Genomic DNA, 57,671 nt, shown 5'->3' with positions numbered 1-57,671 from the left:
GCGGCTACCTGGCGATCAACGCGCAGACCCCGGCCGGTTGTTCGCTGATGGAGTGGGAGAACAACAACAACGGCCGCCAGCGCTGGTGTGTCCGGCTGGTGCAGGGCGGCGGGTTCGCCGGCCCGTTGCTGGACGGCTTCGACAACCTCTACGTCGGACAGCCGGGTGCGATCGTGGCCTTTCCGGTTACCCAGTGGACACGCTGGCGCCAACCGGTGATCGGGATGCCGACCACTCCCCGATTCGTCGGGCACGGCCACCTGCTCGTCGCAACCCACCTCGGACAGATACTGGTGTTCGATACCCACCGCGGCAAAGTCGTCGGCAGCCCGGTGGATCTGGTCGAGGGCGTCGACCCGGCCGATCCGATGCGCGGATTGGCCGACTGCGCGCCGGCGCGGATGGGCTGCCCGGTCGCCGCCGCCCCGGCATTCTCGGGGGTCAACGGGACCGTTGTGCTCGGTGTCTGGCAGCCGGGGGCACCGGGAGCGGGGCTGGTCGGCCTCAAACTGCGTGACCAGCAGCTGGTCCGTGAGTGGGCCAGTGATGCCGTCAAAGACGGGGTGCTCGCCAGTCCGGTGCTTTCTGCCGACGGAGCGACGGTCTACGTCAACGGCCGCGACCAACACCTGTGGGCCCTGCACGCCGCCGACGGCAAGGTCAAATGGTCGGCGCCGCTGGGATTTCTGGCGCAGACACCGCCCACGGTCACCCCGGAGGGCCTGATCGTGTCCGGCGGCGGTCCCGACACCCAGCTGGTGGCCTTCCGCGACGCCGGCGACCATGCCGACCAGGCCTGGCGACGCGACGACGTCACGCCGTTGTCGACGTCCAGCCTGGGCGGGAGCGAGGTCGGCTACACCGTGGTTGCCGGTCCACCCCACGACGGCGGACCGGGTTTGTCGTTGCTGGTTTTCAATCCGGCCAACGGTCACACGATCAATAGCTATCCGCTGCCGGCGGCCACCGGATATCCGGTCGGCGTCTCGATCGGGTATGACCGCCGGGTGGTAACCGCCACCAGCGACGGCCAGGTCTACAGCTTCGCGCCGGCTTAACGGCCATACTTGGTCGATGTCTACCGACGATGCGGCCACGGCGAACGCGGCTCTGTCCAACCGCCGCAACCCCGCCCACCGGGCGCTGGATATCACGGTCGCGATCCTGCTGCTGGCGCTGCACGCCCTATTGTTCGTGGCGACGATGCTGGTGCTGGGCATGCTGGTGATGGGCACCGACCCGTGCGGTGCTCAGCCCTGTGGCGATCCGGCCTGGGTGGACCGCGCCATCAGGTTGGGATTGTGGGCCGGCATCGCGATCTTCGTCGCCGACCTGGTGGTCACCGTGTCGCGTCTCGCGCGGCGCACCGTGGCCTTCTTCGTACCGATCGTCGGGTGCGTGGCGCAGCTGGCGTTGGGCGGCGCGGCGGCAGCGATGGAATCGCTGGCCGGCCCGGTGTAAGCCTCAGATCGCCAACGCCGGGATAGCGTTGCGCGGCACCTGGACTTGAGTTGCTCCGGCATACGACGGCAGCAGCTCGCCCTGGGCGAAGTAGAAAATCACGTCGTCGTCGGTGATGGCGAAGTTCTGGTAGTGGCTCGGATCGAGCCCGCTGGAGGGCGTCACCACTGAAAGCCCGGTCTGGTGTTCCAGGTCCCGTTGCACGATCGGAAAGATCGCGTCCAGCGGCGTGGTGCCGGGCACAAACAGCGTGTCGAAGGTGATGGGTTGTTTCGTCCCGAGGTTGTAGTTGAAGGCCTTGTACCAGGTGAACGGATGTGCGCCACCGAGATCCTGGAAGAACTTGAGCACCACGCTGCGGGTGTTGTGTGGTGGCTGGCCGGCGCTGTGTTGTTCGGCGGTGGCGTCCATCTGGTAGGGCCGGTCGCGGCGTGGCGACCCCTGCGCCACGTTGACGAATCCGTCGCGGTTCTGCGTGATGTAGTCGGTCAGCGCCTGTTGGTCCGGGTAGTCGACGGGGTAGGTGATGTCCAGTGTGTAGCTGGAGCCTGTCGCATGGATGTGGCACATCTGCGCTGCCTCGACCGAACCGCCGAGGCTGGCACAGGTCGGCGGTGCTGCGGCCGCCGGGCAAACCAACAGGACCGCAGCAGCCAGCACTGCGACCGCTATCAGATGACGCATTGTCGAATGTTCCTCGCAGACCTTCGGGCAGTGGCGCCGCCAAGGGTGATCGCCGCCAGCGTACCCGGCCACTACCGAGACGGGCAGCATACGAAGGCGGTCCCACGGCCGGCGGCCGCCGAACCGATCCGGGTGATGACCACCGACAGCGGTCGGCCACCACGCAACCGCAGCCGTCGCCGCAGCGCGTCGGGATCCACCTGCACGCCGCGGACCAGGATCTCCAGCGCCCCGCAATCCAGCGCAGCCAGTGCCTGGCGCAACCGGCGCTCGTCGAACGCCAGCTGCTCGAGCACCTCGAAACCGCGCACGCCGGCGGGCAGCCGGTCACCGGACAGGTAGGCGATGTCGGGGTCGAGCTGCCACAGCCCGTGCCGGGCGCCGTAGTGGCGGACCAGGCCGGCCCGGACGACGGCCCCGTCGGGATCGACGATCCACCGCCCGGCGGGTCGCACCCCGCAATCGTCGGGCTCACTGTCGGTGACCTGTTCGCCGCTGTCGAGGATGCTGGCCCGACGCCGCACGCCCGGCGCAGCCAATCCGCCCGACCACAGGCACGCCTCCCGGACCGAGCCGCGGTAGGCGGTCACTTCGATTTCGCCCTCGAATCCGAGCCGGCTCAGCTGATCGAAACCGATTCCGGGAGCGCACTTTACGACGAGCTCCCGGCCGCGGTAGGTCGCCAGCAGCGGGCCCAGCGCCGGTTGGTAGTCGGCCGGGCGCAAGCGCCGGCGCCCGCCACGGCGACGCGCCGGGTCGACGACGACGACCGCGTCCCGGGTCACCGGGTGCAGGGCGTCGGCGCGACACAGGTCGGCATCGGGTCCCAGGTTGTGGCGCGCCATCGCCAACCGGACGGGGTCGATGTCGCTGCCCACCGCCCGCGCCGACGTCCGGCGCAGCGCGGCCAGCTCGGTTCCGACGGAACACGTCGCGTCGTGCACCACCCGACCGGCCAGCCGCCGGGCGCGATGCAGCGCCACCGCCGCGACCGTGCCCTGCTGCAGCGCCTCATCGGTGAACAGCCAATTGGAGACGTCGCCCAGATCGGCCAGCTTGTCTGCAGCGCGCCGCCGTAACAGCGTGGTCTCGACCAGAATCGGCGCCCGCTCGCCGAACCGGGCGCGCACCGCGGTGGTGTCGGCGACCCGGGTGGCGGCGCTCAGCTCGAACTCGGCGACCGCGGCCAGCGCGGCAGCACCCGGCTCCGAGCGCAGGTAACCGACGTCGTCAGAAGTGAACGCAAGGCCGACACTCAGGACGGCTTGACCCCGGTGACCATCACGTTGTAGAACCAGCCCTTCGGCGCCACGTGCCGCCACAGGGTGGCGTCCACCCAGCTCAGCGCCTTCCAGCCGGTGAAGGCGAACTTCGCCCAGCCCCAGCCCAGGCGACCGGGCGGCAGCGAGGCCTCGAACGTCCGGACCGGCCAGCCGAACATCGCGGCGGTGAACTCCTCGCTGACGGTCTGGACCTGCGCCGCGCCGGCATTGGCGGCCATCCGCTCGAGGTCGGCCGGGGTGAACGTGTGCAGGTCGACGATGGCCTCCAGCGCCGCGGCGCGTGAGGATTCGTCGAGCTCGGCCTGGGGCCGTCGCCAGCTGCCCAGCCCGGGCAACCTGGTGACGTTGGTCGCGACGCGCCACGTCAGGGTGGACAGGGCACGGGCGTATCCGTTGCCGACGGTGGTCGGCTCGCCCGCGAAGACGAAGCGGCCGCCCGGCTTCAATACCCGGATCACTTCGCGCAGCGACAGCTCCACATCGGGAATGTGGTGCAGCACCGCATGCCCGACCACCAGGTCGAAGGTGTTGTCGTCGTACGGGATGCCCTCGGCGTCTGCCACCCGGCCGTCGATCTCCAGCCCCAGGGACTGCCCGTTGCGGACCGCGACCTTGACCATGCCTGGTGAGAGGTCGGTGACCGACCCACGCCGGGCAACCCCCGCCTGGATCAGGTTGAGCAGAAAGAACCCGGTGCCGCAGCCCAGTTCCAGCGCCCGGTCGTAAGGCAGTTCGCTCAACACCTCGTCGGGCACGATGGCGTCGAACCGGCCGCGGGCGTAGTCGACACAGCGCTGGTCGTAGGAAATCGACCATTTCTCGTCGTAGTTCTCGGCTTCCCAGTCGTGGTAGAGGACCTGGGCGAGCTTGCTGTCATGCCGGGCGGCTTCCACCTGTTCGGCGGTGGCGTGCGGGTTGGGCACGACGTCGGTCGAACTGCTCGTCATACCGGGAAGCCTAACGGCCGGCGTCGTCGCCGTTGCCGCCACCGCCTCGACTTTCGGCGAACACCTCGACGTAACGACGCCGTTCGGCGGCGGGTCGCAGCGCCGGTTCCAGTTCGAGGACGTCGTTGATGACGGCCTTGGCGGCGGCCATCGCCAGCGGCGGGCCGTCGATGAAGCGGCGCGCCCAGCCGACGGCGGCGTCATAGACGTGGTCGGGCGCCACCATGTCGTCGATCAGCCCCAGCGCCAAGGCCTCCTCGGCGTCGAAGAAGCGCCCGCTGAACACCAGCTCCTTGGCCCTGCTGGGACCGGTCACCTGGGTCAGGCGCGCCATGCCGCCGCCGCCGGGGATCAGTCCGGCCAAAATCTCCGTCGCCCCGAACTTCACGTTGTCGCCACTGACCCGCCAGTCGGCGGCCAGCGCCAGGGTCAGACCGGCGCCCAGCGCGTACCCGGTGATCGCGGCCACCGTCGGCTTCGGGATCGCGGCCACGGCGTCGATGGCCTGGCGCCGCACCCGCGCGGCGGTATCGGCCTCCGCGGCGGTCAGTGTGCGCAGCTCGGGCATGTCGTCGCCGGCGGAAAAGATCTCATGGCCGCCGAACACGATGACTGCGGCGACGTCCTCGCGGCGGCCCAAATCATCTGCCGCGGAAGCGATTTCCCGGTAGAGCTGACGGGTCATCGCGTTGGTCGGCGGTCGCGACACCACCAACGTGGCCAGGCCCTCGTTGGCGACGACGCCGACGAACTCCCTCACAGCGGCCACGCGGTGAATCCGCCGGAGCGCCGGGCCTGGTTGTAGCGGTCGGAGTCGAAGAACTCGATCTCCCAGTTGTCCCCCTGCAGCGCGAGGTTGGGTTGCACCGGCACAATCGTGCGCTGCACGGCCAGCACGTCGGCCACCGTGCGGCCTGCCAGCGCGTCGAGTTGGGTCCAGGTGGGCGGCAGCAGGATGTTTCGCCCGGCAGCGAAGTCGTCGATGGCGTCCTGGGGCAGCGTCCAGTCGGCCCGGTCGGACTCGGTGTTCTCACCGTCGGCACGCTGTCCTTCGGGCAGCGCTCCGACGAAGAAATAGGTGTCGTAACGACGGGTGAGCTCGGCCTCCGGGGTGACCCAGTTCGCCCAGGGCCGCAGCAGGTCGGAGCGCAGCACCAGATCGTTGCGGCCCAGAAAGTCCGCGAAGGACAGCGTGCGGTCGGCCAGGGCGGCGCGGTACTCGCTGTATACGGAGGCGTCGCGGACAATGCTGTTCGGGTCATCGGCCGGTCCGGCGAACAGCACACCCGATTCCTCGAACGTCTCCCGAGCCGCCGCGCACACCAACGCCTCGGCAAGATCGGGCTCGGTGCCCAGGCGCTGCGCCCACCACAGCGGCGGCGGGCCGGCCCACGCCCGCTGCCCGCCCAAGTCGGCATTGCGGTCCCGGTCGTCGACGCCGCCGCCGGGAAAGACCATCACCCCGGCCGCGAAATCCATGGCGGAGTGCCGCCGCATCAGGAAAACGGACAAGCCGGCCCCCGAGCCCGGCTCCGCGTCGCGGACTAGCATCACGGTCGCTGCGGGCCGGGGTACCAGGGGCCCCTGCTCCGACGGTGAGTTCATGGCTGCCTCCGATGGGCTGGGCGGGTGCGGACCCGCCGGGCGAAGTATCGCCCGTCGACGACGTCCACGGCGATCTGCTGGCCGAACGCCGTGGACAGGTTTTCCGCGGTCAGCACGTCGGGCAGCAGGCCGGACGCGACCACCTGGCCTTCGGCCAGCAACAGGCAGTGGCTGAAACCGGGCGGGACTTCCTCCACATGGTGGGTGACCAGCACCAGCGCGGGCGCGTCCGGGTCCGCGGCGAGGTCGGCCAGCCGCGCCACCAACTCCTCGCGGCCGCCCAGGTCCAGGCCCGCGGCGGGTTCGTCGAGCAGCAGCAGTTCCGGATCTGTCATCAGCGCACGGGCGATCAGCACCCGCTTGCGCTCACCTTCGGACAGCGTGCCGTAGGTGCGGTCGGCAAGGTGTTCGGCGCCCAGGCTCTCGAGCATGTCGACGGCACGCCGGTAGTCGAGGTCCTCGTAGCGCTCCCGCCACCGGCCGAATACGGCATATCCGGCCGAGACGACGAGGTCGCGCACCACTTCGTCGGTGGGCACCCGCTGCGCCAGGGCCGACGAGCTCAGCCCGATCCGGGCACGCAGCTCCGACACATCAACTCGGCCGAGCCGTTCACCGAGCACGAATGCGACTCCGGTCGACGGGTGCTCGGCTGCCGCGGCGATGCGCAGCAGCGATGTCTTGCCGGCCCCGTTGGGGCCGATGATCACCCAGCGTTCGTCGAGTTCGACAGCCCAATCCAGCGGCCCCACCAAGGTGCGCCCGTTGCGGCGCAGCGAGACATTCCTGAAGTCGATCAGCAGGTCTGGATCGGCTGTCTCCTGGTCAGCTGGTGAGCCGGATTCGGGCACCCGCCAATCGTGCCGCACCGCCCTCGTGGGGTAGCTGTCGGGTCGCCCCGCCCCCGCGAGCAGACGCGGAATCGCATCGACATCGCTGATTTCGTGCGATTCTATGTCTGCTCGGCCAGTCTGCTCGGCCGCTAGAGATCGTTGCCCGCATAGGACAGGTTGAAGCTCTTGTTGGCAAGCGGAAAGTCCGGGACGATCGTGTCGGCCATGGCGACCGGCAACGCGGGCCAGTTGAACCACGAAGGGTCGACGATCTTGCATCGGGTGATGCGGCCCGCGTCGTCGACTTCCACCCGGTGTACGACCGTGCCGCGCCAGCCTTCGACGATGCCCACCCCGGAGTTGCCGGGTGTCGCCGTCAGCGACGCGTCGCATCGCAACGGGCCGCGGTGATCCTCGATCAGCGTGCAGGCCAGCGCGACCGATGCGGCGAATTCGTCACGCCGAATTGTGTAGCGGGCCAGTACGTCACCGCCGCTGCCGGGTACCGCGGTGACCGGCAGCGTGGTGGTCGGGTGATCGAGGCGCGAATCGGTGGCGATGCCGCTGGCCCGAGCGACATACCCGAGACACCCGACGGCATCCGCGTCGTCACGCGTCAGCACAGCGGTATCGGCGAACCGGTCATAGACCACCGTGTTGCGCAGTGTCAGGTCGCTGATTTCGGCGACCTCGTGTGCCAGCGCACGCAATTCGTCGGGTTCGGGAAGCTCTTGCAGCACCACGCCGCCGGGCCGGATCGCGCCACGCAGCAGGCGATGTCCGGTGACCCGCCGGTTGATCCGCAGCAGCCGTTCCCGAACGCGCTGGGCGTGGGCGTTGGCCAGGGCAAAACCGACGTCGTTGGCCAGCGCACCCAGATCGGTGGCGTGATTGTAGAGCCGTTCCAGTTCGACCAGCAGGGCCCGCAGCCGGTGCACCGGCTCGGGCGCGTCGAATCCCAACGCGTCCTCGACGGCCAGGCTGTACGCCAGGGAATGGGCAGCCGCGCTGTCACCGCTGATCCGCTCGGCAAGTTCGACCGACCCGATGGCGCCGAGCGCGTTTCGTGCCTCGAAGAGTTTCTCGATACCGCGGTGCACGAACCACAATCGAGCCTTGAGCCGCAACACCGATTCGCCGATGACCGAGAACCGGAAATGCCCCGGCTCGATCAAGCCGGCGTGCACCGGCCCGACCGGTATTTCGTAGACGCCCGGCCCGTCGACGGTCAGGAACGGAAACCGGCCGGCGTTCGGAAACGGCGGCGGCTCACCGGCGTTACGGCGCATCGGATACCACTGCTGGGGCCAATGCCCATGCCGCACCAGCCGCCGCGGTTGCGGATGTCCTTGCGGCACAACCCCGTACAGGTCCATCATCTCCCGCTCGAAGCGACCCGCGGGGATCGACAGGTGCCCCAGGGACGGAGCCCACGGGGTTGCCGCGTCGGTGGTCAAGGTTAGCTCCACGCGGCGGTCCGGCTGTCCCGCCAGCAGCAGGTAGACGATCCTCAGGGTGTCGCCGTCGTCATGCGCGGCCACCAGGGCCAGACGATAGCCGGCCGCCAGCAACTCGCTCACCGCCCGGGCGAGTTCGTCACCGGATACCTTTCGCCGCACCATGGTTCGCTGCATCAACCCGTCCCGAACTGGCCGGCGGCCGCATTGAACAACCCGGCAAGCGGGCCCGCCGTAATACCCAGCGCAACCGACGCCATGACGCCGGTCGCCAGCGCGGCCGCCACCGTGGCGGGCACGGCGATCCGCGCAGCCCCGGCGCTCGGCACTCCGAGCAGGATCCGCTGCGCGTTGCCCGCCACAGCGGTGAAAGCCACCACCATCAACAGCAGCGCGACACCGAGCACCCAGGACAGCCCGGCATTGGCGAGCGATCGAGCGATCGACACCTCGCTGGCGAACGTCGCGAAGGGCGGTAACCCCAGCAAGGCGATGACGCCGACGGCGAACGACCACCCGACCAACCGGGACCGCGACAGCACCGCGGTGATGTCGCCGATTGCCGTCGAGTCGTGCGCGGCCTGCAACTGCCCCCCGGCCAGAAACAGCACCGTCTTGCCGATGCCGTGCGCAAGCACATGCAGCAGCAAAGCCGCGATCGCCAGTTTGGTGCCCGCGGCCGCCGCGATCGCGATCAGCCCCATGTTCTCCATCGACGAGTATGCCAGCATACGCTTGAGATCCGTTGTGACAGTGAGCAACAACGCTGAGATAAGGACTGTCGCGAGGCCGGCCGTCAGGAGACCGGAGCGCAGGAAGCCAGGCCCCGTCGCGGCGTCGATGATCGGCCGTAGCCGGATCAGCACCGAAAAAGCTACCGAGAGCAGCACTCCACTCATCAGCGCCGACACCGGTGCCGGCGCTTGGCTGTGCGCGTCGGCCAGCCATCCGTGAAACGGAACCAGCCCGACTTTGGCGCCATATCCGATCAGCAGCAGCCCGCCGGCCAGCCGGGTAACGGCCGGGTCGAGGTGGCCGGCGTGGGCCGTCAAGACTTCGAGATCCAGCGCCGTCGCGCCGACGGCGCCGGCGTGCCGGGCCGCGAAATACAACAGGACGGTACCGAGAAACGCCACGGCGATACCGACCGAGCAGATCACCACGTACTTCCAGGTGGCCTCCAACGCGGTGCGGGTACGACGGTGCCCGACCAGGAAGGCCGTGATCACGGTGGTGGCTTCCACCGCGACCCAGATCACGCCAATGTTGTTGGCGCACACGGCGACCGCCATCGCCGACAGGAACGCCGGCGTCAGCGCACCGTACCGCCGCGCGTCACGGAGGTCGGTGTGACCGTGCTGGAGTTCTGAGTCGAGGTATCCGATGCTTGCCCAGGTGGCCAAGGTGCCGACCACGCCGATGACGATGAGCATGGTCACCGAGAGCGCATCGACGCGCAGCATCCCCGCCAGCACGACCCTCGGTCGGGCTGCCGTCTGAACACCAAGCGCCACACCCGAGGCGAGCACGGCCACCGCCGACAACACGGTCAGCGTTGCCGTCCACCGGCGCCAACCGCCTGCCATCGCGATGACGGCCGCGAACAGCGGCGCAAGTATCGGCACCAGCATCAGAACAGTCATCAGTCTCGCAATCTCTGCAGCCGGTCCAAATCGGTGCCACCGAACATCCGGCGCAGTCGTCCGGTCAACACGCCGAGCACAATCAACGCGAACAGCACATCCAGAGAGGCGCCCAATTCGACGATCAGCGGCACCCCGGCGGTCAGCAAGAATGTGGTAGCCGCAATCCCGTTGTCCAGCATGAGGAATCCGGCGGCCTGCGAGATGGCGTGCCGTCGGGTCACCATCACGAACAAGGCGATCAGCACCACCGCCAGGCCCGCCGGGGCGGCGCTGACCGCCGCATCGGAGTCCAGTGCCACCACCGGTCGCGCGACTGCCAGCGCGACCACCGTCAGGCCCGCCGCGATCAGTAGCGACGCCGTGGTGTTGATCAGCGGCGTCGCCTCGCGCGGCGCATCTTCGGCACCGAGCGCGTTGGCCAGCAGCGCCGGCAGCACCGCCCCGCGCAACACGAGCAGCGCGACCCCGACCCCGACCAGTTCCCAGTCATGGGAGTGGCCGCCGACGATGATCGGAATCGCTGCCAGGGCGACGCCCTGGGCCGCCAGCAGCCGCACGATGGAGCGCAGGTCACGCCGCCATACGATCAGCACCGCGGTCAGTATCAGCCCGCCCGGCGCGAGGTCCAGCACGCCCGCATAGTTGAGCTCGGTCATGCCGTCACGCCTGGGCCGTAAAGAAGTTGGCCGATGTCACGGCCAACAGGGCCAACAGGAACGAGCCGGCGAGCAGCTCGGGCACCCGGAATAGTCGTAGCTTGACGATGAAGACCTCCGCGCCGGCCAGGACGACCGCGGCCACGGCGACCTTGATGCCGACCGCCGCGACGCCTATCGCCACGCCGATCAAGCTCGGCCTGTCACCTGCGATTCCCCAGGGGAAAAAGAGGTTGGCCAGCAGGGCCAGCAGCACGGTGAGTCGCATGCCGCTGGCCCACTCCACCAGCGCAAGCTTTGGTCCGGCGTATTCGAGCACCATCGCCTCGTGCACCATGGTCAGTTCCAGGTGGGTGGCGGGATTGTCCACCGGGAGGCGTCCGGTTTCGGCGATGACGACGATCACCAGGGCGACGAATGCCAGAATTCCGGCCAGCGACACCACTTCCGCGGGATTCTGGAGGCTAAACGCGACGATGGCGCCGAGGTTGGCCGACCCCGCGGGGATGGACAGCGCGAAGACGGCAAGCAGAATGGTCGGTTCCACCAGGGCCGCGATGGTGATCTCCCGGCTGGCGCCCATACCGCCGAACGAGGTACCGGTGTCGATTCCCGCCAACGTCAAGGCGACGGTGCCGAGGAACAACAGGCCCACGACCACGAACAGGTCAGCGACCGGGTCAAGGGGTGAGCCGGTCGCGGCCAGCGGCGCAATCGCCGCTATCAGCAAGGTGGTGGCCGCGACCACCGCCGGTGCCGCCGCGAACACCAGCGTGGTGCCGTCCGGGGTGACCTGTTGCTTGCGCAGCTGTTTACGCAGATCCCGCCAGGGCTGCAAAACACCTGCACCGCAACGCCCCTCGGCTCGGGCCCGGACTTGCCGCATCAGTCCCACGACCAGTGGTGCCCCGGTCATGACCGCACCGATCTGCGCTGCGCCGGCAACCGCGGAAAGAGCATTCATCGCGCGACCACCAAGACGACCAGGACCCCGAGCGCTCCGTAGCCGAGGTAGCGGTGCACGCTTCCGTTGTGCGCGCACCGAATCGCTTGTGCGCATCGTGCGACGGTCCGCAAGACCGGCGCGTAGACGTGATCCTCGATGGCATCGGACAATTCGGCACGGTAGGCGATCTTTTCCACGTGGTAGCGGGTGTGCTCCAAATGAGTCACCTCGATGCCGGTGTCGGGCCGCAACACGTCGTCGAAGACCCGCTGCAGTGGTTGGGCGAACGACGTCGCCGTGTATTGCATGCGCGAGCTGAGTTCGTCGGCGCCGCAGGCCCATAATGGCGACCTCACGGAGTCCGGGCGGCGACGCGAGCCCCAGCGGGCAACCGCCAGTACGATCAGGACGGCGAGGGCCAGGGCCACCGCCAGCAGGCCCGGCGCGATCGAGCCGTCAATGCCGGGCAATCGCAGCATCGGACCCAGGCCGGTGAGATCGGCGTGCTGGGACGCGGGCAGGGTGTCGAGCACCGACTGCAGGGTGTCGGCGAGGAAGAACGGCGCCACGGCAACCACGACACAGCCAACGGCGGCGACTGCCATGCCGGCGAGCATGCTGGGCGATGCCTCGCGCGCGTGAGCCGCCGCCTCCGAACGCGGTCGCGCCAAAAATCCGGTGCCGAACGCCTTCACCATCGCGGCCACACCCAAGCCGGTGGTCAGCGCCACCGCGCCGACGCCCAGCGGAGTCACCAACCCCACGACGGTGTTGTGCTCGGGACGTGCGTGGATCAGCGACTGCACCAGCAGCCATTCACTGACGAACCCGGCGCCCAACGGCAGCCCCGAGGCACCCAATGCGGCAATGCCGAAAAAGACTGTGGTGTAAGGCATTTTCCGGGCCAGACCGCCCAGCTTATCGAGGTCGCGCAGTCCAGTTGTCAGCAACACCGACCCGGCCGCCAAGAACCCGAGACTTTTGAATGCGGCGTGGGCGGCCAGGTGCAACAGCGCCGCGGTCATCGCGATCACGGCCGCCGCGGCGACCCCGGCCGCCGACAACAGCGTGGCTGCCCCAAGAGCAAGGGTGACCAGCCCCATGTTTTCGATCGTCGAAAACCCAAGCAGCCGTTTGAGATCGGCGGCCACCGAGGCCTGCAGCACCCCGTACAACGCGGTGACAGCGCCGACCGCCAGCAGGGCCACGCCCCACCACCTCGGGCCGGGTCCCAGGAGCTGCACATCGACGCGGATCAGGCCGTAGATGCCCAGGTTGACCATGGCGGCGCTCATCAATGCCGATGCGGGGCTGGGCGCTTCCGGGTGCGCTCTCGGCAGCCAGGCGTGCAGCGGCAGCAGGCCGGCTTTGGAACCGAAACCCACCAGCGTCAGCACGAACACGGCGTTGCGTACTCCGTCCGGGATCTCGGCCATGTCGGCGAACCGATCCGTTCCGGCGGCTGCCGCCAGCGCCATCAGGGCCAGCAGGATCGCGGCGAAGCCCAACTGGGTCATCACCGCGTAGTACATTGCGGCGCAGCGAACTTCGCTACGGCGATGATTCGTAAGCAGCAGGACGAGCGAACTGAGCGCCATCAATTCCCACGCCAGGAGGAAGGTGGTCACCGAGCCGGCGGCCGGAACGAGCAGCATCGCACCGACGAAAACGGGAAGCGCCGTGAGCGCGACGGCGCCGGCCCGTTCCAGGCGTGCGTATCCGATGCTGTAAACGCCGACGACGACGGCTACCGCACCGGTCAGCGCCATAAAGAACGCGCCCAACCGGCTCACATCCAGGTCGACGCCGATCATCGGCACCAGCCACTCGACCCGCGCTCGTGGCAGCGCACCGAACACGCCGTTGAGCCCCAACGCAATTCCCAATATACCGAGGGCCGTCGTTACGGCGCCCGCGGCTAAGGCGCCTATTGTGTTGCGGCGCAACGTCACCGAGTGTTCGGGCGGCGCGTCCGCGAAAGTCGCGGTCACCTGCGCGTCACCGACCGCAGGGCCATGACCACCTGGTCAGGCGAGGGTGGACATCCCGGTATCTCGACGTCGACCGGGATGACCTCACCGACGGAACCGACCACGCCATACGCGTCGCCGAACACACCGCGGTTGAGCGCGCAGTCACCGCAGGCGATGACCAGGCGGGGCGCCGGTGTCGCAGCCAAGGTGTTCCGCAGCGGCTGGGCCATATTCCGGGTCACTACCCCGGTGACGAGCAGCGCATCGGCATGGCGCGGCGAAGCCACCAACCGGGCGCCGAACCGCTCGGCGTCATAGACCGGTCCGAATGCCCCGGAGATTTCCACCTCACAGCCGTTACACGAGCCCGCGTCGACATGGCGCACCTGCAGGGAGCCGCGCACCCCGGCTGGCGGGCCGACGGTCGGCTCAGGCACCGGTCCCGCGTTTTCGGCCACGCGGCCGAGTCGCATGATTCTGCCGATCCAACCCATGCCCGGACCTACTGCCGGTCCGCCGCCGGGCCGCCCGCGCGCAGGTCTTGGAGCATTGCTACTTGGCCGCTGAGCATCCCGGTCAGCACCCGGCGGGCCACGGCCATCAGTTCAGCGATCAGCGGTGAGGTGATCGAGTAGATAACCGTGTTGCCGTCCTTGCGTGCCGTCACCACCCCCGTCCGGCGCAGCACGCCCAGCTGCTGAGACAGGTTGGACGACTCCAGGCCCACTTCGAGCAACAGCTCTGCCACGGCGTGGTCTCGTTCGGACAGCAGTTCCAGAATCCTGACCCGGGCCGGATGCCCCAGCGTCTTGAAGAACTCGGCCTTCAGCTTGTATAGCGGCTCCGACACCTGACCTCACATCGACTAAAACTTTTGCAATTCAGACATACGTCAATTTAACAATTGAACACTTTATCAACTGTTGGGCGGCACCGCTCGCCGAGGCGATCATCTGTCGGGTCGCCCTGCCCGGCGAGCAGACATAGAATCGCATCGAAATCGCTGATTTCGTGCGATTCTATGTCTGCTCGGCCAGTCTGCTCGGCAGCACCTAATCCGGCGGGATCTCGACGCGGCGCAGCACGCCGTCGAGCGCGTCGGCGGCTTCGATCTCACCGCGGGTCACGCCCAGCAGAAACAGCACCGTGTCCAGGTACGGGTGGCTCAGCGAGGCGTCGGCCACCTCCCGCAGCGCCGGCTTGGCGTTGAACGCAATGCCAAGCCCGGCGACGGCCAGCATGTCGATATCGTTGGCGCCGTCGCCGACGGCGACGGTCTGCTCCATCGGCACCCCGAACTGCTCGGCGAAGTCGCGAAGTGCCGTGGCCTTGCCCGGTCGATCGACGATGGGGCCGACCACCCGGCCGGTGAGTATCCCGTCGACGATCTCCAGCTCGTTGGCCGCCATGAAGTCCAGGTTCAGCTCCCTGGCCAGTGGCTCGATGATCCGTCGGAAGCCGCCGGAGACCACGCCACAGCGAAAACCCAGCCGCTGCAACGTGCGCAGCGTGGTCCGCGCACCGGGCATCAGCTGCAGCTGCGCGCCGACGTCGTCGATCACCGACGCCGGCAATCCCGCCAACGTGGCCACCCGCTGGTGCAGCGACTGCGCGAAATCCAGCTCGCCGCGCATGGCGGCCTCGGTGATCGCCGCCACCGCTCCCTCGGCACCGGCGCGCGCCGCCAGCATCTCGATGACCTCGCCCTGGACCAGCGTGGAATCGACGTCGAAAACGATGAGCCGCTTGGTGCGCCAGGCCAGCCCGTAGTCCTCGACCGCCACGTCGACACTCTCTTCGGCAGCCACCCTCGTCAGGGCACTCTGCAGCGGGCCATAGGCTCCGGGCGGCACCGATACCCGCAACTCCAGCCCGGTGACCGGATAGTCGGAGATGCCGCGGATGAAGTCGATGTTGACGCCCAACGCCGCCACCTCCCGGGCCACCGCGCCGAACGCCCCGGCGGTAACCGGGCGGCCGAGCACGAAGATCACGTGGGTCGACGGTTCCCGGATGATCGGCACGTCGTCGCTGCGCTCGACCGTCACGTCCAGGCCTATCCGGTGAATGGCGGCTTCGACGTCGCCGCGCAACGCCGCATTGTCGGCGACTTCCGGTGCGCAGGAAACCAGGACTCCCAGGGTGAGCCGGCCGCGGATCACCACCTGTTCGACGTTGAGCAGCTCAACACCGTGTTTGGCCAGTACCTCGAAGAGCGCAGACGTCACACCGGGCTGATCATGGCCGGTGACCGTGATCAGCACCGACACTTTGGGCGACGTGGTCACCCGTTGCGGCCTCCGGTACCACGCATCAGGAGCGGACGCTGACGTCGTCTGCTCTGGTGACGTCGCCGTCCTCCGGGCCGTGGGCGCGTCCGACATGGGCTTCGGCGCGAAGCCGTTCCACCATGTGCGGATAGTGCAACTCAAACGCCGGACGCTCCGAGCGGATACGGGGCAGCTCGGTGAAGTTGTGCCGCGGTGGCGGGCAGCTGGTCGCCCACTCCAGCGAGTTGCCATATCCCCAGGGGTCGTCGACGGTGACGACCTCGCCATACCGCCAGCTCTTGAAGACGTTCCAGACGAACGGGAACATCGACGCGCCCAGGATGAAAGCCCCGATCGTCGAAACGATGTTCAGGCTGGTGAAGCCGTCGGTGGACAGGTAGTCGGCGTAGCGGCGCGGCATCCCCATGTCACCGAGCCAGTGCTGCACCAGGAATGTGGTGTGGAACCCGATGAACGTCAACCAGAAGTGCAGCTTGCCCAGCCGCTCGTCGAGCAGCCGCCCGGTCATCTTCGGGAACCAGAAGTAGATACCCGCAAAGGTGGAGAAGACAATGGTGCCGAATAGCACGTAGTGGAAGTGGGCGACCACGAAATAGGTGTCGCTGACGTGGAAGTCCAGCGGCGGGCTGGGCAGCAGAACTCCCGTCAGACCGCCGGCCAGGAAGGTGACCGCGAAGCCGACGGAGAACAGCATCGGCGTCTCGAAGGTCAGCTGCCCCTTCCACATGGTGCCGATCCAGTTGAAAAATTTGATCCCGGTCGGTACCGCGATCAGATACGTCATGAAGGAGAAGAACGGCAGCAGTACGGCGCCAGTGACGAACATGTGATGCGCCCACACCGCCACCGACAACCCGGCGATCGAGAGTGTCGCGTAGATCAGCGTGGTGTAACCGAAGATCGGCTTACGGGAAAACACCGGGAAGATTTCGCTCACGATTCCGAAGAACGGCAGCGCGATGATGTACACCTCGGGGTGGCCGAAGAACCAGAACAGGTGCTGCCACAACATGACTCCGCCGTTGGCCGCGTCGTAGACGTGCGCCCCCAGGTGACGGTCGGCGGCCAGCCCGAACAGCGCCGCGGTGAGCAGCGGGAACACGATCAGCACCAAGATGGACGTCACCAGGATGTTCCAGGTGAAGATCGGCATCCGGAACATCGTCATCCCCGGTGCGCGCATGCAGACCACCGTGGTGATCATGTTGACGGCACCCAGGATGGTGCCTAGACCGGCGACCCCCAGGCCCAAGATCCACAGGTCGCCGCCGGCACCGGGTGAGTGGACGGCGTCACTCAACGGCGTGTAGGCAGTCCAGCCGAAGTCGGCCGCCCCGCCGGGTGTGATGAATCCAGCCATCGCGATCGTGGCGCCGAACACGAACAACCAGAACGACAGGGCGTTCAGCCGCGGGAATGCCACGTCGGGCGCGCCGATCTGCAGCGGCAGCACCAGGTTGGCGAAGCCGAACACGATCGGGGTGGCATAGAACAGCAGCATGATCGTGCCGTGCATGGTGAACAGCTGGTTGAATTGCTCGTTGGACAGGAACTGCAGACCGGGCACCGCCAACTCGGTACGCATCAGCAGCGCCAGCAGACCGCCGATGAAGAAGAAGACGAAGCAGGCGACGCAGTACATGATGCCGATCAGCTTGTGATCGGTGGTGGTGACCAGCCTGTAGACCAGGTTCCCTTTAGGGCCGGTACGGGCCGGATATGGACGGATGGCCTCGAGTTGTCCCAAGGGCGGCGCTTCGGCAGTCAACTGCTCCTCCAAGAATCCCGGCGCGGATAGGGTCTTAATACCTCACTTTGACAGGAATCTTAGCCCGCCACCACGCCGCCGGCAGGCCTGGTCCTACAAACTGTCGTAATCGGTGTCCGGGTGCCTCGAAGGCGCTTGGGCAGACCCTTCCCGACTGGCCGGGTGTTAACGTCGGACGCGTGCAATTCGGCGCGGTGCGACGGGGTCTGGCCGCTGCATCATTGGCGGCGCTGGTTGCGACGTGCACCGGTTGCGGCGCCGACCAGCCCCCCACAACGGCGACGCGATCAATGGTCACACCCACGACCCAAATCGCGGGCGCCGGGGTGCTGGGAAACTCTCGGAAACCCGACGAATCGTGTGCGCGGGAGGCGGCCGCGGCCGATCCCGGGCCGCCGACTCGACAAGCCCACAACGCTGCCGGCGTGACCCCGGACGTGGCGCAGGTTCCCGCCGATCCGCAACGCATCGTGGTGCTCTCCGGCGACCAGCTCGACGCGCTGTGTGCGCTGGGACTGCAGACACGGGTGGTCGGTGCCGCGTTGCCGGACGGCTCCTCGAGTCAGCCGTCCTATCTGGGCAAGACGGTGCACGACCTGCCCGGGGTGGGCACCCACAATTCCCCGGATCTGCGAGCTATCGCCGCGGCCCGGCCGGACTTGATTTTGGGCTCGGTGGCGGTGACACCGAACTTGTACCCGCAGCTGGCGGCTATCGCCCCGACCGTGTTCACGGCAGCGCCGGGCGCCGCGTGGGAGGACAACCTGCGCGGCGTCGGGGCTGCCACGGCCCGCAGCGCCGCGGTGGAATCGCTGCTCAGCGCGTTCACCCAGCGGGCGCGGGAGGTCGGGGCCAAGCATGACGCGACCCACTTCCAGGCGTCGATTGTCCAGCTGACCGCCAACACGATGCGGGTATACGGCGCCCGCAACTTTCCGGCCAACGTGCTGAGCGCGGTAGGAGTGGACCGGCCGGCGGCGCAACGGTTCACCGACAAGGCTTACATCGAGATCGGCGCCACCGATGCCGACCTGGCCAGGGGGACGGACTTCTCCGCTGCCGACGCCGACATCGTCTACGTCTCGTGTGCGTCGCCGAAGGCCACCGAACGCGCGTGGACCATCCTCGACAGTGACTCCTGGCGCAAGCTGTCCGCCAATCGCGACAACCGGGTCTTCGTCGTCAACGACGAGATATGGCAGACGGGCGAGGGCCTGGTGGCCGCCCGTGGCATCGTCGACGACCTGCGCTGGATCAACGCACCGATCAACTGAAGCTGCTCGCCCCTGGACGTGATCGCCGTCACCTAGTCCGAAAACCTTAACTTAGCTAAGCTTTTTACGGCCCCAGCTGGACCTTGATAAGGATGTCGTATGAGCACTGTTTCCGCCTATGCCGCCTTCTCGGCGACCGAACCGCTGACCAAGACCACGATCGACCGGCGGGAGCCAGGCCCGCACGACGTGGTGATCGACATCAAGTTCGCCGGTATCTGCCACTCCGACATCCACACCGTCAAGGCCGAGTGGGGCCAGCCGAATTACCCGGTGGTTCCTGGGCATGAGATCGCCGGCGTGGTGACCGAGGTGGGCTCCGAGGTGTCCAAATTCCAGGTGGGCGAGCGCGTCGGCGTGGGCTGCTTGGTCGACTCCTGCGGCCAGTGCAGCAGCTGCCTGGCCGGGCTCGAGCAGTACTGCAAGCCCGGAGCGACCTTCACCTATAACTCGATCGGCAAGGACGGCCAGTCCACACAGGGCGGGTACAGCGAGGCGATCGTCGTCGACGAAAACTTCGTGGTGCGAATCCCCGACGCGCTGCCATTGGACGCCGCGGCGCCACTGCTGTGCGCGGGTATCACGCTGTATTCGCCGCTACGGCACTGGAAGGCCGGCCGCGACACCCGGCTGGCCATTATCGGCCTGGGCGGACTCGGCCACATGGGCGTCAAACTGGGCGCCGCCATGGGCGCCGAGGTGACGGTGCTGTCGCAATCCCTGAAGAAGATGGAAGACGGGTTGCGGCTGGGCGCCGGACACTACTACGCCACTTCCGACCCCGACACCTTTCGCACGTTGCGTGGCAGCTTCGATCTGATCCTGAACACCGTCTCGGCGAACCTGAACCTCGGCGACTACCTGAACCTGCTCGACGTCGACGGCACCATGGTCGAGCTGGGCATCCCCGAACACCCCATGCCGGTGCCGGCATTTGCGCTGGCGCTGATGCGGCGCAGCCTCTCCGGATCGAACATCGGTGGCATCACCGAGACCCAGGAGATGCTGAATTTCTGCGCCGAACACGGCGTCACGCCCGAGATCGAACTCATCGAACCGGATTACGTCAACGAAGCCTACGAGCGCGTGCTGGCCAGCGACGTGCGCTACCGCTTCGTCATCGATATCTCACGCCTGTGACGCAACCTCCTCCGCTGCCTGGGCGTTGTCATCGCCGGGAACGACCTCGCTGACGTCGATGCCGGCCAGCGGCCAGCCCGCAGCGGCGAGCCTGCCGGCTACTCGTTGAATGTTCTCCGGCCCGGCGTCGTGGTGCGTCACGCCGGAGATGAATTCGGCGATCTCGTCACGGTTGATCACACCGTCGGCTGTGGCCGGCGATCCGTCGGCGGTGAGGTCGCGCACCACTTCCTTGACCTGCTCCTCGGTCAACGGCGTGCTGCGCAACAACGCCAGCAACGGCACCCGGTCGGGTCCCGGGACGCCGTTGGGGTAGCCGGTCTGCAGCCACCGGATGACCGACCGCAGAAAATGAGGATGGGCATGCGAGGTTTTCGTCACCCAAACAGTGTCACGGTAGGTGTATCACCGCGCCACCGTCAGGCGATGACGTGCCGACAATTCATCCGCCGTTCACGGCCAGCACATGTCCGGCCTGAGAACTCCCAGTCGTCGTATCGCGCACTGTTGACCCGATGCCCGCAAGCCATCCGTGATCGCGGCCCGCCGGTCTACATCAGCCCCGTTATCCCCGGCAAGCCCAACAGCGTTCCACCGGTGCCGCCGGTGCCGCCGGTACCGTTGCCACCAGCCCCAATTCCGGCGTCACCTCCGCCGCCGCCGTCACCGATCCACTGGGCGTTGCCGCCGCTACCGCCGTTCCCGCCCTTGCCGGCGGCGTTCGAGTTCTGCCCGCCGACTCCGCCGGCGCCGCCGGTGCCGATCAGCGCCGCGGTGCCGCGGGAAGGACCGGGATGCGCTGCCGTGGCGGCCGCGACGGCACCCACCTCAAACGGACGCACCCCACTTCGGGTGGCTCGCCAAAGCGGTCACGAGGTCGCGAGCGCCGCGCGTAACACCTCACTCTGCGCCACACGGCAGCCAGCCCGGCGGTGTCGGCGTGGCCAATGTCAAAGCGATGCAGAAAATGCCTGGCCATGCCTCGGTGGCGATGACGCTGGACATCTACGCCGACCTATTCGACGACGACCTAGAGACGGTCGCGATCGCCTTGCACGAAGCGCGCCGGATCGCTGCCGACGCGACAGGTTGAGGTTCGAGAAATTCCAGTAACAGAGCGCACCGCCCGCCATGAACTCGTCGGTGAGCGTCAGTACTGTTACGACATGACCTGCCAATTCGCGAAAACCACGCGAATGGTGGTAGACAGTGCAATTATGGTGTAGTTGCGCACGCAACCACGCATCGTAATGGTAGGGGCCCGCCGGGAAGGGCGTTGGAGCACCCCATCCCGACGGGCCGTTTCAACTGACAGGTACGCTACGCGGCTTGTGGAGGCTCGTTGTAGCGCATCCAGTAGGTGCACTCACCTTTCTGCTTAATAGGCGGGAAGGTTGAGTGTGCTAACAGTTCGATGATGCGACCAAATTGGTCAATCCACGATCCGTCAGCTGGACACCTTTGCCCCTGCTTCCAGGAACCTTCGGGGCCTAGCGGCCCCCTCGGGCGAATGGCCATAGCCATCCTCCTTCGCATGTAATTCGAATTTCAGATTTCCCACGTCACAGGCAACCGTCAAGGTGGACTGCGCGCCCGAAATCGGATTACAAGCGGTGGGCTCCGGCATGGCGGATCACGTCCGGCATATGAACGGTGATCGAGGAAGTCACGGCTCGACGATGAAACTGGGTTAACGCATATGGGCTCGGTCACAGAACGCCTTTGCGGTCACGAGGATCGAGCTGGTAATCATTGCGACTCCCTCGGTTGAAATGGCATCAGAAAGGTGTGGTGTTTGACACACTACCCTTTGGGTACGACAAGCCTGCCCAACACGGCAAGTTGTTTTCGCGTGTCGCGCAAAAAGGAGACCCCACTCGAAAGCGGGGCCCCTTGCTGGTTTTCCGTGTCGGCACCACACCTAGCCACTTCAACAACCGCATGCACAGCCTGACAGCAGCAGAACAACCCGTCAATCACCAATATCGGCGAGTTATCCACAATTTCCACCGTGGGGTTGTGCCAGACGCTGCAGGCTGACCTTCCAAGGTCGCCGACACAGAATGTGGGCAAGATGTGGGCGCGGACCGGGCGCGACGCCCGACTCGGCCGGTCCACCGATTTGCTGGATCCGCGGTCGGAACCCGCGATTGTGCGGCTTGAGCTGGGCGTCTAGAACTCCCAGTCCTCGTCCTCGGTGACGACGGCCTTGCCGATGACGTAGCTGGAACCCGAGCCGGAGAAGAAGTCGTGGTTCTCGTCGGCGTTGGGTGACAGCGCCGACAGGATCGCCGGATTCACGTCGGTCTCGTCACGCGGGAACAACGCCTCGTAACCCAGATTCATCAGCGCCTTGTTGGCGTTGTAACGCAAGAATTTCTTGACGTCTTCGGTCAGCCCGACCTCGTCGTAAAGATCTTGGGTGTATTCGACCTCATTGTCGTAGAGCTCGAACAGCAGCTCGTAGGTGTAGTCCTTGAGCTCGGCACGTTTTGCCTCGTCGACCAAAGCCAGACCGCGCTGGAACTTATAGCCGATGTAGTAGCCATGCACGGCCTCGTCGCGGATGATCAGCCGGATCATGTCGGCGGTGTTGGTCAGCTTGGCTCGGCTCGACCAGTACATCGGCAAGTAGAAGCCCGAGTAGAACAGGAAGCTCTCCAGCAGCGTGGAGGCGACCTTGCGCTTGAGCGGTTCGTCTCCGCGGTAGTACTGCAGCACAATCTCCGCTTTGCGCTGCAGGTTGGGGTTTTCCTCCGACCAGCGGAAGGCGTCGTCGATCTCGGCCGTCGAGCACAACGTGGAAAAGATCTGGCTGTAGCTCTTGGCGTGTACCGATTCCATGAACGCGATGTTGGTAAGCACCGCCTCCTCGTGGGGGGTCAGCGCGTCCGGGATCAGGCTGACCGCACCCACGGTGCCCTGGATGGTGTCCAGCATGGTCAGACCGGTGAAGACCCGCATGGTGAGCTGCTTCTCATGGGCGGTCAGCGTGCCCCAAGAAGGGATGTCGTTGGACACCGGCACCTTCTCGGGCAACCAGAAGTTTCCGGTCAGCCGATCCCAGACCTCGGCGTCCTTTTCGTCTTGCAGCCGGTTCCAGTTGATCGCTGAGACCCGGTCGATAACCTTCACTGTTGCCTCCCAGAACGGCCGCTCTACTCAGGCCTCAAACACTACCCCTGGGGTCCGACAAGCCGGCGCAACACAAGAGGTTGTGTTTGCGTGTCGCATGGCGTGCCGGCGTGATGGCCGGGTGCCGCGACCAACCGAGTCGCTATTTCGCCGCGGCGACCGTCTTCCGGTTCTCCGCCGAGCCGTTACCGACCCCCAAGAATTGGTATTCGTCGGTTTTGACCGAGCGGGTGGCCCGCCAATACTGCCAGGTGTAGCCGCCCCAGAGCACGGTGTTCTTGCCATGCTCGTCGAGATACCAGCTGCTGCAACCGCCGCTGTTCCACACCGAGCCGGCCAACTTGCGTTGCAACTCGTCGTTGAAACGATCCTGGGCGGCGCGCGTGGGAGCCAACGCCTGCGCGCCCAACTTGTCGCACTTGGCGATCGCGTCGGCGACGTAGTGGATCTGCGACTCGATCATGAACACCACGGAGTTGTGCCCCAGCCCGGTGTTGGGGCCGAGCAGGAAGAACAGGTTGGGCATCTCGGCCACGGTGATCCCGCGATGCGCCCCGATGCCCTCGCGATTCCACCGGTCGACCAGATCCTCACCGTGGCGGCCCTTGATCTGCACGTAGGTGTAGGAGTCGGTGACGTGGAAGCCGGTGGCGTACACGATCACGTCGACACCTCGGGAAACCTCACCGCCGGCGCCGTCGGCGGTGACGATCCCGTCGCGCGTGATTCGGGTGATGCGGTCGGTGATCAACGTGGTCTTGGGGTTCGCGACGGCTGGGTAATAGGTGGAGGAGTTGAGGATCCGCTTGCACCCGATGCGATAGTGCGGGGTCAGCTTGCGGCGCAGCTCGCGGTCTTTCACCGAGCGGCGAATGTTGTATTTGGCGTAGGCCTCGATGAACCTCAGCGCGTTCGGCCGCTTGGTCATGCCGAAGGCCAGCGCCTCCTGCGCCCAGTACAAACCCAGGCGCGCCAGTGCACGCAGCCCGGGAACGTTCTCCATAGCCTGGCGCAGCGCCGGCGGGATCTCGGGGTTGGAGCGCGGCACCACCCACGGCGGAGTGCGTTGGTAGAGCTGAAGTTCGGCGACCTGGTCGACGATCTCCGGCACGATCTGGATCGCGCTGGCGCCGGTCCCGATGATGGCCACCCGCTTGCCGGTGAGGTCGACGCTGTGGTCCCACTCCGCGGAATGGAAAGCGGGGCCGGCGAATTCATGACGCCCGTCGATGTCGGGGAAGGACGGGATGTGCAGCGCTCCGGCTCCTGAGATCAAGAACTGGGCCACGTACTCGCGCCCGTCGGTGGTGAAGACGTGCCAGCGGTATTCCTCGTCGTCCCAGTAAGCGCGATCGACCAACGAATTGAATTCGATGTAGCGGCGCAGCCCGTACTTCTCGGTGACGCCCTTGAGGTAGTCCCAGATCTCGGGCTGATAAGAGAACGGGTTCCTCCAGTCGGGCTTGGGCTCGAACGAAAACGAGTACAGGTGTGACGGGATGTCGCAGGCACAGCCGGGGTAGCTGTTGTCGCGCCAGGTGCCCCCTACGTCGTCGGCCTTCTCCAAGATGATGAAGTCTTGGCCGGAGAAGCCCTGCTTCTGCAGTGCGATCGCCATGCCCAGACCGGAGAATCCGGTCCCGATGATGACGGCGCGGGTGTGCACCGGCGGCTGGGCGGACTGCGGCGCCGGGCCGGCTTCTGTGACGGCATTGGTCATGGTGGATCGGTCTTTCCTAGTGAGGCGAGCTTTGGGCCGCCCGGCCCAAGTACCCAGTACCCAGGGTATCGGTTAGAACGAGTGTTGACGATCCTCGCGGCGATGTCAACGCAGCCTGCACTCAGCTGACAGCGCGATTGCTGGGTACCGCGTCGTGGATCGGCTTGTCGGGGTCCATGGTGATGCCCAGCGCCTCGGCGGTGCCGACGATGACGCCCATCATGATCGTGGTCAGATGCGCGACGAATTGCTCTCGCGGCATCCGTCGCGGGCTGTCGGGCTCGGGACCCAGCCACCATTCGGTGGCCGAGGCGGCCGCTCCGAACGCGCTGTGCGCGGCGAGTTCGAGCGCCGCTCGATTCAGGTCCATCTCACGCAGTTCGTTGTTGAACAACTCGGCGAAGGTCAAAGTGATTTCCCGGCCTTCATTGAGCGTGCGCACCGTCGCCTCGGACTGCTTTGCGGAGCGGCCCTGAATGAAGACTCGGAGCACATTGGGGTGCTTGTCGACGAGGATGACGTACTCCTCGACGCTGCGCCGGATGACCTCGCGGGCCGAGTCGGTGGCGAGGTTGATCGACGGGAAGATCGCGGCCCACAGCATGTCGCGCAGCCGCTCCCCGATCGCGACGAACAGGTCGGACTTATCGGTGAAATGCCGGTAAATCTTGGGCTTGGCGGTGCCGGCTTCCTCGGCGATTTCCCGCACACTCAGCTCGGGCCCCAGGCGGTCGATGGCACGGAAAGCCGCTTCGACGATTTCGTTGCGCACCTTCTTGCGGTGTTCGCGCCAACGTTCACTGCGCGCGTCGACTTTGCCCCCGGGCTTCACGCTAGGGTGGGGCCGGCTGATTCTCACCACGTCAAGCACCTTACCCCGTTGCGGCCGCTGACCTGGGCAGACTGCTCGCCGTGGCGACTTCAGGGCCGGCTTGCGCGCCTAGAGCATGCAGGACACGCACCCCTCTACTTCGGTTCCTTCCAGGGCCATCTGCCGCAGCCGGATGTAGTAGAGCGTCTTGATTCCCTTGCGCCAGGCGTAGATCTGCGCCTTGTTCACGTCACGGGTGGTGGCGGTGTCCATGAAGAACAACGTCAGCGAAAGCCCTTGATCCACATGCTGAGTGGCCGCGGCATAGGTGTCGATGATCTTCTCGTAGCCGATCTCGTAGGCGTCCTGGTAGTACTCCAGGTTGTCGTTGGTCATATACGGCGCCGGGTAGTAGACCCGGCCGATCTTGCCTTCCTTGCGGATCTCGACCTTGGACACGATCGGGTGGATCGACGACGTCGAGTGGTTGATGTAGGAAATGGACCCGGTGGGTGGCACCGCCTGCAGGTTCTGGTTGTAGATGCCGTCCGCCTGCACCGATTCCTTGAGCCGCCGCCAGTCGTCTTGAGTAGGGATGTGAATGTCGGCGTCGGCGAATAGCCGGCGCACCTTCTCGGTTTTCGGCTCCCAAATCTGCTCGGTGTACTTGTCGAAGAACTCCCCCGACGCGTATTTGGACCGCTCGAAGCCCTTGAAGTGCGTGCCTCTTTCTCTCGCGATCCGATTCGACGCGCGCAACGCGTGGTAGAGCACCGTGTAGAAGTAGATGTTGGTGAAGTCGATGCCCTCCTCGGACCCGTAAAAGATGCGCTCCCGCGCCAGGTAGCCGTGCAGGTTCATCTGACCCAACCCGATTGCGTGGGAGTCGTTGTTGCCCTGCTCAATTGAAGGTACCGACGTGATGTGGGTCTGGTCGCTCACCGCGGTCAGCGCGCGGATGGCCACCTCGATCGTCTGGGCGAAGTTCGGCGAATCCATCGCCTTGGCGATGTTCAGCGACCCCAGGTTGCACGAAATGTCTTTGCCCACTTTGGCATACGACAAATCTTCGTTGAAGTATGACGGCGTGGACACCTGCAGGATCTCCGAGCACAGGTTCGAGTGGGTGATCTTGCCCTCGATGGGGTTGGCCCGGTTCACCGTGTCTTCGAACATGATGTAGGGGTAGCCGGACTCGAACTGCAACTCGGCCAACGTCTGGAAGAACTCCCGCGCCTTGATCTTGGTCTTACGGATCCGCGGGTTGTCGACCATCTCGTAGTACTTCTCGGTGACCGAGATGTCGGCGAACGGCACCCCGTAGACCCGCTCGACGTCGTAGGGCGAGAACAGGTACATGTCGTCGTTGCGCTTGGCCAACTCGAAGGTGATGTCGGGAATCACCACGCCCAGGCTCAGCGTCTTGATGCGGATCTTCTCATCGGCGTTTTCCCGCTTGGTGTCCAGGAAGCGGTAGATGTCGGGGTGATGCGCATGCAGGTACACTGCGCCGGCGCCCTGACGCGCGCCCAGCTGGTTGGCATAAGAGAACGAATCCTCGAGCAGCTTCATGATCGGGATGACGCCGGAGCTTTGGTTCTCGATGTTCTTGATCGGCGCGCCGTGCTCGCGAATGTTGGTCAGCAGCAACGCAACTCCGCCGCCGCGCTTGGACAGCTGCAGTGCGGAGTTGATCGATCGCCCGATCGACTCCATGTTGTCCTCGATGCGAAGCAGGAAACAATTGTGCACGACAGTGCCGCGAATCGTGTACGTGTGCGTATTTTTGACGTGGAGGTTGTAGACCTTCGTTGGGGCTTCCTGCGTGCGCCGCAACTCACGGATCCCGTACACGTGCCGCCCGTGCACAACCTGATAGGTCGTGCGCGACGACCCTTTCTGGCCGATATAGTTGTGCAGGTTCTTGCCGACATCGAAGATGAACTCTTCGTTGGCGCCGGGCAGCCCGGGCACGAATAGCTGTCCCGTCACGTTGCCTGCCCGGTTAACGTACTGGCGGATCCTGGAGACAATCCCGATTCGGCGCAATAGAAGCTGCACCTGATCAATCAGTTCCGGGCCCAGGTCAAACTCCGGGCCAAGGTCGAGCACCATGCCGCCGCTGGTACTGCAGCCGTCGCCGCGAAACAGTCCGGCAAGCAATCCACGCTGAAACTCGTCATCGGCCGTTAAGACGTCGTGGGACAACCGCTTCAACCGATATCCCGTGCCCACCAGGGAGAGGAACAACGACGCAACGACCTCGCTGTTGCAAATCATACGAACCGACTGGTCCGACACACTCTGGTGTATGGCTAGGTCCGCGGCAAACACTCGTTTGAATGCCGCCGCCAACTCCTGCTGGTAGTCGAGTTCGTGTGTGCCGACCGCGAAGTGGATGCCATTGGGCGTTCGGTCCGCGGGTCCCGATCGCTTGGAGATATGACCTTCGGCGAGGTACCAGCCAAGGACGAGGCCAAGATCGTACGACTCCTCGACGTAGCGATTCACCGATACAAAGCTCATATGGTGGCGCTGCTTGTTGCGGTGCTTCCGATCAGAGTTGACCTTACGTATGAGCCCATCGACCTCTTCGTATTCGCCCGCGCCGGTGTGTTCCATCAGGTCGTAGACCCGTCGCGTCCGCCCCTCCATCGGCGCTGCCGTCACGATGAAGTCCGAAGGACGAATGTCTTTGGCAGCCAACCACACGAAGCCGTTGAAGGGGTCCGCGCCGTCACCGTCGATAAGTGTCTGCACATCGCGCGTGGTCCACACCAGGATCGGATGCTCGGGGGTGCACAGGATCGGTTCCCGGTGTCCGAAGTGCGAGATCGAAATGAGTGCTTGGTCATTGGAGTTCTCGACGACGGCCTCGACGGCGGCGAAGGACCCGTCATGGGAGAGCACCCGGTCGCCCACCTGCAGAGTTTCGATTGCCTTAGGGCCGTCGGGGGTATCCACCGGGGTTCCGGCCGGGAAACAACTCACCGGCTCACCGCGCTGTTTCTTGCCTGAGTTCAAAAACGTCGGGGTGGCCGGCTGGAAGCGGCCTTCGATGATCTCGTCGACCAGCTGCTCGGCCAGCGTGGTGTCACCGCCGGCCAACGTGAGCGCAACCATGACCACCCGGTCCTCGAAGCGCTCCAGATAGCGCTTCCCGTCGAAAGTCTTCAGGGTGTAGGACGTGTAGTACTTGAAGGCGCCCAAAAACGTGGGGAACCGGAACTTTTTGGCGTAGGCACGGTCCAGCAGCGACTTGACGAAGTTACGCGAGTACTGGTCGAGAACCTCACGCTCGTAATAGTTCTCGCGGATCAGGTAATCGAGCTTCTCGTCCTGGTTGTGGAAGAAGACGGTGTTCTGGTTGACGTGCTGCAGGAAGTACTGGCGCGCCGCGAGTACGTCCTTGTCGAACTGGATCTTGCCGTCCGCGTCGTACAGGTTCAGCATCGCGTTCAGCGCGTGATAATCCAGTTCTGCCTGCCCCCCCGAAAGGTGCGAGTGCGCCCCGGAGGTTACAGGCTCTGCAGTGACGGTTGGTGACACGTCTGCTCCTTCCAAAATTCAGCCAGGCCCGCACGGACGGCGGCCACGTCGTCCTCGGTGCCCATCAACTCGAAGCGGTAAAGGTAGGGAACGTCGCATTTGCGCGCGACGACGTCACCGGCGTAGCCGAACTCCGGACCGAAGTTGGTGTTGCCGGCCGCGATGACGCCGCGCAGCAGCGCTCGATTGCGCTCGTTGTTCAAAAAGGCGATGACCTGTTTGGGGACATAGCCGCCGGCATTCAGTTTGGGTGTGACCCGGCCGCCGCCGTAGGTGGGCAGTATCAGTACGTAGGGCTCGTCGACCTCGATGCCGCCGTGCAGCGGTATCCGCGTGGCGGGCAGACCCAGCTTCTGCACGAAGCGGTGGGTGTTCTCCGACACGCTGGAGAAATAGACCAGGTTGCACGGCCTGATACCCATGGCACCGCTGTCTCCTTGCCTAGCGCCTGCTCGTGCTATGCGCTCAGCGAAGCCAAGGCGAGCGCCTTGATGCGGTCGGGCCGGAAGCCGGACCAGTGGTCGTCCCCGGCCACCACGACCGGCGCCTGCAGGTAGCCCAACGCCATCACATAGTCCCGCGCCTCGGAATCCAGACTGATGTCGATCTTCTCGTAGGCGATGCCGATCTTGTCCAGCGCCTTGTAGGTGGCGCTGCACTGCACGCATGCGGGCTTGGTGTAGACGGTGATGGTCATGGGCGTACCGCTCCTTTGCGGGAATCGGGGAACAGGAACTGGCAACGACTCAGGTGGTGCATCTTCGCTATGTTCAGCGGCCCGGCTTGCTCCCAGATTCCCGTCGTGGGCCACCATGCTGATCGGACATGGCGATGCCGGTTCCGGGAAGTTCAGCGGGCCCCGTGAACCTGGTGGGACCCGGTGAACCTGGGATCTGCCGGTGCCCGAAACACTACACCTAGGGGGTCCGGACGAGAAGAGATACAAGATGTTCTGAATGACATTCTTGAAATTCGCAGGTCGTGGGCATGTGCCCGAGCCGGTCTCGGCGTGTCGCAGATCACACAACCCGGCCGTGGTATCCATGTCGCCCGGTATATCACCGACCACCGACAAGCTCATGAGTCATCGTCGGGCAAGCCGAGCCCAGCAAAGGCGCAATTCCGTGCTGGCCAGGGCCGTCGAGGGTTGGCGGAGCGCCGTGCGGGCCCGCCCGCGGTAGCCGGGTCAGCCCACCTCGGCAGCCAGCTTGCCGACGATGTCTCGCAGATTGGCCGACATCTCGGAGCTGTCCGCGGGCGCCTGGCCCGCCAGGGACTGGAACGGCACCGACAGCTTGATCGCGTCGATCACCCGCGCGCCGGCGATGGCGAACGACTTGCGGGTCTCGTCGTGGGCCCATACCCCGCCGTATCGGCCCACGGACCCGCCGATGACGGCCAGCGGCTTGGCTTTCAATGCGCCGTCACCGAACGGGCGTGACAGCCAGTCGATCGCGTTCTTGATGACAGCGGGGATAGTGCCGTTGTATTCGGGAGTGACCACTAGAGCCGCATCCGCTTGCGCCGCGGCCTGTCGCAACGCGATCACCGCTCCGGGAACGCCATCGGGGGTATCGATGTCCTCGTTGTAGAACGGCAACTCCGCCAGCCCTTCGAACACCGTCACGCTGACGCCGTCGGGCGCAACAGCGGCCGCCAACTCGGCGATCTGGCGGTTGACCGAACCGGTGCGCAGGCTTCCCACCAGCGCCAAGACTCGGATACCGGAGAGGCCGGAGAAATCGGAGAAATCGGACATAGTGCTTCCCTTCGCGTTGGTCTCATCTTTGCACGACTCAACCGGACTCTGGTCCGCTTTATTCCCTCCGGGTTACTGTTCAGGGGTGAGTGACGAGTTGCCGGCGTCGACTCGGCCGGAGCGCGGTGACGCGGCGCGCAATCGCGCCCTGCTGCTGGACGCGGCGCGCCGGCTGGTCGCCAATCGTGGCGCCGATGCGATCACCATGGACGACGTCGCCGCCGCGGCCGGTGTCGGCAAGGGCACGCTGTTTCGCCGCTTCGGCAGCCGGGCGGGTCTGATGACGGTATTGCTCGACGAGGACGAGCGGGCCAGTCAGCGGGCATTTCTGTTCGGCCCACCGCCGCTGGGCCCGGATGCGCCGCCGTTGGACCGCCTGATCGCGTTCGGCCGGGAACGGATCTGCTTCGTCCACGCCCACCGCGAGTTGCTGTCGCAGGCCAACCGGGACCCGAAGACCCGTTACAGTGCGGCGGCGTCGGTGCACCGCACCCATGTGCGGGTGCTGTTGCGCTCGGCTCACACGACCGGCGACCTTGATGTCCAGACCGATGCCCTGCTGGCCCTGCTCGACGTCGACTACGTCGAGCACCAGCTCAACGACCACGGTCACAGCCTGCAAACGTTGGGCGACGCGTGGGAAGGCCTGGCGCGCAAGCTCTGCGGGCGGTGACCGATCCCGATGCCGCGATGGATACTGCATGTCGACCTCGACCAGTTTCAGGCGTCGGTGGAGCGGCGCCGCCATCCCGAACTGGCCGGGCTGCCGCTCATCATCGGCGGCAACGGCGATCCCACCGAACCCCGCAAGGTAGTCACCTGCGCTTCCTATGAGGCTCGCGAGTTCGGCGTGCGGGCGGGAATGCCGTTACGTGCGGCCGCCCGCCGCTGCCCCGGCGCCGTATTTCTGGCGTTGGATCCGCCCGCCTATGACGCGGCCTCTGACCAGGTGATGGCGTTGTTGCGCGACCTGGGGCATCCGGTCGAGGTGTGGGGCTGGGACGAGGCGTATGTCGGTGTGGCCGCCGGGGATCCCACCGACGTCGCCGAACAGATCCGCGCTGTGGTCGTCACGGAGACCGGGCTGTCCTGCTCGATCGGCGTCAGCGACAACAAGCAACGCGCCAAAGTCGCCACCGGTTTTGCGAAACCGGCCGGCATCTTTGCGCTTACCGACACCAACTGGATGGCTCTGATGGCCGACCGTCCGGTCGACGCGCTCTGGGGTGTGGGTCCGAAGACGGCGAAAAAGCTTGCGGCCCTTGATATCACCACGGTCAGAGTGCTCGCGAACGCCGACGCCGAGGAGCTGACGTCGGCGTTCGGCCCGAGAACAGGGCTGTGGCTGCTGCTGCTCGCCAAGGGCGGCGGCGACACCGAAGTCAGCACCACCCCGTGGGTTCCGCGCTCCCGCAGTCACGTCGTCACCTTTGCGCAAGACCTCACCGAACGAACCGAAATGGAATCAGCGTTAAGGGAATTGGCCCGCAAGGCACTCGACGAGGTGGTGACCTCGGGGCGGCTGGTCACCCGGGTGGCCGTTGTCGTACGCACCGCGGCTTTCTACACCCGCACCAAGATCCGCAAGCTCGATGCGCCCACCACCGACGCCGACGTCGTCATCGGCGCCGCCCTGCGGGTCCTGAACTTGTTCGAGCTGGACCGCCCGATACGGCTACTCGGCGTGCGCCTCGAACTCCAGATGCCCGCCTAGCTTCCCCTGGCCCAGGCGCCGATACAGCGACCGCGAACTGCGCATTTCACGATTCGCGAAGGCTTGCCGAAGCATGGCCGGGCACAGTCGGTCGTGACAACAAACTGCTCACGAGTGGACAACTTCCCCCGACGGGTCCTCATGGTCCGCGGTTCACCATCCGGTGAGCGTCACGGCCGGTCGGGATGCGGTTGGGGCTTGGTCTGGGCAGCCCGACGGCGCCCGTTCTGACGGGCGCACGAGGAAACACCGCTTGACGGAGGACGGCCGCATGAATTTCTTGATACTGCCACCGGAGATCAATTCCGCGCAGATCTTCGCCGGCGCCGGCGCGGGCCCGATGCTGCAGGCGGCGACGGCCTGGGACGGGCTGGCGACGGAGTTGCGCATAGCGGCGGACTCGTTCGGGTCGGTGGCCTCTGGTCTGGTGCACGGGTCGTGGCAGGGTGCGGCCTCGGCGGCAATGGCGGCCGCGGCGACGCCCTATGTGGCGTGGCTGCAGTCGGCTGCGGCCCAAGCCGAGCAAGCGGCCGGACACGCGAAAATTGCAGTCGACGTCTACGAGGCGGTGCGCACCGAGATGGTGCATCCGGCGTTGGTCGCAGCCAACCGTTCTTCGCTGGTGCGGCTCGTGTGGTCGAACCTCTTCGGCCAGAATGCCCCGGCAATCGCCACGGCCGAGGCCCAGTACGAGGAGATGTGGGCGCAAGACGTCGCCGCGATGCTTGGCTACCATTCCACGGCTTCCACGGTCGCCACCGCGTTGGCGCCGTTCACCCGCCCGCTGCAAAGCCTGGCGGGCCAAGCGATGGGCCTGCTAAACGGTGGCAGCTCGATAGCTGCCGGCGCGGGCGCGGCCCCGGCGGCAGCTGTTGCCGCGCCCACCGGGCTGCTGCCACCTGGCGTGTCGAGCATCTTCAATATCGGCTTCGCCAACTTTGGCGGCCTGAATTTCGGCAACGCCAACCTCGGTGATCTCAACCAGGGCAACGGCAACCTCGGCAACCTCAACTTCGGCTCGGGCAACCTGGGCAGCGTCAACCTGGGCTCGGGCAATCTGGGCAACTTCAACGTCGGCCTCGGCAATCTGGGCAGCAACAATTTCGGCTTCGGCAACAACGGCGGCTTCAACATCGGCTTCGGCAACACCGGCAGCGGCAACATCGGAATCGGCAACACCGGCAACGGCAACATCGGCTTCGGAAACGGCGGCTTCGGGGGCGACAACAACATCGGGATAGGTCTGGGCGGCAGCAACCAGCTGGGCTTCGGCGGGCTCAACTCCGGCACCGGCAACACCGGCCTGTTCAACTCGGGTAGCGGCAACACCGGATTCGGAAACTCCGGGACCGGGAACTGGGGTCTGGGCAATTCCGGCTCGTTCAACACCGGCTTCGGTAATTCCGGTAGGGCTAACACTGGCTTTTACAATGCCGGCATCGTCAACACCGGCATCGGCAACGTCGGTAACTACAACACCGGCAACTACAACGTCGGCGACTTCAACACGGGCGAGTTCAACCCGGGCGACACCAACACCGGGTCCCACAACACCGGCAACATCAACACCGGCTGGGCCAACACCGGCGATCTCAACACCGGCGCCTTCAACATCGGCGACATGAACAACGGCTTCTTCGCCAGGGGCGACGGCGCAGCAAATGCCGGGTTCTCCTACACCATGACGATTCCAGAAATTCCGATAAATCTGCCGTTGAGTGTTCCCTTGCATATTCCTGTCGAGGGTCGCACCACAGAAATCGTGTTAGCACCGTTCAAGATTCCCGCAATTCCATTAGATTTTCCCGCGCTAAGCGGCACTGTCGGTCCAATACAAATGCCTCCCATCCGAGTATCGGGGCCGTTCATTTCGATTACCGTGGGAAGCCCAGAAACGAGGCTAGGCGTTTCTGTTGCCGGGAGTGTCGGCCCTATCAACATCCCGATCATCAATATCCCGGCAGCACCGGGTTTCGGAAACACGACCGACGCGCCTTCGTCAGGATTTTTCAATAGCGGCCGAGGGGGCACGTCGGGGTTCGGCAACTTCGGACCCGACACCTCGGGCTTCTTCAATTTCACCCGCAACCTGGGCAGTTCAGGCGTGCTGAACGCCGGCCTGCTGCAATCGGGTATCCACAACTTCGGCAACTCCATCTCCGGCTTCGAGAACACCAGCAATCTCGACCTAGAATTCCGTGCCCTGAATTCGGGATTGGGCAATGTCGGCAACCATCTTTCGGGAATTTTCCACAACAGCGGGGGCGCATCGACGTTCAACTTCGGCTACGCCAACGGAGGTGGCCTTAATTTCGGCAGCGCGAACCTTGGGAGCTTCAACCTGGGCAACGGAAACATCGGCGACTTCAACATCGGCGATGCAAATCATGGCATCGCAAACTTCGGCTTCGCCAACTTTGGGGACAACAACTTTGGTTTCGGTAACCTGGGCGATTTCAACCTGGGCTTCGGCAATACCGGTGTCGGTAACATCGGCTTCGGCAACACCGGTGACTACAACATCGGGTTTGGCAACACCGGCGGCGGAAACATCGGCTTGGCCAATACCGGAAACGGGAACTGGGGTGTCGGTTTCAGCGGCAGCAACCTGTTCGGCTTTGGTGGGCTGAATTCGGGATCCAACAATACTGGACTGTTCAACTCCGGCGACGGCAACACCGGCTTCTTCAACTCCGGCAAAGGCAACTTCGGCATCGGCAACACCGGCAGCTACAACACCGGCATCGGTAATACCAGCAGCGCCAACACCGGCATCGGCAACACCGGCTCGTTCAACACCGGCCTGTTCAACTCCGGCAGTTTGAACACCGGCCTGTCCAACGCGGGCAGCACCAATACCGGTAATCTCAACACCGGCGGGGTTAACACCGGCGATTTCAACACTGGAAGTGGCAATACCGGCTCCTACAATAATGGCAACCTGAACACCGGATCGTTTAACTCCGGAAACCGCAACAACGGCTATTTCTGGCGCGCCAACGACCGGGGACAGTTCGGCGTCGACTTTGGCATCACCATGCCCGGAATCCCCTTGAACATTGGCGTTAACGTCGATCTGGCGATACCCGTCACCGGCTTTATAGACGGCATAACGGTCCGGGAGTTCAGCATGGACGTCCCGATAGACCTCAATCTATTCATCGATTTACCTAGCCCTATTCCGAATGTAACCATTCCGCTGGGCGAGGGTGAGTCAATCACGGTCGTTGTACCCGAAATTGTTATCAACCGTTTCGACTTGACGGGGTTCAACGTAGGAAACGTAGGCGGCATACCATTCAGCAGGATGCACATTGAAATCATCAACAGCGTGGGCCCGATCTCAGTCCCGATCCTTCACATTCCCGCAGCACCGGGCGTCGGCAACTCCACCATCAATCCAACGTCGGGCTTCTTCAACAGCGGTCCGGGCGGCGGCTCGGGATTCTTCAACGCGGGACAGTTCTTTTCCGGGTTCTCCAACGACGGTGGGCGCTTTCTCTCCGGATTCGAAAACATCGGCCAACTGACGTCGGGCATGGGAAACATCGGCAGTATCGTCACCGGCTGGTACAACAGCAGCACCGCAGGGTTGACCGGCGCGTTCCTCTCCGGCATCGGCAACGTCGGCAGCAGGCTCGCCGGCTTCTTGCTCAGCGGCACCGGCCAGTAACCAGGTCAGCGCTGCGATGGGCCGGGCCGCAGTGCGCGGGTGAAGATCGCGTTGACCTGGCGCATCGCCACGCTGTAGGGCCACCACGCCAGCCGCTTGAACGCGTACAGCGCCCGGATATCCGGCGACGTGTAGATCAGGTACCGGTTCTTGGCCACCCCGGCCAGGATCTTTTCGGCAGCCCTTTCCGGCGAGATGGCGTGGCCGCTGAAGCGGTCGACCCAGCGCTTGATCTGTGGGTCGTCGCGGTCCACGCCGGCGATCTCGACCGTGTTGACCAGTGGTGTCCGCACGGCGCCCGGGACCACGACCGACACCCCGATGCGATGTCGTGCGAGATCGAAGCGCAGCACCTCCGAAAGCCCCCGTAGGCCGTACTTACTCGCGCTGTAAGCCGCATGCCAGGGCAGCGCGACCAGTCCGGCCGCCGAGGACACGTTGACCAGATGGCCGCCCCGGCCGGCTGCGACCATCGGCGGAACGAAGGTCTCGATCACGTGGATGGGACCCATCAGGTTGATCGCGACCATCCTGCTCCACTGGTCGTGGGTCAGCCGGTCGACTGTCCCCCACGCCGAGACGCCGGCGATGTTGAGCACGACGTCCATGCTGGGGTGGCCGGCATGGACGTCCGTCGCGAACGCGACCACCTGGGCGTAGTCGGAGATATCGAGGACTCGATGCTCGGGCACCAGCGCGCCGAGAGCACCCGCATCGGACACCGTCTGCGCCAAGCCGTCCGCGTCGCGGTCAGTCAAATAGAGTTCGGCACCCTGCGCCGCGAGCCGCAATGCGGTGGCCCGGCCGATGCCGCTGGCCGCACCGGTGACCAGGCACCGTTTCCCTGCGTAATACCGCGGTTGGGCCATGGCGGTGACGATACCGGCGGCTCAGGCCTTGGGGGCACCGCCCCACAGCGCGGTGAGCCACATCTGTTCGAGCACCCGCACCCGGCGGTCGGGGTCGCTGTCGCGGCCGACGAGCAGCGGGTCGCCGGTCAGCACGAGCGCGGTGGTGCCCGCCAGGGTACGAATCAATGTCGGTAGGTCATCGCTGATCGGGTTGGCGGTGCCGGCTCTCATTTCGGCCTCGACGACGCCGACGATCTCGCGCAGCACCACGTCGAACTGTCGCTCGAGGATCTCGCGGATCTCAATGTCGGTGTGGCGGGCCGCATTACAGGCCATCATCACCGGGTCGTTGTGCGCGTAGACAACGGCGGCGCTACCGACCATCCGCTTGGCGAACTGCTGCGGCGACTCACCCGGCTGGCGGGGGGCGAAGTAGTGGGTGAGTTCTTCGAGTTCCTCGGCTGCCTCTGCCAATATCTGGGCCAGCACCGCGTATTTGGAGTCGAAGTAGAAGTAGAACCCGGAGCGGGCTACCCCGGCCCGGTTGCTGATGGTGCTGACCGACAGTTCCGCGAACGGCCGCTCCTGCAGTAGTTCCCGCACCGCCTGCAGGATCGCCTGCCGATGCTTGTCGCCACGCCGCCGCAATGCCGGCACAGCCTGCTGGTCGGGGGCGTGCTCACTCACATGCTGACCATGCACCAAGCCGCGCGAAAAGAAAACTTGACAGCCGTCAAGTTCATTCCAAGGATGGATCTAGGTAGTGATGGCCGCCACAACCGGTAAGGAGCGTCATGGCCACGAGCAGGGCGACGATCAGCACCCCGGCGTATCTCCTTGACCAAGCCCAGCGCCGGCTGACCCCGTCGTTCAACAACTTTCCCGGCATGGGCCTGGTGGAGCGTTGGCTGCTGAACACTCAATTTCCGGAGAAGAAGCTGTCCGACCCGCCGCCGGGCAGCGGGCTCAAGCCGGTCGTGGGTGACGCGGGGCTGCCGATCATCGGGCACATGATCGAAATGCTGCGCGGCGGACCGGACTATCTGATGTTCCTGTACAACACCAAGGGGCCCGTCATCTACGGCGACTCGCCCGTCTTGCCGTTCGTCGCGGCGCTGGGCCCGGACGCCGCTCAGGTCATCTATTCCAACCGCAACAAGGACTACTCGCAGCAGGGCTGGGTCCCGGTGATCGGCCCGTTCTTCCGGCGCGGGCTGATGCTGCTCGACTTCGAGGAGCACATGTTCCACCGGCGGATCATGCAGGAGGCGTTCGTCCGGTCCCGGCTGGTCGGTTACGTCGAGCAGATGGACCACGTGGTGTCGAAGGTGATCGCCGAGGACTGGGTGATCAACGATGCGCGCTTCCTGCTCTATCCGGCGATGAAAGAACTCACCCTCAACATCGCCTCGATGGTGTTCATGGGCCACGAACCCGGCACCGACCATGAGCTGGTCACCAAGGTGAACAAGGCGTTCACGACAACGACCCGCGCCGGCAACGCCATCATCCGCACCAGCGTGCCACCGTTCACCTGGTGGCGAGGGCTCAAGGCCCGGGAACTGCTCGAGCACTATTTCGCCGAGCGGGTCAAGGAACGCCGCGGCCACGAAGGCAACGACCTGCTGACGGTGTTGTGTCAGACCGAGGACGAGGACGGCAACCGGTTCTCCGACAATGACATCGTCAACCACATGATCTTTTTGATGATGGCCGCCCACGACACCTCGACGTCGACGGCCACCACGATGGCCTACCACCTGGCGGCTCACCCGCAGTGGCAGCAGCGCTGCCGCGATGAATCGGACCGCCTCGGCGACGGGCCTTTGGACATCGAATCGCTGGAGAAGCTGGAATCGCTCGACCTGGTGATGAACGAGTCCATCCGGTTGGTGACGCCGGTCCAGTGGGCGATGCGGCAGACCGTTCGCGATGCCGAATTGCTGGGCTACTACCTGCCCAAGGGCACCAACGTCATCGCGTTTCCCGGCTTGAATCACCGGCTGCCCGAATTCTGGACCGAGCCAATGACATTCGACCCGGAGCGATTCACCGAGCCACGCAACGAGCACAAACGACACCGCTACGCGTTCACGCCCTTCGGCGGCGGCGCACACAAGTGTCTTGGGATGGTATTCGGCCAATTGGAGATCAAGACGATCCTGCACCGGTTGCTGCGCCGCTACCGGCTGGAGCTGCCGCGGCCGGATTACCACGCGAGCTGGGACTACGGCGGTATGCCGGTCCCCAAGGACGGCATGCCCATAGTCCTGCGCCCGCTGTGACCGTCTGAAGCCGGCGAGCAGGCACACAATCGCACGCAGCGAGCCGGCGACATGCGATTGTGTGTCTGCTCGCGGTCATGGGGTGAGCCCATTGCCCACTCGCTGGCGATCCCCCACTGCCGCAGGCGCCAAAACACCGCGCCGTTCGGTGCTTTGGCGATAGCATCTGATGCGGCGGAATCGCCAACTACGGGTGCGGTCCAGCAAACGAAAGGCACGGTCGATGAGCGCAAAAGAGACCAGCAGGACGGTGCAGGCGGTCAAGACGGTGGTCGTAGTGCTGGCCGCGGCATTCGCGGTGCTGGCGGCCGGGTGCGCCGCTGAACACGAGCCCGCCAACCCGATGACGAGCGTGGTGCCAGAGTAGCGGTTGGCCCGCGCCGGGTTTCGATCACGCCGCCACGCGCACCGGCAATTGCAGATTTTCGACCAGCCGAGATCAGGACCTCGGCGACAGATTGCGACATACGCCGGGTAGCGCATTTCACGTTCGATAACTGGCGAGCAGCTATCACGCGGCGCAAACGCGCACGAACTAACCACATCCTCGACTCGGTCGGATGGTCGCAGGTAAGTCCAGCGGACACTTCCCCCGACCCATATCCCTCAGGGTCGCTCCCTGCGGGTTTGATCTTGCGGCAGGCCAGAGCCATTAAGGCAAAACGGCCCGCCGCGAGAAGCGACGGCATAACATCTTCAGACAGTCATCGTTGGAATTCACATCTGCGCAATGGCAATCGAAAGGCACCACCGATGAATGCAAAAAGCAAAGGGTCCCGGGCAGTTCGGATAATCGTCGCGGCGCTGATCGCGGCGTTTGCAGCCACCGCGGCGGTGAGCTGCAACAGCACCGATGACTGCAAGACCACCACATGCACGATTCCGGCGGTGCCGGCACCGAGCGGGTCGCTGGGATAGGTTCGACGCCCGGCCGCTGCGGACCTACCTCCCGGACGGATTCACTAGCCCACGGAAGCCGCCGACGGCTCGAGCCGAAGGTATGCCTGAATGGTGGTGCCGTTTGCCGTGGTGTGGGTACGCACCAAATCCGCCATGGCGTTGACCAAAAACAGCCCGCGGCTTGCGGTTGCGCCGGTGCCCGGGAGTTGACGTCCGACGAGCGGCTGATCGAACCGTCCGCTATCGCGCGCCTCGCAGACCAGGTGCTCATCATGCCGCCAGAAGGCAAGCTGGCATGCGCCATCGGCGTATTGCAGGCTGTTGGTGGCAAGCTCGGTGGTGATCAATCGCAAATCCTCCAGGCCGTCTTGCGACAGTCCGACCCATCCGGCGTAGTCCACGGCAAACGAACGCGCACGGCGCAGGTCTGTGCTTTCGCGCACCAGATAGGTCACGGCGCCCGGGTTACGCGGTAGCGGCTGATTGCAGCGCGCCAACGTCTCCTCCGGGGCGTAATCGGCGCTGCGATACGCCGACCCGCACTTCCACAACAACGGATGGGTGGCACGGGCATCCGCCAACAATTCGTCGTCGAGCCGCTCGGCGTCGAACAGACACAGCGCCATCACGCTGTGACGTGCCAATGCCCGGTTGACCAACGCCTCATGCTGCACGCAGGCCAGACACTCGTCGGCGGTGCGGCCGGGCCAGACGAGGTGGCTGACGATCCGGACCCGCCGATCGGGGTATTTCGCCGCGAAGGAACTTGCTATGGCCAGGAATCGGCTCGGATTGCGTGCGACACGCGCGATGTCGATCATGCGCAGCTCCGCCATAGCGCGACCGCAGGCACCCAGTTCGCCGCGCAGCAATGCCAGTCGGTCCGCTGGTACCGCGACCAGAACCGGCTCCCCCAGCGCCAACCCGTCGGCCACGAAGCGCCCGACGAAATCCAGATACTCCCGCTGGGAGTGGTACAGCAGCGCGGAATGGACGAAGCCTCGTCGCTCGGTTTCCGTGCCAGTCGTCATGTCAGCGCTCCCGCCCCTGCGCCGGCACCCTGCTGGACCGGCTTTTCGTTCAGGTAAGCATGTACCCGCCGGGGGTGTTGATTATGCGCGAATTTGGCTCGACCGAGTTCTAGAGCCACCACGACGTCGCCGCGTCCAGATGGCGACGGATGCGGTAGCGGGCCAGGCTGTCGTCGCCGCCGCGGATCGCCTGCAGAATCCGCAGGTGGGCGTGTTCGACCGCGACGACGTCGGCCGCGGTCGGTGGCTGACCTCCGGTGCTGGACCAGTGCCGGCGAAATAGTTCGGCGATTATCCGCAGAAACAGCTCCAGCAGCGCATTACCGGCCAGCTCAGCCAGCCCGATGTGGAACCGGAATTCCTCGACCGCGGCCTTACGCACTCGGCCTGCGGCCGCGTCGGCGGCAAAACCCGTGGACGGGTCCAGCGTGTCGAGCATGTCCGCCACCTCTGGCTCGTCACGACGCTGCACGACTCTTGCCACGTTGGCGATTTCAATCGCATCCCCCACGCAGCGCAGGTCCTCGCGACTCGGCTTGCGGTACTGCAGGTACAGCGCGATGGTGTCGATGCTGGCCCGCGCCTGGGGGCGGGTGACGACCAGCCCACCGCCGGGGCCCCGACGCATATGGGCGATCGTGTGGAATTCCAGCAGCCGCACCGCTTCCCGCAGCACCGCGCGGCTCACCCGATAACGTTCCAGCAGTGCGGCCTCGGTTCCGAAAACCGAGTCGACCTGCCAACCGCTGGCGGCGATGTCGTCGGCGATCGCGGCGGCCAGCACTTCGGCCAGCTTGCCGCGGGGCGCCTCGGGGTCCGGCCGCCGTACCTGTCGGGGGTGTGCCCGCCCGGACCGGTCGCCGCGCCGATGCCGCTGCAGCCAGGCGGTTACCGCTTGCACGTGCCGCTCACTGAGCGCCGTGGCGCGCGCGGAATCACCGGCGGTGACTGCCGCGACGATTCCCGAATGGTCGTGGTGCAGCCGGTCCAGCGCCTCCAGCGCCTCGGTCGCCGAGTCGGTCCGCGAGGCCAGCGCGTAGCGCCTGGTCAGTCGCATCGAGACTTCGATAAACAGCTGTAGGACAGGGTTTTTCGATTGCTGTGCCAGTGCCACATGGAACTCGTCGCGGGCGCCGGGCAACCCCGGCTGCCGCTGCTCGGCAGCCAACACCGCCCGCAGCCGCTCGATTCCGGCTTCGTCGATCTGTTCGGCGGCAAGAGCGGCGGCCAGCGGCTCGAGCACCAGGCGCGCCTCGAGCAGGTCGTCCAGGGTGGTGCCCCGGTATTCGAGATAGATGACGACCGCGCGGGTCGCCGGTCCGGCATCGGGTGCACAGATGAGCAGGCCGCCGTTGGGTCCGCGACGCATCCGCGCCACCTGATGGTGCTCGACGAGCCGAACGGCTTCGCGCAGCACCGACCGGCTGGCGCCGTATCGCTTTTGCAGAGCGCCTTCCGAGCCCAGCGATGCCCCGACTGGCCAGCCGCGGCGGACGACCTCGGTCTCGATGCAGCGGGCGATCCGCGCGGCTCGCTTGTCGGTGCGGGCTGCCGGTGGCTCGACACTCAATGGAGCTGCCCCACAACGATGTTCAGCATGTCAGCAGCATGCATCCGGCCACCGGACCCCCGCCCACGGACACCACGCCGACCTCCGGGCGCCGAGCCACCTGGCGCTCCCCCGCATCGCCGCGCAACTGCAGACATCCCTCGTGCAACGCCCAGTAGCCGTGCATCCGCCCCGCCGAAAGTTGGCCTCCGTAGGTGTTCAACGGCAGCTCGCCGTCCCGGGCGATCCGCGCCCCGCCCTCGACGAACGGGCCGGCGTCGCCGTCGGCGCAGATGCCCAGCGCCTCCAGCCAGGCGATCGTCAGGAACGTAAAGCCGTCGTACAGCTGGGCGACGTCCAGGTCGGCCGGTGTCAGTTCGGTTCGCGACCACATCTGCGCCGCCGCGTCCGACATCGCCATCTTGGGATAGTCGTCGCGATGAAACCACCCACCGGCGCCGGAGGATCCACCGATCGCCTCGACCGCCACGGCCCGGTGCGGGCAATCGCGGGCATACCCGGCACTCGAGACCACCACCGCGATGGATCCGTCAATGGGCACATCGCAATCCAGCAGCCCGAATGGCGTCGACACCGGCCGCGTGCCCAGATAGTCGGCCATCGTCATAGGTTCGCGGTAGACCGCCAGCGGATTCAACGCCGCGCTGCGCCGGCCGTTGAGGGCAACCCAGCCCAACTGCTCCTTGGTGGTTCCGTAGAGCTCCATGTGCCGGCGGCAATTCAGCGCCAGCCAGTTCGCCGCCGAATAGGCGTGTGCGGCAATCAGATCGGTGATGTCGTCCATCGGCCCGACGGCGGGCCGCGGGGCGCCTTCGGGGAGGTCCAGCATCCGCGCCAGCGGCGGGGCCGGCGCATCGTCTTGCGGTCGCACCGGGACGTTGCCGCCCAGCATCTGGATGGTCCGATAGACCAGCACATGGCGGGCGCGCCGTTCGGCGACCACCCGGCACGCCGACATCACCGGATTCAGCAACCCGCCCGTGCCGAAGCCGGATCCGCAATCCCCCGCGTCGATCCGCAGCTCGGCGTTGACCTCGGCGGCGGGGGTGTCGCCCAGGGTCGCGATGCCGTCGATGTCGGCGGCGACCAGACCGGCGTCGTCGATGGCGGCCCGCACCGCTTCCATGGTCAACTCGAGCCCCGGGATGCCGGTGCGCCGCCCGATGCGCGAAATGCCCAGGCCGGACAGGATCGCGTCCTTCTCGAAATAATTCACGTGCACCGCCCGCCAGGCCATCCGTCCACGAATCAATAGAGTGTACTGTATTGAGCGTGTCTGGCCAGCCGCTGCTCATCGAGCACTGTGACCACTGCGCGCGATGGGCGCATCCGGCGACCGGTGAATGCCGCGGCTGCGGAGGCCCGCTGGTGGCACGGCCGGTGTCCGGGCGCGGCACGGTGTTCACCTACACGGTCAACTACCACCCATACAACCCGGACATCCCGACCCCCTATGTGATCGCTCTGGTGGAACTCAGCGAACAGAGCGGGCTCCGTGTTGCCGCCAATATCGTTGGGTGTGAACCGGATTCGGTGACGTGCGGAATGCCCGTCGAGATCCGGCCGGAGCGAGGTTCCGGCGGGGCCCCGCAGTTCGCGCCCCGCACTTAGGGCACCGGGAGCCCCGCGAGCCCCGCGAGCAGACGCAAAATCGCCCAAAATCCGCGATTTTGGGCGATTTTGCGTCTGCTCGCGATCGCAGGCCCTGCCCCGCCGAGCCCTAGTTGATCAACGGGTCGCGCGGCATACCGAGAATGCGCTCGGCGATCTGGTTGCGGGTCACCTCGGAGGTGCCCCCCGCGATCGCCATGCCGCGCGCGCCCATGACCATCCGGCCGACCACCGCACCGGGACCGTCGAGCAGCGCGATCTCGGGCCCCAGCAATGCCGCCGAGAGGGCAGCGCCTTCGATCATGTGCTCGGCCAGCTTCAGTTTGGTGACATTGCCTTCCGGTCCCGGGCCGGCACCTTCGACGCTGCGCGCCGCGCGGCGCAGGTTCAGCAGCCGTAGCGCGTGATCTTCGGCCAGGAAGTACCCGACCCGAACCTCGGCTCCCGCCAACCGATCTGCTCTCCGATGGGCCAGCTGCACCAGTTTGGCTGCCAGCCCTTCGTAGAACGACCCGCTGCCGCCGATACTGACTCGCTCGTTGCCCAGCGTCGCCCGTGCGACCGTCCACCCGGAGTTGGGCGCTCCGACGACGTCCTCGTCGGGAACGAACACGTCGTTGAAGAACACCTCGTTGAATTCCGAGCCGCCGGTGATCTGTCGCAGCGGGCGCACCTCGACGCCGGGCGATTTCATGTCGATGATCACCGTGGTGATGCCGGCGTGCTTGGGGACGTCCGGGTCGGTGCGCACGGTGGCCAGGCCGCGGGCGCAATACTGGGCCCCGCTGGTCCACACCTTCTGCCCGTTGATCTTCCAGCCGCCGTCCACCCGGGTGGCGCGGGTCTTGACCGACGCGGCGTCCGAGCCGGCGTCGGGCTCGGAGAACAGCTGGCACCAGATTTCTTCTTGACGCAGCGCCTTCTCCACGAATCTTTCGATTTGCCAAGGTGTTCCATGCTGGATCAGGGTCAGAATCACCCAGCCGGTGATCGAGTAGTCCGGGCGTTTGATGCCGGCCTTACCGAACTCCTCCTCGACCACCAACTGCTCCACCGCATCCGCGGCGCGGCCCCACGGCTTGGGCCAGTGCGGCATGACGTACCCGGTCTCGATCAGCGTGTCCAGTTGCGCCTTCTTGTCCAGAGCCGCGATCTCGGCGGCGTCGGCGCGGATCCGGGTGCGCAACTCCTCGGCCTCGGGCGGCAGGTCCAGGCTGTTGACCCGACTGGCCCCGGCCGCGGTGCGGTCGAAGACATCGCGGGCCGGCGCGTCTCCGCCGAGCAATCCAGCGGTCATCAGCGCTCGGCGCAGGTGCAGATGGGCATCGTGCTCCCAGGTGAACCCGATGCCGCCGTGCACCTGGATGTTGAGCTCGGCGTTGCGCGCATAGGCAGGAAACGCCAGCGCCGCCGCCACCGCCGCGATCAGGCGGAACTGCTCTTCATCTTCGGATGCCGCACGGGCGGCATCCCACACCGCGGCAATGCCGGACTCCACCGCCACCAACATGTTGGCGCAATGGTGTTTGACCGCTTGGAAAGTCGCGATGGTGCGGCCGAATTGCTGGCGCACCTTGGCGTAGCCGACGGCGGCGTCGACGCAGTCGGCCGCGCCGCCGACCGCCTCGGCGGCCAGCAACGTCCGTGCCCGGGCCAGCGCCGATTCGCGTGCCCCCGCCAGGATGTCGTCGGCGCTGACGCTCACCTTGGTCAGCCGAACGCGCCCGGAGCGCCGGGTGGGATCGAGGTTCGCCGGCACGTCTACCGACACACCCGCCCGGCCGCGGTCGAGCACCAGCACGTCGTCCCCAGCCGTGACCAGCAGCAGATCGGCCAGCCCGGCACCCAGGACGACACCCGCCTCGCCGTCGGCGACGCCATCGGTGACCTGCACCAGGCCGTCGAGACCCACGCCGGCGGTGACGGTTCCGTCGATCAGGCCCGGCAGCAGCCGGGTTTTCTGCTCGGCGGTGCCCTCGTTGGCGATCACCGCCGAAGCGATGACGGTGGGCACGAACGGTCCCGGCGCCACCGCGCGGCCGAGTTCTTCGATCACCACCACGAGTTCGGGTAGCCCGTAGCCGGACCCGCCGTGCTCTTCGTCGATGTGCAGACCCAGCCAACCGAGTTCGACCAGCTGCGGCCAGAAGGGCGGTCGCTGTTCGTCGGCCGCGTCGAGCAGTGACCGCGCTGCCCAGCGGGCCTTCTGCGCCGTCAGAAACCCGCGGGCTACCTCGGCGAGTTCGCGGTGGTCGTCGGTGAGTGCGATACCCATCAGGGCCTCCTCGCGGCACTGCGCGGCCCCGCGCCGTCGCGGGTGCTGCTGATTTTCTAAAGAGTGTACTCAATCCAGGCGGGGGCCCGGGCGGCTCGGTCGGTCACTTGGGCGCGAAACGCTGGCCGGCGTCCAGCCGGATGCACTGACCGTTGAGCATCGGGTTGTCCACGATGGCCGCCGCCAGCTTTGCGTACTCGATGGGCCGGCCCATCCGCTTCGGGAAGGCCGCGTCTTTGACCAGCTGGGCCGCCATCTCGTCGGGAACCATGGCGGTCAGCCCGGTCAGGAACAGGCTGGGTGCGATGGCCAGCACCCGGATTCCCATCGATCCCAGGTCACGGGCCATGGTCAGGCACATGCCGGCAATCGCGGCTTTGGCGGCGGTGTAGGCGACCTGCCCGATCTGACCCTCGAAGGCCGCGATGGATGCGGTGTTGATGATGACGCCGCGCTCCCCGGTTGCTTCGGGGTCCTCGGGTTCGTTTTTGGCCATGTGCGCGGCCGCCAGCCGGCTGATGTTGAAGGTGGCGATGAGGTTGAGATCGATGACCGACTGGAAGGATTCGAGGTCGTGGGGGCCGGACTTGGTCAGGGTCCGCTTGGCGATGCCGCCGCCCGCGGTCGTCACCGCGACGTGCAGGCCGCCGAGGTTGTCCACCGCCGTTTGCAGGGTCTCTTCGGTTCCGGTGAAATCGGTGACGTCGACCGGGTAGAACGCGCCGCCGAGCCCCTCGGCAACAGCCTTGCCGTCGGAGTTCTCGCGGTCGAGCACCGCGACGTGTGCGCCACGTTCGGCCAGCAACTCGGCGGTGGCCCGACCCATCCCCGACGCACCGCCGATGACCACGACCTTCTTGCCGCTGATCTCCATCCGGACCTCCCTATAGTGGCTTGTCAGAATTCTGGCAATCTGTAACGTTATCTAGGCACGCTAGCGTGTCGGCCCGCAACGGTTGTCGGCGAGTCATGCCAAGCTGAACCGTGCTCCTTCTCGACGTGGCCACTACCTCACTTGACGTGGGCGCCACCTCGTCGCGGCTGAGGAAGGTCGAACGCATCGCCGACCTGCTTCGCCGCGCCGCACCCGACGCCGAGCTGGTGGCGATCATCGTGGCGTGGCTTTCCGGGGAACTGCCGCAGCGGCACATCGGGGTCGGCTGGGCGTCGTTGCGGTCGCTTCCGCCGCCGGCCGGGCATGCGACGCTGAGCGTCGCGGGCGTCGACGCGGCCTTCTCCGAGATCGGCGCCACCTCGGGTAGCGGCTCACAGGCGCGCCGCGCCCAGCTGGTCTCCGAGTTGTTCTCGGCGGCAACAGAATCCGAGCAGATCTTCTTGCTACGGCTGCTCAGCGGTGAGCTGCGCCAGGGTGCGCTGACCGGGATCATGACCGACGCCGTCGCCAAAGCGGCCGCGATCCCCGCCAGCGCGGTGCAGCGCGCCGCCATGCTGGCCGGTGATCTGCCGGCGGTCGCCGCCGCGGGCCTGGCCGGCGGGGTGGCAGCGCTGGACGCCTTCACCCTGCGGGTGGGCCGGCCGGTGGGCCCGATGCTGGCGCAGACCGCGACCGGTGTGACCGACGCGCTCGAACGTCATGACGGCACAACGATATTCGAGGCAAAGCTGGACGGCGCCCGAGTACAGATTCACCGCGCCGGCGACGACGTCACCGTCTACACCCGAAGCCTCGACGACGTCACCGCCCGGCTGCCGGAGGTAGTGGAGGCAACGTTGGCGCTGCCGGTGCGTGTGCTGGTGGCCGACGGTGAGGCGATCGCGTTGCGACCCGACCACCGTCCGCATCGCTTCCAGGTCACCGCGTCCCGGTTCGGTCGATCGGTCGATGTTGCGGCCGCCCGTGCGACCCAGCCGCTTTCGGTGTTTTTCTTCGACATCTTGCATCGTGACGGCGACGACCTGCTGGACGCGCCGACCACCGAGCGGCTAGCCGTGCTGGACGCCGTGGTGCCCGTCAGACACCGGGTGGACCGGCTGATCACGTCCGACGCCACGGCCGCGGCCGCCTTTCTGGACGCGACACTGGCCGCCGGTCATGAGGGCGTGATGGCCAAGGCGCCCGCAGCGCCGTACCAGGCGGGGCGTCGCGGCGCGGGATGGCTCAAGGTCAAGCCGGTGCACACGCTGGATCTGGTGGTGCTGGCCGTGGAGTGGGGTTCGGGCCGCCGTCGCGGCAAGCTGTCCAACATTCACCTCGGGGCACGGGACCCGGCCAGTGGCAAATACGTCATGGTGGGCAAGACCTTCAAGGGAATGACCGACGCCATGCTGGACTGGCAGACCGCCCGGTTCACCGAGCTGGCCATCGGTGGCACCGACGGGTATGTCGTCGCGCTGCGCCCCGAGCAGGTGGTCGAGGTAGCGGTGGACGGGGTGCAGGGGTCGTCGCGTTATCCAGGCGGAGTCGCGTTGCGGTTTGCCCGAGTGCTGCGTTATCGAGACGACAAGGGCCCCGACGACGCCGACACCATCGACGCCGTACGCGCGCTGTACTGATCCACGTTGCACGACAGTGAATCCCGTGACGCGACACTCCGGTGATGCGTCGCCACATTCACACTCACCCGGCTATAGCCTGGCGAATTGCGCTCTGTCCTCGGTGAATTCGGCCAGCATCGCCGTCGTCAACGTCGGCCGGACCTCGCCGATCGCGGTGAGATAGTCCTCGGTGGTCGCCGGCTCCCCGCGGCCATGCGCCATCTCGCGATCGAAGGCCACCTGCGCTCCCTTGCGGGCGGCGAACTCGATGTCGGCCGGAGTGAACAGCTCGGTGGCCGCGACCAGCCGGTCGATGTCGATGCCCGAGTTGGCTTGGCCCAGATAGCGTTTCCATACCGCCAGGCGCGCCGGCGGATCCGGCGGGCCGACCGGTATGACGTAGTCGAAGCGTCCGGGCCGCAGGAACGCCGAGTCCAGCGAGTGCACGGAATTGGTGGCGCAGACCAGCAGCCGCCCGTCGTGCTCACGGAACGACGGGATGAGCTTCAGCAGTTCGTTGGTGACACCGGTTTCGACGGTGCTGGCACCGGCGCGTGCACCGCGATCTGCTCGACCTCGTCGATGAACAGCACCAGTTCGTCGAGTTCGTCGAGTTCTGCGAACACTTCCCGAAGGGATGCCGCCAGACCGCCCGGCGCCGCGGCGGCCAGCCGCGACGGGAACAGCTCCACGAACGACGACCGCGGGCTGGCCCGCCCGAGCCGCCGCCATCACCTCGGCGACAGTGAAAACCGGTTCCGGCGATCCCGCAATGCGGCTTTGGTCCCACACCTGGATCGCCTGGTCCAGGTCGTTGTCGCCGTAGTCACGCAATCGCCATAACGGCATCATCCAGCGGTATGCCTGTTGCCGGGCTGCGCACAGCACCGTGGTAATGCGAGGATCACCGGGAACACCCGAGCGTGCACCATTGAGGGAGGGCCGGTGGCCGGCGACGTCAGCTACATCCGCACCGACGCCGACCTGCCGCCCGTCGCCGTCGTTGACCGCTCCCCGATCACCCTCAAGCACAAGATCTTCATCGCCGCCGTCGCGGTGATCGGTGCGGTCGCCTGGGCGATCCTGGCGTTGGTCCGCGGCGAAACGGTCAACGCCGTATGGCTGGTGGTCGCCGCGGGCTGCACCTACGTCATCGCGTTCCGGTTCTATGCCCGGTTGATCGAGGCGAAGATCGTCCGCCCCCGCGACGATCATGCCACCCCGGCCGAATTCCTCGACGACGGTATGGATTACGTGCCGACCGATCGGCGGGTGCTGTTCGGCCACCATTTCGCCGCCATCGCCGGGGCCGGGCCGCTGGTCGGTCCGGTGCTGGCCGCCCAGATGGGCTACTTACCGAGCACGCTGTGGATCGTGCTCGGCGCGGTATTCGCCGGCTGCGTGCACGACTATCTGGTGTTATGGATCTCCACTCGGCGCCGCGGCCGTTCCCTCGGGCAGATGGTTCGCGACGAACTCGGCCCGACCGCCGGTGTAGCCGCCCTGATCGGGGTTCCGGCCATCATCGTCATGGTCATCGCCGTGCTGGCGCTGGTGGTGGTGCGCGCTCTGGCGCAAAGCCCGTGGGGTGTGTTCTCGATCGCCATGACCATCCCCATCGCCCTGTTCATGGGCTGCTACCTGCGGTTCCTGCGGCCGGGGCGGGTGGCGGAAGTGTCGATGATCGGGGTGGCGCTCCTGCTGCTCGCCGTCGTGTCCGGCGATTGGGTCGCCCAAACATCCTGGGGCGCAGACTGGTTCAGCCTATCGCCGGTAACGCTGTCGTGGCTGCTGATCGGCTACGGCTTCGCGGCGTCGGTGTTGCCGGTGTGGTTGCTGCTGGCGCCACGCGATTACCTGTCGACGTTCATGAAGGTGGGCACCATCGCACTGCTCGCCATCGGGGTGTTGGTGGTCCGGCCGGTCATGATGGCTCCGGCCGTGTCACGGTTCGCCGGCGCCGGCAACGGGCCGGTGTTCGCGGGGTCGCTGTTCCCCTTCTTGTTCGTCACCATCGCTTGCGGCGCACTATCGGGATTCCACGCGCTGATCTCGTCGGGAACGACGCCGAAAATGCTGGAGAAGGAAGGCCAGATGCGCCTGATCGGCTACGGCGGCATGATCACCGAGTCGTTCGTCGCGGTGATCGCGCTGCTCACCGCGTCGATCCTGGACCAGCATCTGTACTTCGCGCTCAACGCCCCGGCGGCCCAGACCGGCGGCACCGCGGCCACCGCCGCCCAGTACGTCAACGGGCTGGGCTTGCGGGGGAACCCGGCCACCGCGGACCAACTCAGTCAGGCCGCCGCCAGCGTGGGCGAACGCTCGATCGTCTCCCGCACCGGCGGGGCGCCGACGTTGGCCTTCGGCATGTCCGACATGTTGCACCGGGTGTTCGGCGGCATGGAACTCAAGGCCTTCTGGTACCACTTCGCGATCATGTTCGAGGCGCTGTTCATCCTGACCACCCTCGACGCCGGCACCCGCGCCGCGCGTTTTCTGGTCTCCGACGCGCTGAGCAACCTTGGCGGGCCGCTGCGCAAACTGCGAAATCCCAGCTGGCGCCCGGGCGTCTGGTCGTGCAGCCTGGCAATGGTGGCCGCCTGGGGCAGCATCCTGCTGCTCGGCGTCACCGATCCGCTCGGTGGCATCAACACGCTGTTCCCGCTCTACGGCATTGCCAACCAGTTGCTGGCGGCGATCTCGCTGACGGTGATCACCGTCGTGGTCATCAAGAAGGGCCACCTGAAGTGGGCCTGGATACCCGGGCTGCCGTTGCTGTGGGATCTGGCCGTCACGCTGACGGCGTCGTGGCAGAAGGTGTTTTCCGCCGACCCGGCGGTCGGCTACTGGACTCAGCACTATCAGTATCTGGCGGCCAGAAACGCCGGCAAGACGGCGTTCGGTTCGGCGGCCAATGCCGACCAGCTCGACGACGTCATCAGAAACACCTTTGTCCAGGGCGCCCTGTCGATCGTCTTCGCGACAGCCGTCGTGGTGGTGTTTGTCACCGGGGTTATCGTGGCGCTCAAGACAATTCGTGGAGCGGGCCGGGCGCTGGCCGAGGATGAGCCGGTGCCGTCGAAGCTGTTCGCGCCCGCCGGCCTCATTCCGACGGCCGCGGAACGCGAGTTGCAACGAAGATGGAACGAGCTGCCCGGGTCTGCCACGAAACCCCTTGGTGCTCGCAGGAATTGACCTCAGACCGGATCGAACCCGGAGATCAGCCAGCGTCCGTCGACCTTGTCCAGCGTCACCCGGACGCTGGATGCGGTGTAGCTGGGCGCTTCGGTGCCCACAATCGTGGTCTGGTTGACGAACAGCAGCACCACCCCGTGATTCGGCTGGGCCGACACCGCCGCCGCGGCCGGTACGGTGACAACCGCCGAAATCTGTTTCCGCTTGGCGCCGGGGATGACCACGTCGCGGGTGAGCGACGTGTATTCGTCTTTGAAGTGACCGGTCAGCCGGTCACGTGCGGCACCCAGGTCGCGCTCGGCCGTGTCGGGCCGGTAGGACAGCAACTCGACCGTCGCTGCCCGCGCCGCCTGGATCACCTCGATGCGGCCGGTGCCGTCCGGCGCCGACGGGCATTGCCACTTCAGGAAACCGGCCGCCAGCGCGAGCGACAACGCCAGGCCCGGCAGCACACCGTAGGCCAACAGCCGCGGCCACCGGGTCCGGCGGTGAGCTTCGGTGGTGGCTTCAGTGGCGGCTTCAGCGGCGGCGTCGGTGGTGGTCGCGGTGTCGGATTCGGCGGTTACCGGCGGCGGCGTGCTCACGGCACGAACTCCACGTTGGAGACCTTGGCCTGCGCCCCCCCCCGCCGCACCCACAGCCGCATCCGCCATGCTCGCGATTCCTCTTGGGCCGCATAGATGCTCGACGTTTTCACGGTCACGGCAACCAGCACCCGCGCCTGGTCGCCGGACTGCGATTCCAGCGCCGCTTCCGTCACCGTGCCGACCGATCTCGACTGGGTCCGCACCACGACGTCGAGGTACGGCTGCGATCGCTGGGCGAAGTTGTCGTAGAGCTGGCCCGTCGCCCCATCCAGGATGCGTTGCACGTCGGCATTGGCCTGGTGGAAGTCGATGGTGGTGAGGTTCAGCGCCCCCTGGCGACCGGCCTGTAGAAAGAGCCTGCTCTGCTGCTCGGTCTGCCGCTCGGTCTGCTGCGACTGATGGACGCGGAATCCCAGGAAAACAACCAGCCCGGCCAACGCGAGCACCACCGCCAGCATGGCCAGCACCGCCGGCCGAGCGGTGGCCCGACGGTTGGGCGGCGCCTGCGCCAACTCGCTCAATTCGGGGGCAGCAACATCGACTGCCATGTGCGCTCCTTCCCGCGGGCCGCAGCCAGATCGGACTGGGTGTAGACCTGCCCGTCCGGGCCGAGGTAGCTACCGGTCGCCGGGTCGTATTCGGCGGCGGCTATCGGAAACGGTGCCGGGACCGGCGCCGGGATGCCCGGTGCGGGCGGTGCGCCGGGGGGCAGCTGCGGAACGGGTTGGCCCGACAGCGTGGCGTTCGGGTCGCCCTTCCAGTTGTAGCCGTCGTTGAGCGGAACATAGCTTTCGTCGCTCTCACACATCGCGACCGTCGGCGCGCGTTTGCCGGGCTGGCCGACGCACGGCGTATTGCGAACGCCGCGAACGTTGTTCGGCGAGTCCTGCGGTACCCGGCAATACAGGTCCCCGGCGGGGCGGTCGGGGTAGTCCTCCCAGGACGGCACGCGGCGCTGCTGGGCCGGCAGGTAGCCGGTGGTGCACGGCGGCGGCAGGTTGAGTCGCATGTTGAAACTGAGGAAGACGCCCTTGTAACCCTGCTTGGTGTTGCGGTTGGGCACGCCGATCGCCTGGATGGTGGCCACTGCCTGGGGCAGCAGCACCAGCAACTGCTCGATGCCGGGGTGATAGGTGACCGCCACCTGACCGACGCCGATCAGGTTGGACAGCAGCACCGGCAGGGTCGGGTTGACCCGGTCGAACAACTGCCGGACTTCCGCGGCGGCCGGGCCGGCTTGTTGCAGCACGGTCCGGACGGCGGTGTCGTCGCGCTGCAACCCCCGGCTGAGGTCGGCCAGATGCGCGGCCCACAGTTGTACCGCATCCGGCGAGTCGGCCTGGGCGTCCAGCACCGGCTTGGACTGGTCGATCAAGGCGAGCAACGGATCCAGGTTCCGGCGCGCTTCGATGGACAGCGAACCAGCTCCGGTGACCAGCCGGGCGATATCCGGCCCGAGGCCGCCCACCGCGGTATAGGCCTCGTCGACCGTCGTCTTCAGGCTGTCGCGCGGGATCGACTCCATGCCCCGGTTCACCGTATCCAGCAATGTGTCCAGATCCGGCGGCACCGAAACACGTTCGGCCGGAATGACATCCCCGTCCTTAAGCGGTGGGGACTGCCGGCGCGGCAGCAACGTGACATACTGCTCACCCACCGCCGACTGGCTGTGCACCTGGGCGTCGACATCGGCGGGGATGTCGACACCCGACTTGAGCGAGAGCACCGCCGCGACACCGGTATCGGTGAGCCGCACGCTTTCGACCCTGCCGACTTCGGTTCCGCGATAGGTGACGTTGCCGCTGGGGTACAGGCCGGCGGCTTGCGGCAGCTGCACGGTGACCCGGTAGCGCCCGATACCGAACATCGCCGGCAGCTGGATGTAGTTGAAGATCATCACCGCCGCGCCGACGAGCGCGACGATCACGAAGATGGCCAGTTGGACGAGGATTCGTCTCGACAACGGCGGCATGTCAACGCCCCTGATCCCAATGGTACGGAGCGACAAGCGGATTGCCGGCGGTGTAGGGACTTGGCATCTGGCCGATGGTGCGGCCCCACTGCAGCTCCAGCTCGGTCAGGTTGCCCTCCCACCGGGTGCCGGTGAGGAACGAGGCGTCGAGCCGGCTCAGCGTCAGGTAGATGATGGCCGTCAGGTTGGCGTAGTCCCCGCGGGCCCAGTTGCTGATCGTGTCCTTGGGAAACGGGTAGGTGGTGAGCAAGCTCAGCGAACGGGTCAGGGCCGGACCGGCATTGGCCAGCGATTCCACCACCGGCCCAAGATCTTTCAGCTGCTTGACCAAAGCGTCCTTGGTCTGGTTGGCGGAGTCGGCGGCCAGCGCGCTGAACTTGGCGAATTGATCGAGCGCATCGACCAGCTGCTGCCGTTCGTCCGCCAGCGTCCGAAGCGCGTCCGGGATGGTCCGCAGCGCGCGGTCCACCACCGGCTGTTCCTTCGCCAACTGGCCGACCACGTTGTTCAGGCTTTCGGCCGCGGCGATGATGTCGCCGGTCTGGTCACCGACCAGGCCGACATAGCGGTCCACCTGTTGGATCAGGCTACGTAGGTCGGCGGCCCGTCCGGCCAGCGCGACGCTCAAGGCTTCGGTGATGTCCTGAATCTGGCCGATACCACCACCATTGAGCAGCAGCGAGACTGCGGCCAGGGTCTGCTCGGTCGACGGGTAGCTGCCGGCCGACGACAGCGGGATCAGGGATCCCTGCGTCAACTTGCCCCGGGGCGCGACGTCGGTGGGCGGGGCCAGTTCGATGTGCAGCGAGCCGAGCAGGCTGGTTTGGCCGATGGTGGCGGTCGCGTTGGCCGGCAGCTCGACGTCGCCGTCGAGCCGGATGGTCAGCAGCGCATGCCAGCCCTGCCGCTCGATCTTGGTGACGTTGCCCACCGTGACGTCGCCGACCTGCACGCGGGAGTTCTGCTCCAGGGTGCCCACGTCCGGCAATTGCGCCTGAATGGTGAACGAGCCGGGGCCGCGGCCCGCGGTGCCCGGCAACGGGATCGAGTTGAGGCCTCGCCAACCACAGCCGGCCAGACCGGTCACAGCCAGCACCGCCAGCGCGCACACCGCGCCCAGACGCCACACCGCACCCATCAGGAGCCTCCTTCGAAGGGCAGCAGCAAGCCGCGCAGCCCGGCGGCGGGATCGGTCGGATGCACCTCCGCCGGTAACGATGGAATATCAACGGTTGCAGGTGAATTGGAAGGCGGGGGAACATAGTCCGGCCGCATCCAGTCCTCGCTGTAGGTGACCTCGTTGGGCCGCGCCACCGCACCGACGATCAAGTTCTCCCCCAACGGGGGGAAGTTGTATTGCCGATTCTTGATGATCGGCGCCAGATATTGGACGCACAGCTTCGCCGACTGCTCATAACCCAGCCGCGACGCCGCTTGGATCGCCCCGCACAAGAAGGCAATCGGGTTCGCGAAGTTGTTCAACGCCGGCGCTCCGCTGAGGGTGCCCTGCGCCGGCTGGTAGATGTTCATGAAGTTCTGCAACTCGGTCGGGGCGATGTGCAGCGCCTGCTTGATGTCGTCGAGGCTGTCGTTCAGCGCCGTGGACACCGACGCCAGCTTGTCCGACGTTTCGCCCAGCGCCTCCCGGTTTTCGGCCACGAAGCCGCGGACGTCGCCGACGATGTCGGCCAGCGCCGCGACCGCGTTGGCAACCTCATCGGGGTCGTTGGTCAGCAGCCCGGTCACGGTGGCCAGGTTCTGGTTCAGCTGACGCATCAGGTCGGTGCTGCTTTGTAGCGCCGACACCAGAATCGACAGGTTCCTCACCGTGCTGAAGATATCGTTGCTGTGGTCGCCGAGCGCCGAAACCGCCTGGGACAGTTTGACAATGGTCTCTCTGATGGTCGCTCCCTGGCCCCGCAGGTTGTCGGCGGCGGTGTTCAGCAACGCTCCCATCGCGCTCACCCCGCCGGGTTGGCTCGGTTGCAGCATCTGGGTGAGCTTCGCCAGGTCCTGACGTAGGTCGTCCCACTCCACCGGGACCGCGGTGCGCTCCATCGGGATCACCGCGTGGTCGGGCAGCTGCGGCCCGCCGGTATAGGCCGGTGTCAGCTGGATAACACGCGCGGTGACCAGCGACGGGGACAGGATCACCGCCTTGGCATCGGCGGGCACTTGGTATTTGGCGTCGTAGGAGAAGGTGATCTTGACCCGCTCGGGTTGCGGCTCGATCTTGTCGATCGCGCCGACGGGCACCCCGAGGATGCGCACTTCGTCGCCGACGAAAATGCCGTTGCTGTTCTTGAAGTAGCCGACCACCGTTGTTTTGCGGGTCGCGGCGGCGGCCTGCCATGCCACCACCACCCCGGCGACGAAAGTGAGCACGAGCAGAGCGGCCACGCCGATGCGGGCATTGCGGCGGTTCACGGCGCGGTTCATCATTGGCCCGCTTGCTGACCGGGTCTCGCGGGCCGGGGAGGTTCGCCGGGCGCGGGAACGTACACCGGCGGCCGCGTCGGCGGCGGCGGCGGCGCCGTCTCGCCGGGGGCCAGCGCCGGCGGTCCCGGCGG

Annotated in this window: 50 protein-coding genes and 4 pseudogenes (1 of these 54 running past the window's edge); 13 read left to right on the top strand and 41 right to left on the bottom strand. The window is 66.1% G+C overall.

The features are described 5' to 3' along the window. Positions 1–1,058, top strand: partial view of an outer membrane protein assembly factor BamB family protein gene (locus B4U45_RS23290; RefSeq protein WP_075545835.1) — the 3' portion only. Its footprint begins 208 nt before the window's first position; only the last 1,058 of its 1,266 coding nucleotides appear in the window; the start codon falls outside the window, past its left edge; it ends in the stop codon at positions 1,056–1,058. 16 nt (positions 1,059–1,074) lie between these two features. After that, positions 1,075–1,461 carry a hypothetical protein gene (locus tag B4U45_RS23285; RefSeq protein ID WP_075545834.1) on the top strand — a complete coding sequence of 129 codons (387 nt, stop codon included), beginning with the start codon at positions 1,075–1,077 and terminating at the stop codon, positions 1,459–1,461. Positions 1,462–1,464: 3 nt separating this feature from the next. Here the strand turns inward: B4U45_RS23285 and B4U45_RS23280 are convergent, their stop codons facing one another. From B4U45_RS23280 to ctaD, 15 genes are all read right to left on the bottom strand, one after another. Beyond that, positions 1,465–2,145, bottom strand: coding sequence for an esterase (locus tag B4U45_RS23280; RefSeq protein ID WP_075545833.1), 681 nt, complete (start codon positions 2,143–2,145; stop codon positions 1,465–1,467). 71 nt (positions 2,146–2,216) lie between these two features. After that, positions 2,217–3,443: a class I SAM-dependent methyltransferase gene (locus tag B4U45_RS23275; protein WP_232336965.1), complete on the bottom strand. Its 1,227-nt coding sequence runs from the start codon at positions 3,441–3,443 to the stop codon at positions 2,217–2,219. Next, positions 3,401–4,375 (bottom strand): class I SAM-dependent methyltransferase, encoded by a 975-nt coding sequence (locus B4U45_RS23270; protein WP_075545832.1) that lies wholly within the window; start codon positions 4,373–4,375, stop codon positions 3,401–3,403. Before B4U45_RS23270 ends, B4U45_RS23275 begins: the two co-directional genes overlap by 43 nt. A gap of 10 nt (positions 4,376–4,385) precedes the next feature. Continuing rightward, positions 4,386–5,135: an enoyl-CoA hydratase gene (locus B4U45_RS23265; protein ID WP_089025127.1), complete on the bottom strand. Its 750-nt coding sequence runs from the start codon at positions 5,133–5,135 to the stop codon at positions 4,386–4,388. Further along, a complete protein-coding gene (locus B4U45_RS23260; RefSeq protein WP_075545830.1) occupies positions 5,132–5,980 on the bottom strand; it encodes an NUDIX hydrolase in 849 nt (282 codons plus the stop codon). Before B4U45_RS23260 ends, B4U45_RS23265 begins: the two co-directional genes overlap by 4 nt. Then, positions 5,977–6,849 (bottom strand): ABC transporter ATP-binding protein, encoded by an 873-nt coding sequence (locus B4U45_RS23255; RefSeq protein WP_103845658.1) that lies wholly within the window; start codon positions 6,847–6,849, stop codon positions 5,977–5,979. The genes B4U45_RS23260 and B4U45_RS23255 overlap by 4 nt, the downstream gene beginning before the upstream one ends. 113 nt (positions 6,850–6,962) lie before the next feature. Continuing rightward, a complete protein-coding gene (locus tag B4U45_RS23250) occupies positions 6,963–8,450 on the bottom strand; it encodes a hydrogenase large subunit (protein WP_371686035.1) in 1,488 nt (495 codons plus the stop codon). Continuing rightward, complete coding sequence (locus tag B4U45_RS23245) at positions 8,447–9,913, bottom strand: proton-conducting transporter transmembrane domain-containing protein (RefSeq protein WP_075545827.1); 1,467 nt, start codon at positions 9,911–9,913, stop codon at positions 8,447–8,449. The genes B4U45_RS23250 and B4U45_RS23245 overlap by 4 nt, the downstream gene beginning before the upstream one ends. Then, on the bottom strand, positions 9,913–10,572 hold the full coding sequence (locus B4U45_RS23240) for a hypothetical protein (protein ID WP_083044057.1): 660 nt from the start codon (positions 10,570–10,572) through the stop codon (positions 9,913–9,915). Before B4U45_RS23240 ends, B4U45_RS23245 begins: the two co-directional genes overlap by 1 nt. 4 nt (positions 10,573–10,576) lie before the next feature. After that, a complete protein-coding gene (locus B4U45_RS23235; protein ID WP_075545825.1) occupies positions 10,577–11,536 on the bottom strand; it encodes a respiratory chain complex I subunit 1 family protein in 960 nt (319 codons plus the stop codon). Then, on the bottom strand, positions 11,533–13,509 hold the full coding sequence (locus tag B4U45_RS23230) for a proton-conducting transporter transmembrane domain-containing protein (protein WP_075545824.1): 1,977 nt from the start codon (positions 13,507–13,509) through the stop codon (positions 11,533–11,535). Before B4U45_RS23230 ends, B4U45_RS23235 begins: the two co-directional genes overlap by 4 nt. Then, positions 13,506–13,985: an NADH-quinone oxidoreductase subunit B family protein gene (locus B4U45_RS23225; protein ID WP_075545823.1), complete on the bottom strand. Its 480-nt coding sequence runs from the start codon at positions 13,983–13,985 to the stop codon at positions 13,506–13,508. Before B4U45_RS23225 ends, B4U45_RS23230 begins: the two co-directional genes overlap by 4 nt. Before the next feature lie 8 nt (positions 13,986–13,993). Beyond that, positions 13,994–14,341, bottom strand: coding sequence for an ArsR/SmtB family transcription factor (locus B4U45_RS23220; protein ID WP_075545822.1), 348 nt, complete (start codon positions 14,339–14,341; stop codon positions 13,994–13,996). Between the two features lie 202 nt (positions 14,342–14,543). Next, positions 14,544–15,779 (bottom strand): phosphoserine phosphatase SerB, encoded by a 1,236-nt coding sequence (gene serB, locus B4U45_RS23215; RefSeq protein WP_075545821.1) that lies wholly within the window; start codon positions 15,777–15,779, stop codon positions 14,544–14,546. Positions 15,780–15,804: 25 nt separating this feature from the next. Next, positions 15,805–17,550 (bottom strand): aa3-type cytochrome oxidase subunit I, encoded by a 1,746-nt coding sequence (ctaD, locus tag B4U45_RS23210; RefSeq protein WP_219859515.1) that lies wholly within the window; start codon positions 17,548–17,550, stop codon positions 15,805–15,807. Positions 17,551–17,744: 194 nt separating this feature from the next. Between ctaD and B4U45_RS23205 the strand changes: the two genes are divergently transcribed. Continuing rightward, on the top strand, positions 17,745–18,824 hold the full coding sequence (locus B4U45_RS23205) for an iron-siderophore ABC transporter substrate-binding protein (protein WP_219859578.1): 1,080 nt from the start codon (positions 17,745–17,747) through the stop codon (positions 18,822–18,824). A gap of 99 nt (positions 18,825–18,923) precedes the next feature. Continuing rightward, positions 18,924–19,964 (top strand): NAD(P)-dependent alcohol dehydrogenase, encoded by a 1,041-nt coding sequence (locus B4U45_RS23200; protein WP_075545819.1) that lies wholly within the window; start codon positions 18,924–18,926, stop codon positions 19,962–19,964. Here the strand turns inward: B4U45_RS23200 and B4U45_RS23195 are convergent. Both B4U45_RS23195 and B4U45_RS23190 read right to left on the bottom strand, forming a co-directional pair. Next, on the bottom strand, positions 19,953–20,345 hold the full coding sequence (locus tag B4U45_RS23195) for a DUF3349 domain-containing protein (RefSeq protein WP_075545818.1): 393 nt from the start codon (positions 20,343–20,345) through the stop codon (positions 19,953–19,955). The two genes, B4U45_RS23200 and B4U45_RS23195, sit on opposite strands and share 12 nt — an antisense overlap. A 170-nt stretch (positions 20,346–20,515) precedes the next feature. After that, a complete protein-coding gene (locus B4U45_RS23190; protein ID WP_075545817.1) occupies positions 20,516–20,806 on the bottom strand; it encodes a hypothetical protein in 291 nt (96 codons plus the stop codon). Between the two features lie 98 nt (positions 20,807–20,904). Between B4U45_RS23190 and B4U45_RS23185 the strand changes: the two genes are divergently transcribed. Beyond that, entirely contained in the window at positions 20,905–21,057 is a 153-nt protein-coding gene (locus B4U45_RS23185) for a hypothetical protein (protein ID WP_198929510.1), read from the top strand. A gap of 1,079 nt (positions 21,058–22,136) precedes the next feature. Here the strand turns inward: B4U45_RS23185 and nrdF are convergent. The 9 genes and pseudogenes from nrdF to B4U45_RS23150 all read right to left on the bottom strand — a co-directional run bounded on the left by nrdF (position 22,137) and on the right by B4U45_RS23150 (position 30,938). Next, entirely contained in the window at positions 22,137–23,099 is a 963-nt protein-coding gene (gene nrdF, locus B4U45_RS23180; protein WP_075545816.1) for a class 1b ribonucleoside-diphosphate reductase subunit beta, read from the bottom strand. Between the two features lie 142 nt (positions 23,100–23,241). After that, the gene (locus B4U45_RS23175; protein WP_075545815.1) at positions 23,242–24,819 is read right to left on the bottom strand and encodes a flavin-containing monooxygenase; all 1,578 of its coding nucleotides are present in this window, start codon (positions 24,817–24,819) and stop codon (positions 23,242–23,244) included. A gap of 121 nt (positions 24,820–24,940) precedes the next feature. Beyond that, entirely contained in the window at positions 24,941–25,681 is a 741-nt protein-coding gene (locus tag B4U45_RS23170) for a TetR/AcrR family transcriptional regulator (protein ID WP_075545814.1), read from the bottom strand. 78 nt (positions 25,682–25,759) lie between these two features. Then, positions 25,760–27,376 (bottom strand): annotated as a pseudogene (nrdE, locus tag B4U45_RS30175) (class 1b ribonucleoside-diphosphate reductase subunit alpha); the annotation flags it as partial. Positions 27,377–27,400: 24 nt separating this feature from the next. Continuing rightward, a pseudogene (locus B4U45_RS30170) lies at positions 27,401–28,621 on the bottom strand (LAGLIDADG family homing endonuclease); the annotation flags it as partial. Next, positions 28,610–29,179 (bottom strand): annotated as a pseudogene (locus B4U45_RS30165) (ribonucleotide reductase N-terminal alpha domain-containing protein); the annotation flags it as partial. The pseudogenes B4U45_RS30170 and B4U45_RS30165, both read right to left, overlap by 12 nt. Next, positions 29,149–29,601 carry a class Ib ribonucleoside-diphosphate reductase assembly flavoprotein NrdI gene (nrdI, locus tag B4U45_RS23160; RefSeq protein WP_075545812.1) on the bottom strand — a complete coding sequence of 151 codons (453 nt, stop codon included), beginning with the start codon at positions 29,599–29,601 and terminating at the stop codon, positions 29,149–29,151. The pseudogene B4U45_RS30165 and the gene nrdI, both read right to left, overlap by 31 nt. A 35-nt stretch (positions 29,602–29,636) precedes the next feature. Beyond that, on the bottom strand, positions 29,637–29,876 hold the full coding sequence (locus tag B4U45_RS23155) for a redoxin NrdH (protein WP_075545811.1): 240 nt from the start codon (positions 29,874–29,876) through the stop codon (positions 29,637–29,639). A 489-nt stretch (positions 29,877–30,365) separates the two neighbouring features. Further along, on the bottom strand, positions 30,366–30,938 hold the full coding sequence (locus B4U45_RS23150; RefSeq protein WP_075545810.1) for an NAD(P)H-dependent oxidoreductase: 573 nt from the start codon (positions 30,936–30,938) through the stop codon (positions 30,366–30,368). 85 nt (positions 30,939–31,023) lie between these two features. Between B4U45_RS23150 and B4U45_RS23145 the strand changes: the two genes are divergently transcribed. The 3 genes from B4U45_RS23145 (at position 31,024) to B4U45_RS23135 (ending at position 36,325) form a co-directional block, all read left to right on the top strand. Continuing rightward, positions 31,024–31,611, top strand: coding sequence for a TetR/AcrR family transcriptional regulator (locus tag B4U45_RS23145; RefSeq protein ID WP_075545809.1), 588 nt, complete (start codon positions 31,024–31,026; stop codon positions 31,609–31,611). A 9-nt stretch (positions 31,612–31,620) separates the two neighbouring features. Beyond that, positions 31,621–32,652 (top strand): DNA polymerase IV, encoded by a 1,032-nt coding sequence (locus B4U45_RS23140; RefSeq protein ID WP_075545808.1) that lies wholly within the window; start codon positions 31,621–31,623, stop codon positions 32,650–32,652. Positions 32,653–32,923: 271 nt separating this feature from the next. Continuing rightward, entirely contained in the window at positions 32,924–36,325 is a 3,402-nt protein-coding gene (locus B4U45_RS23135; protein WP_122526391.1) for a PPE family protein, read from the top strand. Positions 36,326–36,330: 5 nt separating this feature from the next. On the opposite strand, the gene B4U45_RS23130 is transcribed toward B4U45_RS23135, so the two are convergent. Both B4U45_RS23130 and B4U45_RS23125 read right to left on the bottom strand, forming a co-directional pair. After that, complete coding sequence (locus tag B4U45_RS23130) at positions 36,331–37,194, bottom strand: SDR family oxidoreductase (protein ID WP_075546505.1); 864 nt, start codon at positions 37,192–37,194, stop codon at positions 36,331–36,333. Between the two features lie 21 nt (positions 37,195–37,215). Then, a complete protein-coding gene (locus tag B4U45_RS23125; protein ID WP_075546564.1) occupies positions 37,216–37,863 on the bottom strand; it encodes a TetR/AcrR family transcriptional regulator in 648 nt (215 codons plus the stop codon). Between the two features lie 107 nt (positions 37,864–37,970). Here B4U45_RS23125 and B4U45_RS23120 point away from each other — a divergent pair, with 107 nt between their 5' ends. Both B4U45_RS23120 and B4U45_RS23115 read left to right on the top strand, forming a co-directional pair. Further along, entirely contained in the window at positions 37,971–39,461 is a 1,491-nt protein-coding gene (locus tag B4U45_RS23120; protein ID WP_075546506.1) for a cytochrome P450, read from the top strand. A 223-nt stretch (positions 39,462–39,684) separates the two neighbouring features. Further along, positions 39,685–39,828 (top strand): hypothetical protein, encoded by a 144-nt coding sequence (locus B4U45_RS23115; protein ID WP_162877272.1) that lies wholly within the window; start codon positions 39,685–39,687, stop codon positions 39,826–39,828. 595 nt (positions 39,829–40,423) lie between these two features. Here B4U45_RS23115 and B4U45_RS23110 read toward each other — a convergent pair. The 3 genes from B4U45_RS23110 to B4U45_RS23100 form a co-directional block, all read right to left on the bottom strand. Beyond that, a complete protein-coding gene (locus tag B4U45_RS23110) occupies positions 40,424–41,392 on the bottom strand; it encodes a sensor histidine kinase (RefSeq protein ID WP_075546508.1) in 969 nt (322 codons plus the stop codon). 109 nt (positions 41,393–41,501) lie between these two features. Continuing rightward, a complete protein-coding gene (locus B4U45_RS23105) occupies positions 41,502–42,962 on the bottom strand; it encodes a FadR/GntR family transcriptional regulator (protein ID WP_075546509.1) in 1,461 nt (486 codons plus the stop codon). A gap of 22 nt (positions 42,963–42,984) precedes the next feature. Then, positions 42,985–44,178 carry a thiolase family protein gene (locus B4U45_RS23100; protein WP_075546565.1) on the bottom strand — a complete coding sequence of 398 codons (1,194 nt, stop codon included), beginning with the start codon at positions 44,176–44,178 and terminating at the stop codon, positions 42,985–42,987. 56 nt (positions 44,179–44,234) lie between these two features. On the opposite strand from B4U45_RS23100, the gene B4U45_RS23095 reads away from it, so the two are divergent. After that, complete coding sequence (locus B4U45_RS23095; protein WP_075546510.1) at positions 44,235–44,573, top strand: Zn-ribbon domain-containing OB-fold protein; 339 nt, start codon at positions 44,235–44,237, stop codon at positions 44,571–44,573. A 109-nt stretch (positions 44,574–44,682) separates the two neighbouring features. Here B4U45_RS23095 and B4U45_RS23090 read toward each other — a convergent pair whose 3' ends face one another. Both B4U45_RS23090 and B4U45_RS23085 read right to left on the bottom strand, forming a co-directional pair. Next, positions 44,683–46,848: an acyl-CoA dehydrogenase family protein gene (locus B4U45_RS23090; protein WP_083135051.1), complete on the bottom strand. Its 2,166-nt coding sequence runs from the start codon at positions 46,846–46,848 to the stop codon at positions 44,683–44,685. Positions 46,849–46,951: 103 nt separating this feature from the next. Further along, a complete protein-coding gene (locus B4U45_RS23085) occupies positions 46,952–47,722 on the bottom strand; it encodes an SDR family NAD(P)-dependent oxidoreductase (protein ID WP_075546512.1) in 771 nt (256 codons plus the stop codon). 110 nt (positions 47,723–47,832) lie between these two features. On the opposite strand from B4U45_RS23085, the gene B4U45_RS23080 reads away from it, so the two are divergent. Then, positions 47,833–49,362 carry an ATP-dependent DNA ligase gene (locus B4U45_RS23080; RefSeq protein WP_075546513.1) on the top strand — a complete coding sequence of 510 codons (1,530 nt, stop codon included), beginning with the start codon at positions 47,833–47,835 and terminating at the stop codon, positions 49,360–49,362. 72 nt (positions 49,363–49,434) lie between these two features. Here B4U45_RS23080 and B4U45_RS29585 read toward each other — a convergent pair whose 3' ends face one another. The 3 genes and pseudogenes from B4U45_RS29585 to B4U45_RS29575 all read right to left on the bottom strand — a co-directional run bounded on the left by B4U45_RS29585 (position 49,435) and on the right by B4U45_RS29575 (position 50,036). Next, positions 49,435–49,791, bottom strand: a complete 357-nt coding sequence (locus B4U45_RS29585) for an ATP-binding protein (protein ID WP_241780215.1) — start codon at positions 49,789–49,791, stop codon at positions 49,435–49,437. Further along, positions 49,792–49,845 (bottom strand): annotated as a pseudogene (locus B4U45_RS29580) (hypothetical protein); the annotation flags it as partial. A 5-nt stretch (positions 49,846–49,850) separates the two neighbouring features. Beyond that, complete coding sequence (locus B4U45_RS29575) at positions 49,851–50,036, bottom strand: hypothetical protein (RefSeq protein WP_241780217.1); 186 nt, start codon at positions 50,034–50,036, stop codon at positions 49,851–49,853. A gap of 238 nt (positions 50,037–50,274) precedes the next feature. On the opposite strand from B4U45_RS29575, the gene B4U45_RS23070 reads away from it, so the two are divergent. Then, entirely contained in the window at positions 50,275–52,542 is a 2,268-nt protein-coding gene (locus B4U45_RS23070; protein WP_082275348.1) for a carbon starvation CstA family protein, read from the top strand. 2 nt (positions 52,543–52,544) lie between these two features. Here the strand turns inward: B4U45_RS23070 and B4U45_RS23065 are convergent, their stop codons facing one another. The 5 genes from B4U45_RS23065 to B4U45_RS23045 are packed head-to-tail and all read right to left on the bottom strand — an operon-like array spanning position 52,545 to position 57,540. Then, a complete protein-coding gene (locus B4U45_RS23065) occupies positions 52,545–53,126 on the bottom strand; it encodes a hypothetical protein (RefSeq protein WP_241780210.1) in 582 nt (193 codons plus the stop codon). Further along, on the bottom strand, positions 53,123–53,677 hold the full coding sequence (locus tag B4U45_RS23060; protein ID WP_219859514.1) for a mammalian cell entry protein: 555 nt from the start codon (positions 53,675–53,677) through the stop codon (positions 53,123–53,125). The genes B4U45_RS23065 and B4U45_RS23060 overlap by 4 nt, the downstream gene beginning before the upstream one ends. Then, the gene (locus tag B4U45_RS23055) at positions 53,647–55,101 is read right to left on the bottom strand and encodes an MCE family protein (protein ID WP_075546515.1); all 1,455 of its coding nucleotides are present in this window, start codon (positions 55,099–55,101) and stop codon (positions 53,647–53,649) included. Before B4U45_RS23055 ends, B4U45_RS23060 begins: the two co-directional genes overlap by 31 nt. A gap of 1 nt (position 55,102) precedes the next feature. Next, positions 55,103–56,239, bottom strand: coding sequence for an MCE family protein (locus tag B4U45_RS23050; RefSeq protein ID WP_219859513.1), 1,137 nt, complete (start codon positions 56,237–56,239; stop codon positions 55,103–55,105). Beyond that, on the bottom strand, positions 56,239–57,540 hold the full coding sequence (locus tag B4U45_RS23045; protein WP_075546517.1) for a virulence factor Mce family protein: 1,302 nt from the start codon (positions 57,538–57,540) through the stop codon (positions 56,239–56,241). Before B4U45_RS23045 ends, B4U45_RS23050 begins: the two co-directional genes overlap by 1 nt. Positions 57,541–57,671 lie beyond the last annotated feature (131 nt).

This window comes from Mycobacterium persicum (assembly GCF_002086915.1).
Lineage (GTDB): Bacteria > Actinomycetota > Actinomycetes > Mycobacteriales > Mycobacteriaceae > Mycobacterium > Mycobacterium persicum.
Note: the sequence above shows the minus strand (reverse complement) of the source record. Positions and strands in the feature narration are given on the sequence as shown.

What these genes read in the sequence shown, in the direction of transcription:
- B4U45_RS23285 (WP_075545834.1), top strand. Translation starts at nt 1,075, where the DNA reads ATGTCTACCGACGATGCGGCCACGGCGAACGCGGCTCTGTCCAACCGC.
- B4U45_RS23280 (WP_075545833.1), bottom strand. Translation starts at nt 2,145, where the DNA reads ATGCGTCATCTGATAGCGGTCGCAGTGCTGGCTGCTGCGGTCCTGTTG.
- B4U45_RS23270 (WP_075545832.1), bottom strand. Translation starts at nt 4,375, where the DNA reads ATGACGAGCAGTTCGACCGACGTCGTGCCCAACCCGCACGCCACCGCC.
- B4U45_RS23260 (WP_075545830.1), bottom strand. Translation starts at nt 5,980, where the DNA reads ATGAACTCACCGTCGGAGCAGGGGCCCCTGGTACCCCGGCCCGCAGCG.
- B4U45_RS23245 (WP_075545827.1), bottom strand. Translation starts at nt 9,913, where the DNA reads ATGACTGTTCTGATGCTGGTGCCGATACTTGCGCCGCTGTTCGCGGCC.
- B4U45_RS23240 (WP_083044057.1), bottom strand. Translation starts at nt 10,572, where the DNA reads ATGACCGAGCTCAACTATGCGGGCGTGCTGGACCTCGCGCCGGGCGGG.
- B4U45_RS23235 (WP_075545825.1), bottom strand. Translation starts at nt 11,536, where the DNA reads ATGAATGCTCTTTCCGCGGTTGCCGGCGCAGCGCAGATCGGTGCGGTC.
- B4U45_RS23225 (WP_075545823.1), bottom strand. Translation starts at nt 13,985, where the DNA reads ATGGGTTGGATCGGCAGAATCATGCGACTCGGCCGCGTGGCCGAAAAC.
- B4U45_RS23200 (WP_075545819.1), top strand. Translation starts at nt 18,924, where the DNA reads ATGAGCACTGTTTCCGCCTATGCCGCCTTCTCGGCGACCGAACCGCTG.
- B4U45_RS23175 (WP_075545815.1), bottom strand. Translation starts at nt 24,819, where the DNA reads ATGACCAATGCCGTCACAGAAGCCGGCCCGGCGCCGCAGTCCGCCCAG.
- nrdI (WP_075545812.1), bottom strand. Translation starts at nt 29,601, where the DNA reads ATGGGTATCAGGCCGTGCAACCTGGTCTATTTCTCCAGCGTGTCGGAG.
- B4U45_RS23155 (WP_075545811.1), bottom strand. Translation starts at nt 29,876, where the DNA reads ATGACCATCACCGTCTACACCAAGCCCGCATGCGTGCAGTGCAGCGCC.
- B4U45_RS23150 (WP_075545810.1), bottom strand. Translation starts at nt 30,938, where the DNA reads ATGTCCGATTTCTCCGATTTCTCCGGCCTCTCCGGTATCCGAGTCTTG.
- B4U45_RS23140 (WP_075545808.1), top strand. Translation starts at nt 31,621, where the DNA reads ATGCCGCGATGGATACTGCATGTCGACCTCGACCAGTTTCAGGCGTCG.
- B4U45_RS23135 (WP_122526391.1), top strand. Translation starts at nt 32,924, where the DNA reads ATGAATTTCTTGATACTGCCACCGGAGATCAATTCCGCGCAGATCTTC.
- B4U45_RS23130 (WP_075546505.1), bottom strand. Translation starts at nt 37,194, where the DNA reads ATGGCCCAACCGCGGTATTACGCAGGGAAACGGTGCCTGGTCACCGGT.
- B4U45_RS23120 (WP_075546506.1), top strand. Translation starts at nt 37,971, where the DNA reads ATGGCCACGAGCAGGGCGACGATCAGCACCCCGGCGTATCTCCTTGAC.
- B4U45_RS23115 (WP_162877272.1), top strand. Translation starts at nt 39,685, where the DNA reads ATGAGCGCAAAAGAGACCAGCAGGACGGTGCAGGCGGTCAAGACGGTG.
- B4U45_RS23110 (WP_075546508.1), bottom strand. Translation starts at nt 41,392, where the DNA reads ATGACGACTGGCACGGAAACCGAGCGACGAGGCTTCGTCCATTCCGCG.
- B4U45_RS23090 (WP_083135051.1), bottom strand. Translation starts at nt 46,848, where the DNA reads ATGGGTATCGCACTCACCGACGACCACCGCGAACTCGCCGAGGTAGCC.
- B4U45_RS23085 (WP_075546512.1), bottom strand. Translation starts at nt 47,722, where the DNA reads ATGGAGATCAGCGGCAAGAAGGTCGTGGTCATCGGCGGTGCGTCGGGG.
- B4U45_RS23060 (WP_219859514.1), bottom strand. Translation starts at nt 53,677, where the DNA reads ATGGCAGTCGATGTTGCTGCCCCCGAATTGAGCGAGTTGGCGCAGGCG.
- B4U45_RS23055 (WP_075546515.1), bottom strand. Translation starts at nt 55,101, where the DNA reads ATGCCGCCGTTGTCGAGACGAATCCTCGTCCAACTGGCCATCTTCGTG.
- B4U45_RS23050 (WP_219859513.1), bottom strand. Translation starts at nt 56,239, where the DNA reads ATGGGTGCGGTGTGGCGTCTGGGCGCGGTGTGCGCGCTGGCGGTGCTG.
- B4U45_RS23045 (WP_075546517.1), bottom strand. Translation starts at nt 57,540, where the DNA reads ATGAACCGCGCCGTGAACCGCCGCAATGCCCGCATCGGCGTGGCCGCT.